Below are 53,632 nucleotides of genomic sequence, written 5' to 3'. Positions count from 1 at the left end.
TAATCCTCCTTTACAGAAAAAGAAAGAAAAGAGGACTCATAAAAACGAATACATCGATGTGTAACCTTTTTTGGTTTACTTAACAGAGGGTTAACCTTTAAATATACACATGCGATAACTATTAGTAATAAAATGCCAGCACCAGAAAGGATTACGGTAGCGATGGATCAGGAGACCTTTAAGATGTTCAAGAAGATGCAGGAGGAGCTAGGGATATCTCAGAGCGAACTCGTGCGAGAAGCGTTGAAGTTTTATAGCAAACATCGAACGCTCTTTGAATCCATTGAAGACCGGAAGGTGTATACCCATGCCGAGATGCTCAAGCTGGGCGAGCACGTCATCATGGATATCGATCACTGGCTTCTCTTCTTGAAGTTTATCGACTCGCATCCAGAGAAAGAGAAGTTCTGGGAATTGAATAAGGCGATCTGTGAGGCACATTCAGAGCAGTTCAAACACAAATATTATCGCGTAGAATCAGTGCTCAAACGACTCGAAGCATGCAATTTCTTCACCGTAACGCAGGTCTCCAAGAACGAGTTTACCTTGGTGTTAAGTTCTGACGTGCTCAAGACATTCGTTAAAGCGCTTCTCGAAGAGACACTGACTGGAATGGGCTTCGAGGTGGGGATAAAAGAGGATTTAGCAAAGTTGCGGTTGCGAGTATTAAACGAACACCGCGAGCGGGAATAGGGAATCGAAAAAGCACGAGATAATGGCACAGAGAGAAGCAGATACAGAAAAGGAAAAAGACCGCGTGGTGATCCTGGATTTCGGCGGTCAGTACAGCCACCTTATCGTGCGGCGGTGCAGAGAATTAGGCGTCTATACCGAGCTTCTTCCGTTTGATACGCCCTTTGAAGAGCTGAGGCAAGGAACAGAACGAGCGAGAGAGGACAGTAAGATTCGAGGGATTATCCTTTCCGGCAGTCCGTTTAGCGTGCACGAGCCAGGAAGTCCGCACTGCAGTCCTGGGATTGTTGATTTGAACGTACCCATTCTCGGCATTTGTTATGGCGCACAGCTCATTGCGGATGTCCTGGGCGGTGAGGTGACAACCGGGGTAAAGGGCGAATTCGGGCGAACAGTATTTGCCTTTAACGATTCAGAGCTTTTTGAAGGGGTCCGTGAAAACGGAAAGATAAACGTATGGATGTCGCACGGAGATGTGATAAAGTGGTTCGATGGCGCGGAGGTTTTAGGCTCTGCGGCAAATTCCCCGGTCGCCGCATTTCACGTAAGAGAGCATATCTATGGCGTGCAGTTCCATCCAGAAGTATATCATACGGAGATGGGAGATAAGATCCTCTGGAATTTCTTGTACACGATCTGTGGCTGCGAACGAAATTGGACGATGGAATCGTTCATTGACGATACGATAAAGGGGATAAGAGAAGCGGTTGGTAACGAGGGAAAAGTGATCTGCGGACTCAGTGGTGGCATTGACTCTTCTACTACCGCCGTGCTCGTCCATAACGCCATCGGTGATCGGCTCACGTGCATCTTCGTTGACAATGGACTATTGCGAGAAGGCGAAAAGGAGGAGGTCATCGAGCTATTCGAAAAGAACTTCAAGATGCGACTGGTGGTGGTGGATGCGAAGGGGCGATTTCTGGAGCGTTTACGAGGCGTTACGGATTCCGAAGCCAAGAGGAAGGTAATCGGCGAGCTGTTCATAACCATTTTTGAAGAGGAGGCGAAGAAGCTGGGTGACGTGGACTTCCTCGCGCAGGGCACGATCTATCCTGATAGAATCGAGAGTGCGCTGGCGAGTTCACAGAAGTCATCACGCATAAAATCGCATCACAATGTCGGTGCGCTGCCCGAGAAACTTGGACTCACGCTGATCGAGCCCATCAAGGATCTGTATAAAGACGAGGTGCGGGAGGTGGCGAAGGAACTCGGCATGCCGTCGCAGATCCTCGACCAGCATCCGTTTCCCGGGCCCGGTCTCGCGGCGCGCATAATGGGCGAAGTTACGGAAGAGAAACTGCGGATATGCCGTGAAGCATCCAATATTGTGGAGGAGGAGTTGGAGAAGAGCGGCTGGTACGAGAAAGTCTGGCAAGCGTTTGCCACAGTGGGTGACGATGTCGCCACGGGTGTTCTGGGCGATGCGCGAAAAGTAGGCCGAATCGTTACGATACGCGTGGTCGAGTCGAAGGAGGCGATGACCGCGGATTTCGTAAAACTCCCGTATGACCTGCTGGAGACGATGAGTAAACGAATAACAAACGAGGTGAAGGGCGTGACCTGGGTGACCTATGCGATTTCCTCGAAGCCGCCAGCAACGATAGAGCCATGTTAACTGGGATAACTGAACGGTACGCACAGGGGCTACGGTCACTTCCGCCGTATCTGTTTGCGGAAATAGATCGGAAGAAGGATGCGGCACGAAAGAAGGGTGTGGATATAATCGACTTGGGCATCGGCGATCCCGATTTGCCGACACCGCCGCATATCGTTGAAGCATTGTACAAAGCTGCTCAGAACCCGGACAATCATCGTTATCCTACGTATGAAGGCATGCTCTCGTTCCGTGAGGCGGTGGCTGCATGGTATAAAAAGACCAAACACGTTACGGTCAATCCAGAAGACGAGGTACTGACGTTGATCGGCTCAAAAGAAGGGCTGGCGCATTCGGCGTTCGCGTTTTTAAATCCAGGCGATACAGCGCTTGTCCCGGACCCGGCATATCCGGTCTATCACAATGCCACGGTCTTGGCGAATGCGGTACCGCATGCAGTTCCATTAACCGAAGAGCACGACTTTAAGCCTGATCTGGAAACGATCGATACAGACGTGGCGAAGCGAGCAAAGCTCATGTTCTTGAGTTACCCCAACAATCCCACGGGAGCGACCGTGGACGAATCGTTCTTTAAGGAGGTAATCGATTTCGCGCACGACAACGATCTCATCATTCTCCACGATAACCCGTATTCAGAGCTTGTATTTGACGGCTACGAATCGCCGAGTTTCATGGCAGTCAACGGTGCAAAAGACGTGGGAATTGAATTCAATTCGCTTTCCAAGACGTACAATATGACCGGCTGGCGCATCGGCTTTGCCATCGGCAATGCGGAGATCTTACAGGGTATCGGAAGTGTGAAGAGCAACATAGATTCAGGCGCGTTCCAGGCGGTACAAGAAGCGGGCATAGCGGCATTGACGGGCCCCCAGGACTGTGCAAAGCAGAACGTCGCAATTTATCGGGAACGAAGGGATATTTTAGTTGCGGGATTGCGATCTGCGGGATTCGAGGTGAACGAGCCAAAAGCCACCTTCTATCTCTGGGTTAAGGTTCCCCGCACTTTTCATCCTTCTACTTCAGCGTCTATCGAGTTCTCGATGCATCTACTAGAGCAAACAGGCGTTGTCGTGACGCCTGGAGTAGGCTTCGGAACGTACGGCGAGGGGTTTGTCCGGATTACGTTCTGTACGAGCGGTAAGCGGTTAACGGAAGCGTGCGAACGGATAAAAGGGTTGAACTTGTAGAAACGAAAAGAGGAAACAATGAAAATAAACTTCACCAAGATGCACGGCTGCGGTAACGATTTCATTCTGATCGACGACCGTGACGGTGGAATACCTGACGAGAAGAAAGCAGCAATCGCTCAATCACTCTGTCAAAGAAACTTCTCGGTCGGTGCTGACGGCGTTCTGTACATTTGTAACTCCTCTTCGGAAGAGTATGACGTGCGGATGCGCATCTTCAATCCCGATGGCTCGGAAGCGGAAATGTGCGGCAACGGCATGCGGTGCTTCGCCAAATACGTGTACGAGCACGGTATAGTGCGAAAACGGGAAATAAAAGTGGAAACGCTGGCAGGAACGATCGTACCCGAAGTAGAAATTGATGGAGACGGCGTCGTTACCTCGACGAGCGTGTTCATGGGAAAGCCCGTCTTTGACAAGATAGACGAGCCGTTTTTGGTAAACGAGGAAATCGGTGAGATCAAGCTAACGACGTTGAGTCTCGGAAATCCGCACGCTGTGGTTATTCTCGATTCGTTTGAAGGATTCGACGTGGATAAGATAGGAAAGGCCATCGAATCGCACGAGGCGTTTCCGAACCGGACGAATGTTGATTTCGTTAAACATGATGGACCCCACGAGAGCAAAGTACAAGAGATTTACGTAAGAACCTATGAACGCGGCGTTGGGGAGACGTTATCCTGTGGAACCGGCTCAACAGCTTCCGTTCTGGCGCTTAATAAGCTGGGGGATGTTCACCTGAACGAGCCCGTTATCGTGCATACGCTCGGTGGGGATCTGATCGTCGAGGTAAAGGAGGAAGGCGCGTACCTCCAGGGTCCTGCGGAAGAGGTATATAAGGGCATGGTTGAGGTGGGGATAGAGTAATCCACAAGGTTAAAAGATAACTTTTCTTATTGAGCAGTTGACGGTTTTTGGGGTATGCGTATTGGCTAAAGTATGGTTGCAGGTCGAAAGAACTTCTTGCTATCCGTGCCTTTTTGATAGCAGGGCTGCCTGCCATCTTCTCTCGTTTAAAACTTGGATGCTGGAAGGTTTTACCTCCTAGTGGAAACAGGACTTTTATACCTGAAACCACGGGCAAAAACGAAAAGTTTATACGTGCTAGTAATGCATCTCCTTTGTTCAAATGAATGTAAATTGGAGGCGAAAAGGGTGAATGTTTAGCGTTGATTGCGATTATGCGTATAGTTTACACGGAATTTAAAGGGAGGCTGATACCCAGATGAGTAAGATTTTGAAACTAATGACACTTGCAATTATCGTGGTGATAATTGGGAGTTGTGTGATGCCTTGTGTTGCGATTGATGATTCAAAATATGAAGTTTCTACTAAGATGTCGAATTCACTTGTATATACCAGTGAAAACAGTAACGGAGGTGAACTGGCAGAGTTACAGGTACTTTCACCGTATGAGGCAGTAAAGGAATTAGATGCATCTATAGCGACTCTCTACCGTATCACTTTAGAATTGGAAAAGGATTTGGAAGATGGCGCGGTATCCGAGGATTTAATCGTAAAATATACAAAGGCTACAGACGCTGTACGGAAAAATCATGCCAATGTGAGGCACGCATTAGACACTACCACGAGATTATTTGAAGAACTGGTGTCTGAAGGCGAGCTCTCTGAAGATATTCTAACTAAACACCTTAAACGCGTTGAGGATTTCGAGTCGAGTTCGTCCGTTTTACTCCAGGCAATCGAACCACACCAACCCCCGGAGACAAGAACGAACGCGCTCAGCACAACAGAACTGGAAGATCTGAAGACAGTGCTTGAAGGAGTTGCATGCTCCCCGGAAGAGCGCTCGTTAAGTGGTTTGATTCAGGACTCCTCCTATTCGACGGCTCCGGAGCCCCGGCTCTTGCGAGATAAAGAACAAGTAGTTGGGACTCTTGATGCTGCCCTGGGCGCGTCTCAAGACCCATCTGATTATCTGGCGGGTAATGCCTCGAGCGCGATTAAAGAACTGGCTGCAGACCTGAATTATGACCCGGTCCAAATCTACTACTACGTGCGGAATACTACCGATTATGAGCCTTATTTTGGGTTGATGGCTGGCTCTGATTGGACGTTACAGCAACATGCAGGGAATTCGTTCGACCAGGCGAATCTCCTGGTTGCGTTACTGCGCGAATCCGGAATACCTGCCCGATATGTGTACGGCACGATTGACGTTTCTGAAGAAGACGCCGCCAACTGGCTGCGTGTTAAGGACACTCGCTACGTTTCGAGACTCATCTATGAGACTGGTATTCCAGGGGCCACCGTCTACAATCTTACAGAAGATAAGTTCGGGATACGGCTCGAGCACATGTGGGTTGAAGCGTACGTAACGCAGAATGGCTCGGAGACGTGGGTGCCCGTGGATCCGAGCTATAAAACCTACGAATACGTGCCCGGCGTGAATTTAACGTACAATGCGACTGAAGTATCCGCTATTCTGACCGAGATGTTAGCAACAGCAACGTACGATGAGCCGCACGGGTGGGTAACGGGGGTGAACGAGACCTTTATTACTGCGAGTTTTGAAGCGCAGGTAAATGACACGATTGCGTCTATTATGGCTGACCCTGAGTTACGGAATCTCACGTTGCGGCAGCTCTTTGGCTATTGGAATCTCACAGAAGAGTATTCCGATTCGTTGCCAACCGTACTTCCTTACGAAGTCGTTTCCATTTTGAATGTCTCTGCAGAGATACCGCAGGATTACTATCACCGGATAGAACTCAAAGGTTTCGTCAATTATACACTCTACGCACCCGAGATTGCGAGTAAGAAGGTCATGCTCAAGTTCAATCCCGCTACCGAATATGATCGTACGATACTGAAGCAGTGGGGCTGGAAAAATGCGGCCGATTGGGCGGATATGCAGCCGGTGTTGCTCATCGATGGCGAGCCCGTGGCCAATGGCTCGGCGCGAGCGTTGGGCAGCTTTGCAGATCTTACCCTCGAATTCTATCAGCCACTGAATGCCACGCCCCGAACAGTGAACGATACGTTTACCGTCGGCGCCTTATATGCCCTGCTCTTCAATGTGGGTACAGTATCCCTTCCACAGGTCGAGAGCGAGATAAACGAATGTGACTTCGCGGCGAACGAAACGTTTGCCGACAATGTCCTGCGACAGTTGCACCTTATCGGGATGTGCTGGTTCTTTGAAAGTGATTATTTTGAGGAGATTTATGCTGCGGCCTTCGATGTGAGAAGCTACCGCTCGTCGCCGGCCTATGGCAGAACGGCGCTGGACTTGCAAGTAGCCTGCGTCTTCGGCCTGTGCTCGGTGGATGAGGGCGGGATGGTGATGGACATCAGCAGGCATACGTTAGGCGCCGTGGGTGCGGTTAATGACACACGCGCTTTCATGCTTGGTACCGGCATGGCGGCCTCAGGAGCAGAGCACAGTATATTTGAACATCTCTATGGCATCGATTCCGTCTCCACCGTCAAAGTCCTGCAGGAGGCTAACCGGCAAGCAATACCCGTTTACTTAATCTCCCAGTATAACCTGGCTGCGCGGCGCTCAGAACTGTATATGATCCCTTCGTACGTCTGGGACTGGATTGAGGACGCGGTAAACCAGGACAAAATTGTGATCATTCCGAAACGAGAGATGCAGATAAACGGGTGGACCGGCATTGCGTATATGGTGACCGATCCCGAGACCGGCGCATCGGGCTTTCTCATCACGGGCCATTCGGGGGGAATGCCAACAGATTCCGCCTGGGCTGATTTCTGGGACATAGATTGGGACGCCTTTTGGAAAGGGTTTGCCTACGGGGCGTGGAGTGACGCCTATGACGATTCTGTTAGCGAACAATCACGGCTCTTAGGAGCATTCTTATCAAATTTCGTTCCATTTCTGACGCTCATCAGAGACACGCCCTATTATCTCTATCAAGTCGCTACCGGAAATAATGGAATGAACTTAATACGGGGCGTTATGGAAGTAATCCCCTTCTGCGGCCTTACGGGCAAGATGATTAACAATATTTTTAACGTTTATTCGTGGGGTATTGAAGGACTCCTCGCAGAGTTGAAAGGACTGCCCACCCAGGCAGCAGAGGACTATGTAACGACGGTAAAAGGCCTCGGCAAGAATCATAACGTTTATCCGGGCAGCTACGACGATCTTGGAGTCAATACGGGCGACGATGCCGCCGAGTTGTTGGGCGATCTCAATAATATCGAAGGGATTCCGGGCTCGGACGAGTTAACCGATCAAATTGCTAATGGCGAGTCAGAAGCGGTATTCGCAGCGGAGATCGCGTCGCAGTACAAAGATGAAGGACAGACGATAGTCGAGATAAAAACGAGTATTGGCGGCATAGCAGCCATCATTATAATCATACAGAATCCTGATTCGAGCTACAAGGTTGTTGTGCCGTTTGATATCAATGATTGGAGCGCTTATGCATCCACGCAGAAACAGAACGAGCTTAAGCAGGAAATAAGTAACATAATCACTGCATGCCAGGCTGCATATGGTTCTACCGTTGAGATCGTCTTTGCCTTTGATGGCAAGGTACCGCAATGGGTTCGTGATTACGTAACCTCACTGGGTAGTACGATCTCGCTTGTGGAGACCTATGGCGGAGCTTCCGGTGGGACACTCGATGTTACGGGTCTATTCTCGACGCTTGCTTTTACCGGCGATGCTCCCGTGCACAATACCAGCTCCTACTCGTCTATCCAGGAGGCGGTGAATGCCGCGCAGCTTGGCGATACTATTTATGTACATAACGGGACGTACAGAGAACACGTGGTCGTGAATAAACCCTTAGCGCTCATTGGCGAGAACAAACACACGACGATCATCGAGGGCAACGGAAGCGGCGAGGTCATCCGGGTCATAGCCGATGACTGCGTTATCAGCGGGTTTACGGTGATAAATGGATCTACGGGGATCTATGTGGCATCAGATAACAACCGTGTAAATGAGACGATCATAGCCCACATAACCGGTGCGCCGGGCAACGAATCGCTTTTTAATTTAACGAGAACGGGCGGGCTTGGCACTGGGATCCACGTGTATAAAGGGGTCAATAACTTGCTCTCAATCAACACGATTTCAACCGTTTCCGGTGGTGTTGGTGGCAGTTTAGACGATTGGCTCAGCACTGATGGGAATGGCGGCAAGGGCATCGGGGTGTATCTGCATTTGTCACCAAACACCACCGTATGTAACAGTACCATTTCGGGTATAACTGGCGGTACTGGCGGCGGCGATTATGGTGACGATGGCACGGGTGACGGGGTTTTGCTCCGGTCATCCAACAATAGTATTATCACTGATAACACGATCACGTCGAATAATCAGCACGGCCTCGTTTCAGAACAGACGTTCAATTTAACCATTTCTGATAATGTTATCAGCGATAACGGAGCTGGCGGCACTTACGGGCACGGCATTTATCTGAAGTCCGGAGCAAATGCAACCGTAGCCAACAACACGATACAGAACAATACGGCGACGGGATACTCCTGCGGTATTGAAGCAGCATCATTCTCAAATGCGACGATTTACGATAACCGCATAACGGACAATAAGAACCACGGTATTCTCTTACGATCATCTTCCGGGCTGAATATTACGGGAAACCTGTTGGCAAACAATACTGGTACGGGCATCAACCTTGAAGAGTCTTGGAGTAACAACCTTACGAACAACACCATCTCCTCAAATAAGGGCTATGGGGCCTATCTAGATTCATCCAGCAACAATAAGCTGCATGATAATAAACTCCAAGAAAATACCTACAATTTCGGTATAGCGGGTTCTCCTGATTCTGACTTTTATCAAGATATAGATACCTCAAACACCATTAATAGCAGACCTATGTATCATTTAATGGGAAAATCTGACATCATAATAGATAAAAATGCCGGGTATGTCGCGCTTCTGTCATGCAATAATATTACTGCCAAGGATATAATAATAACAAATAACTTCTTAGGTATTGTAGTTATTAACTCAACGAATATAAGGTTAACTAACAATACATTCTTGAACAACGAACACGGCGGCATATACCTGGGGGAGTCCAGCAATAATCAGGTTACCGCCAACACCGTGGCTTCGAACGGCTATGGCATTTGGATAAGCGGTTCCTGGAATAAATTATCCCATAACAATAGCATCGCAGGTAACACGGTGCACTCGAACAGAGGGTATACCACGGGGTATGGCATCTATCTCGATTATGTCGAGAGTAGTATGATCATGAGCAACAGGATCTCGAATAATTTCTATTATGGTATTTATCTCTCTTCTGCCAGCGACAACACCATCTACAACAACTACTTTGACAATACGAGGAACGCGAGAGACTTCAGCACGAACCGTTGGAACATCACACCAAGAGCAGGGACAAACATCCTGGGTGGTCCGTACCTTGGCGGTAATTACTGGAGCGATTACACTGGTGAAGATCAGGACGATGATCTACTCGGTGATACCCTTGTTCCGTACACCTGCTCTGGAAGAATTTGGGACAGCGGCGATTACCAACCTTTGGTATTGCCGTATACGTATGCGGATGTCGGCGTAACGGTTGATATCGAGCCTGCCAGTCCCGGCGATTTGGAGCCTGAACTACCACCGGGGACGGATTTAAGCAACGTAATAGCCATTACGGTAAACGTGCTGGACAGTACGCCAGCGAATTCTGCGGATGATGCATACACCGATATAACGATCAACGTCGGTACCATGGATATCGGAACCTGCAAGGTCTTCAAAGCGGGCATGGGGTTCTTACCAGAGGTTGCTGACGTTACTGCGCTTCCTACCGTGAAACCGCCTGGTGAGCCAGCGTTCTCCCGTGATGTGGCTAACAAAACAGTCACTGTGAGGCTCTATGTCGGTGATCCTCTTCTTGTCGTGTTACAGCCGGTAGAACTGCCAGGCTTCAATACCGGAGAAGGCACGTATCCAAGTATTCCCGGCACGCACAATGGATCAATAACGCCTTTACAAACTATCAACGTGAGCACGTTGTACACCTATCCCTCTTCGGGAACAGGAGGACATACGGAATACGTAAAGCTCTGGAACAATTCCGGTTGGAATGTCACGGCAACGTGGAACGGCTACCGGGGCGATTGGCACAACATCACGTTCAACGAACCGTTTACACTGCTGGCAAATGAAACCTACAACTACACTATCCGCACCGGCTCTTATCCGCGGATTCACCACAAATCTGAACTATTAACGCCGAAAGGGTGGATAACCTGCACGGAGTTCGTTGACGCTAACGGGAAGCGATATAACAACAGGATCCCTGCGATAGCGTTGTATTGAAACGATGGGAGAAGAGATATAATATAATAAGCCTCCTTTTTTCTCTCGTCAGCGGCTTAAAAGATGAAATTTAAAATCTTCTGCGTTGCTCTCATGAAAAATTGCTAAATAAACCCCTGGTTGTAAATTCCTTCTAGGAGATCATGATAAACATAAAATATGTAACCCACTATTCCTAATCCTACTGCGATAAAAAGATAAGGATTTAACTCCTTTAAGGATGACGTCCCCGATCTTTGCGTAGCTATCCAAGAAAGTAGGACACCGGTTACAATAATAGCCCATATTTTAAGTTGAAAAGTCCATTTGAATCTCATAAGCATTTCTTCGCGAATAGTTTTGTATTCTTCTTTATTCATTTTCATATCTAATATAATGTTTAAAGATATATTAAAAGTATTTGTTAGTCTTAAAATCACCTTCAAGTGTTCTCTAACTAGCTCGTCTTACAACCGCACGTGAACCCCCTGCTCCCGCAAATACCGCTTTACCTCCTCCACGGTATATTCCTTATAGTGGAATATCGACGCAGCGAGCGCCGCCGACGCGTCTGTTGCCTCAAACACCTCTTGTATGTGCATCGGGAACCCGCACCCGCCGGAAGCGATCATCGGAATATTCACGCGGTCACAGACCGCTTGCGTTAACTCGAGGTCGAACCCGTCTTTCGTGCCGTCCCGGTCCATGCTCGTGAGCAGTATCTCACCTGCTCCGCGCTCTGCTACTTCTTGGGCCCATTGCAACGCATCAACTCCGGTGAAGGTTCGCCCGCCGAAAAACGAGCACTCGAACCAGCATTTCCCTTCTTTTGTGTCGATGAGTTCTCTTCCCTCATCTGCGGCTTTGTTCGCTGCCTCTTCGGTAAGAACGTATCGCCGTTTGGCGTCGATCGCCACGACGCACGCCTGACTCCCGAACATGCGGGCGATCTCGTTCACCAGTTCGTGATTCTGCAATGCCGCGGTGTTTATCGATACTTTGTCTGCACCCGCATTGAACATCCGTCGTGCATCCTCGACACTGCGGATCCCACCACCGATGGTAAGCGGTATGAAAACATTACTGGCTGTCTTCTCGATCACGTGTGCCATCGTCTCCCGGCGTTCGTGCGATGCCGTGATATCCAGAAAGACGAGTTCATCCGCACCTTGTTCGTCGTATACAGCCGCAAGCTCCCAGGGAATGCCAGCGTACGTTATCTGTTTGAATTCTATTCCCTTGACTACCCGCCCCTCAGCAACGTTCAAGTCGCAGTCCAAACAGGGGATGATTCGTTTTGTTAACATTTGTGTTCATATCTCCCAACCTAATTTAACAATCTGCGTGTTTGCGAAGTGCCAATCGCTAAGCGACCCTCAAACACGCTGTTAGGTGACATTATTATTCACTTCGTTATTAACTTTGCAGTTATTGTAACCATATTATCTTCCCATCCTTTCCTCGATAACTCTTTTATCTTATTTTTAATCTCGTTTGGAGAAACCAATTTCCATCCTTTTTCCGAGAAATAGTTTATTATCTTTGCTTCATCATTTAAGTGAATATTACCTGCGGCCAGTGCATAATTTATTTTTGTCTCTTCATTTATGAGGCCTTTCTTTAAATATTCTTCACGTAGTCTCTTAGTCACAATATTTCTATACTTGTTATTAGTGAATAATTTGTAATGCTTTGCGTCTTTATCATCCTCACCGGAAACACCAGAAAATTTAACACCCGGAGAATCAAGGAAAGACTTAGCCTCAATCAAAAATAATTCGTTTTCCTTGACCTTTAATGCTACAAGATCAATCTCTGGTCTGGGCATAGATGGTGTGCCAATCTCCTTTTTGTCCGCTTTTGAAATATCCACTTTAACAGACTGCCTAACCCAGTATTCTTCTTCCTCCAAATATTGTGCTATTATGTTTTCAAACGCGTTCATTTATTTATTTCTCCTTGATGTTGCTTAACATTTACAAATTCTTACGAAATTACTTAAAATGTGCAATCCTCGCTTTGATGATTTCTCTGGATGGAACTGAACGCCGTAGAGATTTTCTCTTTGAACAACAGCCGCTAACTGTCCGCCGTATTCTACCGATGCTACAATACGTTCAGCATCTTGAGGCACGCAGTAATACGAATGCACGAAATAGAAATAATCGTCCCCGGTTATACCTGCTAGTAGTTCCGAATGCCGTTTGAGCTGCAGGTTGTTCCAGCCCATGTGCGGCACTCTTACATCCTCAGGTAACCGGACAACGTTGCCCGGTATCAAGCCCAACCCTGTTTCAGAGCCCTCCTCGCTCTCATTAAACAGGAGCTGCATCCCCACGCATATCCCGAGGATCGGGACGCCTGACTCCACACGCTCGATGAGTGTCGCGGAAAATGGGCGAAAGTTGCGGACACAGTCATCAAATGCACCGACACCCGGCACAACTATCCCGTCTGCCTCTTTCAGCTCTGCAATCGCATCAGTCGGAACCAGCTTCGAATGATCATCCACGCGCTTCAGCCCGTTGTATATGCTGAATAAGTTGCCGATTCCGTAGTCTATTATTGCGATCATCCCTGTTTATCCACCATTCATTTATAGGTCTTCTGTGCTAATAAGTCAAGGAAATACTGGCGCGTTCCCTATCCTAGTATATCCTCATTGCGCTGCTTTCTCGTTCATCCAACACGCAGAAGCGTTACTTCACTAAGTTTTCTCGTAGCAGGTCGAGGACCACAGGAAAGGTCGCTCGATCGGTGAGTTCCGATGGCACTCCTAAACTCTTAGCAACTCTACTTACCTCGTGTTTGTACAGCTCCCTCAGAGGCTCAACAACCGTCAGGCCATTATTTCGTGAATCGATAAGACCAACCTCCTCGAAAATGTTGTCCTGAACCTCGATTCCATCTTCGGTCTTAACAACATCTGCTGCTGTTGTTCCTTTAATTAAATAATGCGCTTTCTCTTCTTGTACGATCCTTCCAAGGACCGCGTAGAATGCATTTCGATACACTCTCCTCTGCTCTTCTGGTTCGTTAACCCCCTTACACGCATCAAAAAATTCACGAGTGGCATCGACCTGCCGTATATTCACACCACAGTCCGTGAAGAAGTTCATGATGTTCTCCCTCTCGCCTTTTCGCATCAGGCCATCATCGATAAGAACTGCTACCAATTGATCTCCAATCGCACGATGCGAAAGAACCGCACACACACTTGATTCCACGCCACCTGAAACAGCTACGACTACTTTTCCATACCGAATCTGCTCGCGTATGGTCTTAACCTGCTCCTCTACGAATTTTTCTGGATAGAACATTTTTTTGTTTTTCACCTCCATTTCTCTTTCCCCTTTCTAATACCTCAACCAAGCAAAATACCTTCCAACAACTCCCGCTCTACTTCATGCATCATGGGTATACCGGTAACTTCGGACGCCAGCTCACTGAGCGATGCAAGATCTGTCCGGTCTATCAAATCCAGCTTGAATTTTCGAGTTCCTGCAAGTAACTGCTTCAATCCTAAACCGAGCCGTTCGCTGAGATAGGTATAGACACCAACAGCAGACCACGGTATCTTCGTTCCCAAATTCTCACCGAATTTCGTTTTGAGCTCATCAGCGGCGATAAAGAATTTATCTGGACTGTTTCCATATTTATTGGCAAAATCGCGCGGTAATCTACCCCTGGCTGCGAGATCGGAGAAATAACAGGCTTTCATCGCTGCTGTTAACGGCGATCGTGCCATGGTGATTGATTTCACGTAGGGCTTCGAGCCATCAAAGTTGCTCAGTGCTATCGCCTTGAACATCTGCGTTTCGTTAATGATCCCTCCGGCCATACTCATATCAGGAACGTATTTCCCTGCACGCTCCAGGATCTGAGCGCACTGCAATATCTGGGCTTCTAAATAGACCGTGGGCGTGCTCATTTCGTTCATCATCGGCACGGGGCTCATACCCGTCCCGCCGCCGGCACCGTCAAACGTTATGTAATCCACCTTCGCCTCGGACGCTACTTTCATTGTCCACGCTACGTCCACGGGCCGATACGCACCTGTCTTTATCGATACATACTTTGTGCCGATATCCCGGAGCCATTCGACATCCTCTATAAATCCATTTTCTTCCGGGAATCCCACGCGGCTGTGGCGCTCGAAGGTCTTGAAGAGCCCATCTTTAAACGCTTCTTTTACCGTTTCATTCTCAGGATCCGGTAGCACATAATACCCTCGCTTCTTCAATTCTACTGCACGATCCAGCGAAGATACGCGTATTTCACCGCCGATCGCCTTCGCGCCCTGGCCCCACTTCCGCTCTATGATGTTTACATCAAGCTTCGAGATCGCATATTCATCGACGCCGAATCGCTGGTCTTCAACATTCGTCTGCACCGCTATGTCACCGTATTTGCCATCCCAGTATTCCTGGAAGACTCGAACTCGCCGTTCCAGCTCAGGCGATTTCGTCACTTTTCCGTTTGTAAACATTGAATCCTTGTCAACGCCGCAGACGTTCTCTCCGATGATGATTATTATCCCCGAGAGCGCAGCACCGATGGCAAGCGCATCCCAGTTGTTCATGCCCACATCCGTAGAGCCGAAGGCACCGCTTGCCAGGGGCATTTTTAACGGGATTCCACCTATCTTCGATTCTATATCCACATTATGGAACAAGGCAACATCCGGGTCCGGTTCTATCCCTTCCGCACCTCGTAGGCGCGAGAGAATATTAAAATCTGACCAATCGAGTCGATAATCCTTGTTCGACGCTGCTGTACTCCAGCCAAACTGCTCGGGCTCAGGATACAATACTTCTCGACCTCTAAACGCTGACTTCCCTATCTCGCAGAGCACTGTACACTCCTTCACACAGATCGGACACATGCCGCTCTGTGTGTTCACATCTCGTCTTCTCACAGATGTTCCTGTGGTAGATCTCGCATTTGCATAGATATCTGGCATTTCAAATACCTCCTCTTAATTGCATGGCAAAAGGATAAGGAACCGTGAAACACCCGGAACAGATCTTCATTTGGTCTAATATCGCGCCGTAATTCCACCGCTTCTTATTGAACGCAAATCGTTCGAGCTCTTCCAGTGCGTCCGCATCGAGCTTCTGCGTTTCTATTACCTCTGCCGCTTCAGCCGCCTTGACGAGCTTCTCCCCTACCTCTGTTCGAATAATTATCGTCGTCCATCCGTCAGGCGAGCCAACGTGGCCCACAGATATATCCGCGAGTTGTGAGGTAGCATCTTCGCAGATCAGGCAGGTATCCCGCCTGCAGGGCTCTATCTCTTTAAGCGGGATAGGGACCTCTCCGTCCTTGGTCATCACGCACATGTTGCCATTCGAAACGTAAAAGCGCTCCACATCCCTGATGTCAATCCCTTTGCGTTCTGCTAGAAAAGAGACCAGCTTACGATGCCAGAACGCCTCGAAGCTAAAGACGCCAACCAGTAGTTTTACCCGATCTAACTCTAAAGCGGGGTCTCGCAACGCTTGCAAACGTCTCACGGCCTCTACATTACAGCCCGTGCCGACCATGGCGATAGTTTCGTAACCACTGTCAATTGCATCCCATACGCCTTTGACCATAGGGCACGCGGTGTATTTTGAGCCACGACCGAGCAACACTTCCTCGGCTGTGGTAGCGACAAAAGGCTCGGCTTTCCACTCTTCTGTCCGCGTCGCAATGACTGCGGCATCGATGAAGCCCGCCTCTAACGCGTGGTACAGTAACGCCGTCGTGAATCCACCATCCTGTCCACCGCTTCTAATGCCCTTATCCGTTGCTCGTGCGCTCAGTATCTCTTTATAGTAACCCAGAATCCGCTTTTCAGGCGAAGAGGCGCAGGGACTGAAATCACAGACGCCGTATTCCAACCGCGGGCACTCCTCCTCACATAACCGACACACTGCGAATCCGCGTGGACAGAAACTGAAACAGAAGCCCTTTGCGGCCGTTCCGCCACAGCCCTTATCAAACACTACTTCATCATCCTGATACTTCTCAAAATCCGGTATAAACGCGGCACACGCACCGCAATAGCAGCATACCGGAAAGTTCCGTATATCCCCCATGTGTTATAGATCTTCTCCTAGTTGCTCGACATCCGTCCTTTTGTTGGTACTTTGTTTTGAGAAGAGCCTTTAAACGAGTATTTGAGAACTTTTAAGCGCTCTTAATAAGTCTTCTGAAGCGATATGAAATTAGCAGAAAGTTTCTCAAAAAGAACTATATGTTCTGACAGGAACATCTCTTATGAGATAAGATGGGGACACTCGAGAGAATCACGGTGGCTCTGGATGAAGACACGTTTTCGCGGTTTAAGACACTGCAGGATGAATTGAAGATTTCACAGAGCGAACTCATCCGCGAAGCGTTGCGATTTTACAGCAAATATCGTGTGTTGATCGAGTCCGTTGAAGATGACAAGATGTACACGCATACCGAGATGCTTCGCGTGGGGGAGCATATCATCGTCGATATCGATCACTGGATCCTCTTCCTGAAGTTTATTGAGTCGCATCCCGCGAAAGAGCAGTTCTGGGAATTGAACAAGCCGATATACGAAGCGCATGCCGAGCAGTTCGGGCAACAAGGATACAGCGTAGAGGATGTGCTCAAGCGACTGGAAGCGTGCAATTACTTTACCGTGAACCAGGCGTCAGAGAACGACTACACGTTGATTATGGGTTCTGACGTGCTCAAGGGCTTCGTAAAAACGCTTCTTGAAGAGACCTTCGAGCGGATGGGGTTCCAAGTGAGTATAAAAGAAGACTTTGCGAAACTGCGGGTGAAGGTTGTTCACGATTGAGAAGCGGACTTCACTGCGTATCTCTTTTCTTCTCGCCAAGCGTATAGTCAAAAATATCTAGGCGCCAATAGCCATCCTCCAGTATCGGTTCGCTCTCGCCCAGCTCTATCCGATTCTTGAACAGCGGGCCGTCGATGACAAGCGAATGGAACTCGCCAAACTCGCCACAGGGATCAATCGCGCTGTTGAACGTACGTAACTGTGCTACAAATTCCTCGTTTATCGTCCGCCCGAGCCACTCTTTACCCATTAAATCAGCTTTCGTCGTGATCACAATCGCCTCGAATCCTGCGGCGATGAAGTCCGTTACGAGTTGCTCGGAATCGCGGTTCCAGAGCGGCATGATCGACTCGATATCCAGATCGCTGCAGATTCGCTGCACCAGGTGCTCGTGCATGCCGATATGCCCGAATATCGCGCCTTTTATCTCCGCACCGTTCTCGTTTAACGTGCGTATCACCTTTTTAAATTCCGCTTCGTAGGATACAAATTCCCGCTGAATAATCGGAACGCCCATCGCCTCTGACTGCGCGGCGAGCACGTCGTGGTTCAGGTTATGGGGTGCGTGTTTCTTCAGATCTTTGAAATTCAAGAGATGCGTGACGTTGAAACCGTCTAACAGTGCGTTATAGCATGCGAAACACCCGTCTTTGCCGCCCGTCCACGATGCCACTACGTTCCCTTTTTTACGCTTCTCGCTCGCTCCCGCTACCGTACCATTCGTCTTTGCTAATTGCGCCATCTTTTACTCACTCACTGCAGGATCTTGAAGTGCGACCTCAACATTAAGCTATTTGAGAACCGTTCAGAAAACTTCTGAAGATCGCCAAAGCGAGTAAAGGCTGGAGGGGTTAGGTGGGGGAAGGAACAAAGCGGCTTAGCTCGAAGTACGCTCAAAATCAGAGCCCCGCCCACTCAATCCTTTCTATTCCATTAACTGTTTCGGGTTTCAACTCCGTGTCAAACCATGCGCAATTGTAGAACAGCGCTACAGTTCCTGTGGGCTTACCGGTACTAAGTTGACCTTCTTTGCATCTTCGATATCGCGTGCATAAATGTGCAATGAATCGCTGTAATCGATTATTCGTACGATCTGGCAGTTATTCGGCTTGATTACTTCACGGTTAAGCATCTCGATAATGCAGACGATATTCGATTGCCACGCGGTGAACAGATCCCGTGATCGCCAGGTAAGATGAATATCCACCATATCCACAGGGATATAGCGAATTTGTATCCGCTGTAAGCAGGGCGGTGAACTCCGCCCTATATCAACGGGCACATACCAGGTAATTGCCTGGGCTCTATTTGAGGTTATATGCTGCCTGATCTGGTCAGCTAACGCGTCTTTCAATAACGCTATCTGATCCGAACTGTTTAAACCGGAAAGGGCTTCATAATGGGCCAACCGTTCGAAATAAAGATACGTGAACCGCTCCTTTACGGGCTTCGACCGGTACTCCTCTAAGAATGGTCTCGTGAACTCATTACAGTATTCCTCGACTCGCCTGAAGGGATACTGGGGGTGTAATTCGTGTGCTTCTATTTGCTTGATCGCGTTTCCCGTCATACTGATCAGCATGCACGCATCTTTTATCGGTTTCCGCTCGTCACCACCGCCGATGACCAGATCCGGTCCCTCACGGAGGATCGAGCGGATTGCTTTAGCCCATGCGTTATGGAAGTTCCGTTCTTCGATTAGCTGCGCAAGCAGTTTCATTTATGTGGCTTTCTCTCATCAATCAAGATGTTGAGTCCTACTATTATTTCGCTTACTATCCATAAGACTTTTCACATTCATAAACGTACCTCACTTTCGTTCCCCGCCACGCGAAGAACATCCCGAGAATCCTCTCGTCGCAGTTGTCTGCCTTGCGCGTGCGAGCGAATTCACCTGCCAGATCGAGAGGCGCCTTCCTTATCGAGGTATCATCCTCGAATCGAACGCGATGCGATCATCTGGAGCCCGTCTCATAGTCGAGCCACTCAATCGGCGTAGCGTACACCATGAGCTTTAGTGGTGCTTCCTGACGAAATAATTTCGGGACTCTGCATCACCACACATCTTGATATACTACCTACACTAAACCCATTATCTAACCTACCCTTATCCACATACCGTCTCACGAAGACAGGAATAGAACGAACGGAAATGGAACGAATAGCGCTTAAACTTGGTTACCTCGGCACGAACTACCACGGCTTTCAGGTTCAGCCCCAGTTCGCGGGCCCAACGATAGAAGGGGAGCTCTTCACGGCATTACAGAGACTCAACATCGTTGAAGATCGCGCAGTATCGAATTACGCCGCTGCGGGTCGGACTGATAAAGGCGCACATGCGCTCTCTCAGGTGGTCTCCTTTGACACCGCGAACCCCAAAGTAACTCCCCGGATGATAAACAGCCTGCTTCCTGACGATATATGGGTATTCGCACTTGCAAAACCCGCTTCTGAGTTTAACGCGCGCCGGGATGCGATCAGTCGTGCATACCGCTATTTCTTGTGGCTGCAGCCCGATGAGAATCTGGACGTGGCGCGTATGCAAGAGGCCGCGGAACTGTTTATCGGCACGCACGATTTCTCCATTTTCTCGCAGCCGCCGGGCCAGAACGAGCAAGAAGCCCAGTATTACTCGCCGATCCGGGAGATAAAACGGCTAGAGATCGTGACGGACAGAAACAGATCGTTTATTGCCCTGGATATAGAAGCAAACAGCTTTCTCCGTAAAATGGTGCGCAAGATCGTCTCAGCGCTGAAACTGGTTGGCAGTGGCACGAAGGATACGCAGTGGGTGGAGAACCTCGTGGAACGGCGGATAACGGAGCAAGTTGAACCCGCACCCGCATTCGGGCTCATTCTCAACGAGGTCTCGTATCGTGATGCTGAATTCGTAGCAGACGAGTATGCGAAGCTGAGAATAGCAGCACGACTGAAAGAGGCGTTGGCTTTTCACGCCACCACCTCAGCAGTGTTGGATGAGATGGTACGCAGGTATGTAGGATAATCACGGAAACACCCCTCAAAAGCAGCGAAACTTTATATTACCCCATGTCTGTTGTTCCTATAGGGCGAGAGAGGTACGCGAAATGGTGAACAAAGAGCGAGTTCTGCAGCAGCAAAAGGAAAGGATGAAGAAGATTTTGGAAACCATGCTCATGGCTTTGGGCTTTTTCATCCTGTTTGGCATTGTTATTATTCCAGGACTCCGTGAGGGACTGGGCAGCGCGTTGGGCGTCGTTCTCGATCCGCTCGCCAATGCCATAGGTCTCGAGAATTTCTTGATCACCATCCTCATCTTATCGGTGGTTACCGGCATTTACACGTCCGTCGTGCAGAAATACACGACGAATTGGGAGCTAATGGAGAAGTCGAAGCAGTACCAGAAGCAGATTCGCGAGCTGCAGAAAGAGCTGATGGAGGCGAAGCGTGCGAACAACAAGACTCTGATAAAGAAACTGGATAAGAAGAAGGAAGAGATAATGCGGAAACAAACGCAATTTTCCGGCGAGATGTTCCGGCAGCAGATGAAGCCCATGGCGTACATCGGTATCATCACGATCCCGATATTCATGTGGATCTGGAGCTACGTAGGCGTGAACCAACTGGGCACGGTGATGTTCCCCCTGCTCGGCGAGCGGGAGCTTGTGGCACGGTTTGCATTAGGCCTCCCGTACTGGGTGCTCTGGTATATGGTCTGCTCGATACCCATCGCACAGGTGATTCGAAAAGCGATCGGCATACAGAGCAGTATGTAAGTAGCGCGTACGGTTGTGTCTAAACTGAGCTGAGTCCCACCCACCGGACGCACGCACGTACCCGTTTTTGGATTCACCCACCTTTGTAATACTCTACCGTCGTGTAATACGTCAATCAAAGCCTTATTGATTGAGTGCCGTCAGGACGCGTTATCTACGTACCGTACCGTACCGTAAAAGGATAACCTTTATTGATCTTCAAGCTCTCTTAGTTAGCGATAAAGAGTGATGATACCATGGCAGATAACGAGCTAATAAACATGAGTGAGTTTGCACGACTCGATGTGCGTATCGGGAAGATCGTGAGTGCAGAGCGGATAGAAGGCAGCAAAAAGTTGATCAAACTCGATGTTGATGTTGGTGATGAGACGCGACAGCTTGTCGCCGGTATTGCGGAAGAGTACGCGCCGGAGGATTTAATCGGCAAACTCGTCCCCATTCTGGCTAATTTGAAGCCTGCGAAGCTCAGGGGTGTTGAGAGTCAGGGGATGATCCTGGCGGTGGATGTCGCCGGGAAGCCGATTCTATTGCACCCTGATAAAGAGGTGCCGGCAGGCAGCCGCGTGCGCTGACCTTCACGTAACCTTCACGTAACAAGAATAACGGATCCGGTGCGTGTGTGAAGACAGTCACTCAAATTCCCTTCTTCCTTCCTTTCTCCCTTTTCGCATCCGACCAATCGCGATAACCATCAAGGACCCGGTCAGGATAATCAACCCCACGGCATTTAACACCGGGACGGGAGTGATAACCGTAAGAATTGCCGAATCGCTTGCGCCCGGATATTCCTTGCCCTCTTCATCCTCAAACTTTTCTACGGTCGCGTTATTTATCAATACCTCCTCAAACGGCGTAGCTGACGATACTGAACACGCATAACGCACCCATTTAGTCTCGCTTGCGTTAAGTACGTCAATCACATTCGCCCACGCGATCTTTGTCGTTCCATTCGGATACAACGTGATAGTATCGGGATTTGGCCCCGGCACCCCATGCACCATCGTCGTATTGGGAATATAGCTCACATAGTTTGGCAGCATATCGAAGAGTGTTACATTGTACGCGGGTGCGAATCCGTCATTCATGATGTATATGGTATAGTTAACAAAGGCACCGGGAATGACATACGCTGGTTCGACAATCTTGATCACGCCGTCCGTCAGGTTGATCCGTGGTAACCTGATAACGGTTATGTTTCCTGAGGTGTCCGAATCATTGTGGAGCCCGCCTCCATTGTCATTCCAAAAGAGCTGCGCGAAATTCTGCGTCAGTATCGTACCGTTTTGATTGGCCGGGATATCAGCAACGATCGCCGTGAAGGTGACGTTGACAATCGTTCCACCTAAAAGATTGCCGAAATCGAAGGTGATGTTGACCGGTTGCGTTCCGTTGTTCGGTTCCGAGAATGAGAGGTTATACGTGTGGTTCGGGTCAACAACAACGCTCGCGTTATCAAAGATTAAGCCTTGCGGTAACGTATCATTAACCGTTGTATTCAAAACCGTCGCATAGGGCAGTACGAGAGAGATCCGATACCAGACGGAATCGTTAATCCAATGGCTCCTATTAAAGTCAGGTTCCTTGTATAGTTCTGCTTCCCAAACGGTAACGTTCTGGCTGTCGGAGTCATTATACTCATCCAAGACGGTCCGTCCTCCGAATCGTTCTTGGCTTTCATTCCCCATTGTCGCAGTGACACTCGTCCATGTGAGCGAGGCATTGTTTGTGAGGATATCGAGCGGACTGACACTCTCGTTTACTCGAACGGTATAGGTGATATTGAGTATCTGAGCAGGGGGCACATGAGCGTAGTACCAACTCAGATCTCTACCGACCTGGCTGAAGTTATCTTCCGGGGGATTTGAAGCAGTGTCAACCAAATCCGTTCGAACGGGGATCGTGTCATTTATCCAGACGTCGTACGCGTCGGCCGTGCTACTCGGTGTGTGCGTGACCGTGATATTAAAGGCGATGAGATCGCCCGCTTCAACATGCGTTACGTTCGCCGTTTTGTTTAATTCTAAATCCGGTTCGATTATGGTACTCGAAACATTTGTTCCGTTGCGATATTCACTGTCTCCAGCATCAATCCACGAAACATTCACCGTATTGTTTAGTTCTGTTCCATTTTGATTGCCATATACGTCTGCTACGATAGCGGTTATAGTAATGGTTAAATCGTCACCGAGAGAGTTGTTGAAGTCGTTATATTCGAAGGTAACCGTGACATCTTGCGAGCCGTCGTTTGGCGACGAGACCGTGAAGTTGTCCGGGTCCACGGGAGAACTATTATCATGATATATCAGTCCCCTTTGAAGAACATCCGCCACCGTCAAATTCAAGACGTGAACTCTCGGCAAGTCAACCTGCACCGTATAATTGATATATTCGCCAATGGTTGCTTTTGGTTTATCTACCGTTTTATTGATGCTCCAGTTGGTCGCACCGGTTAAAGTAGTTGCATTTACTGCATTATAGTCATCAAGTGGTGTCTCGTTGCCGAATCGCTCGTGGCTTTCGTTCCCAATCGTCTCGTCTACGCTCGTCCAGGTAAGGTTAACGAGGTTTCGGAGGCTTTCATTAGCAATAACTTCGCCCGTCACCCGTGCAGTGTACGTAATAGTGGGATTCAAGGTATTATTCGATAAGGGGATGTACGAATAGACCCAGCTCAAGTTCTTTCCAGCTTGGTTGAACGTACCCGTAGAGGTCTCTGCGAGGAAATTAAGGTGCTCAGGCAGCGTATCGTTCACCCACACGTCAAACGCATCAGCAGCGCTTTGCACGGTATGTGAGACGTTGAGCGTGTAGGTAACGACATCACCCGCTTCGACGACTGATGCATTCACGGATTTCTCGATCGCCAGGTCAGGCTCGACAATGAGCACGGTATCAGACGCGGCTTCTTCACGGTATTCCGTGTCGTTAGCATCGTAGCCTGTGAACTGGACGCTGTTGTTCTCCACGTACTGACCGTTCTGGTTCGCCATGATGTCGCGCACCACCGCTCTAAACACAATTGTTATGTTACTCCCGTCCGAGTTGTTCACATCGCCGAGATACCAGGAGATGTTTTGCCCGGCAACGGTCTCCACGAGCGTCTCGTTGTTGCCGCCCGCATCCAGTGAGATGAACCGGTCATAGGCCAAATCAGAGGGCAGCGTATCGTTTAGCGAGACGTTGTTCACCGTCACTTTTGGTAAGCCGACGGTAATGGTGTAGGTGAGATATTCGCCGATCGTTGCATTCTGCTTGTTCACGGTCTTCGCGAGCAAGATGAAATCGCTGGCCGTGACGGTATCTGAATCCGTTCGGTTATAATCGTCCAGGTCAGTCCGGTTGCCAAAGCGTTCGTTGTCTTCATAGGGATTCGTTTCGGGCGTGCTCGTCCAGGTGAGGTTAACAATGTTTTCCAGCGTCTCATTCAGTTCAATCGTCTCGTTAATCCGTGCTGTGCAGGTAACTGTAATAGTATCCGAGAGATTAAGCCGCGTGAAATACCATGCATGGTCCGCAGTTTGATTTGGCGCTGGGACGAAAGAACAACTGATATCCGCGAGCTTATCAGGTGCGGTATCATTGATCCAGAGATCGAAGGCATCCCAGGCACTTGCAGCGGTGTGATTCACGACAACGGTGAAGTTGATAAGGTCACCCGCTTCGATCACGGAGACGTTGAACCGCTTCGAAACCTGGAGGTCCGGTTCGAGAACGATTATGTCGCCCGAGGTGTTACTGAGCATCCCGGAGGTCCCGTTCGCGAACTTCCAGGAGACCATGGCGCTGTTGTTGAGGATCGTCCCGTTCTGGTTGCTCGGAACGTCCGCGATAATCGCGGTGAAGTCTAAGGTTATGTCGGTTCCGTCGGTGTTGTTCACGGTGCCGAGATACCAGCTCACCGTCGTTGGCTGCGTGCCGTTATTCGGTTCGCTGATGATTTCCTGGAACGTGTCGTTGTTCGCCGTCAGTGCGACTGATGTGTTATCATAAATCATGCCGGTGGAAAGTGTATCGTTCACCCAGACCGCTAAAACATTCGTCAGCGGTAGATAGACCTTGATGGTGAAGTTCACACCCTCTCCGATCGTGCGATACCGCGTCTCCTGCGGCAGTTTCTCCATCGATCGCGTGGTGTTCGCGGTTAGCGGAGCCTCTGCGGTATCGTTGTAATCGTCCAGGTCGGTGTAGTTCCCGAACCGCTCGAAACTCTCGTTGCCCGTTGTCTCATTGACACTCGTCCACGTCACCGTTGCGTTGTTCCTCAGCTCCTCACCGATGATCACACTCGCATTGACACGTACTGCATAGGTTATATTGACCGGATTGGATGCATTATACGAGAGCGGTACGTACCCGTAGAACCAACTGAAGTTATGCCCGGCTTGGATCGAGAGATCTGCAGTGGGAGAGGAGGTATTGGAAAGGATATCCAGCTTAGCAGGAACGGTATCGTTGATCCATACATCATAGGCATCGTGCGTGCTTTGCGCGGTATGATAGACTTTAACGGTGTACTCGACCACATCGCCCGCTACCACAATCGTCTTGTTGGTCGATTTTTCGATAATGAGATCCGGTTCAATGACGCCGACCCACGCGCTATCATAGGCAGAAAAGGTCTCATTGTAATCGTTCTTATGGGTCGAGTACGCATTGTTCCAGACGGTGCTACCGTTCTGATTGCCCTCAATATTGGCAACGATGGTCGTGAGGTTGATGGTGAAGATCTTGGGGCCCGTGAAGTTGCCCACGTCCCACGTGAGGTACGTGATGTTCGTAGCGGTGCTGATCGAGAGATTGGCATCGTAGGAGATGCCGCCATCGTCGGTGATATTCGAATCGATATAGACAAGGTTCTCGGGGAGCACGTCAGTGATCGTCACGGCGCTGTAATTCTCGGCGCCCCAGTACTCTGCGGTGAGCGTGAAGTTCGCATATTCGCCGATCGTAAGCGTCCCGTTCGGCACCTTGGTGAAGTTGAGCCGCGAAGCGTACACCAAATCGCCGTGCATGCTGTATATACAGCCACACGTGCAGTAGCCGGTGACCGTTACGTTGTTCTCCACGGTACCGGTGGCGTTAACCTGCGCCGTGATCCGTCGCACCCAGGTATCTGTGCCTTGGGGTATGTTCTGTCCCGTCCATAGGATCTCTTTATTTCCGCTGGGTAAAGTGATGTTCGTCGCTGAGTTGTCTGGACTCCCGTTAAGGTAATAGGTGGCGATGGAATGGAATGCCGTGCCGAGCACGTCCTCAACCGTGACGTTATACGCCGTTGCGTTGTAGCTGCTGACATTGATCGTCCAGCTCGCGAAGCCAACGACTTGTGTTGGCGGCTCCTTGTGAACGCGTATCTCCATGATTACCGGGTCAACGTCCCACGTTTGGTTTATAGTAAGCGGATTCAAGCACGAATCTGTATAGTTCACCACGAGCGTCTCGTTGGTGTGATAGACCTTCTCGCAGTAGGATTGGCTGCATTTCGTGTTATTTACACTCAAATTAATGGTAAGGAGTTCATTAGGATAGATGACCTCAACGTTTGTAGAGTTCCACAGGATGTAATTGAGATCTATAACGACCGGTTCGGGGTTGGTAATCGTGTGACTTGCATTATCGCTCGAAATGGTCGCTGAGGTGGGAACGTAATCATACCCGTTCGGTAAGTATTCCGTTATATTCAAAATTGTAGCGGTGGAGCCCTCGTTCTCAATCGTGAGTGTCATATTGCCACTACAGGTATCGAGTTCAGAGACTTTATCGAGCACCAACACCGGCTGCGTGCGCAACTCTGCGAGCGCGGATACGCTCTCCTTGGGGGGACAGCAGCCCCAGAAGATCGTTGCATTGTTCTCGGTATCATTAGTGCAGCCCGTTACCCGAGCAGATACGTTAATCGTGGTGACGTTTCCAATATTCATATTTCCAAGGTTCCAGACGAGCGGGTCACCTACCGTTCCCGTTCCACTAGTAGCAGCAGGACTTGTGTTTGCGGCATCATAGACGGTATTACTCGGCAGCACATCCTGAAGCGTGATATTCTTCGCCTCGTAATCGCCGTCGCTCGTTATCGTAATCGTCCAGTTGACGTAGCTGCTGTTATCCGCTATGGTGAAGGCCGACGTCTTGGTGATGCTCAACTGTGGATTCGCCAAATCGACCGTTAAATCGTTCTTGCGCTCTATCCCGAAATCGCCGCACAGTTTTGTGTAATTCACCCCGGTCGTCGCTGGACCTCCGGTGAAATCGCAGGGCCCGGTGACCGTCGCGTTAAAGGTGATGGTAACGGCCGTGCCGGGCGCCCACTGGTCAAAGTACCAGGCCAAGGGGTTCCCGCTCAGGTTCTCGGACGACGGTATCGCGCCCGTAACGTTTGCCGAACCTGCCACGTATTGGAGCCCGTCAGGCAGCAGCTCGGAGACATTGATGTTGTAGGCATAGGTCTTGCCACGGTTCTTCACCTCGATGAAGAAACTGGCATTCGCGCCGCATTCGTCCACCAGATCCGCTTCGTGGCGCGTCACTGCGATCCAGGTCCGGGGGATTGCGACCTGCGAGGTATCGCTCACGTTCTGGCACTCCTCGCCGCCGCAGCCCCATCTTGCGATGACGCTATTAGTGCGATCTTCGCAGCCGATCAGGGTCGCATTCAACTCGATGATGTGCTGCTGGTTCGGAGTCATATTGTGGAGCTGCCAGGTGATGATATCGTGGCCGCCAACGGAGACATTCGAGGTATTACCGGGATCTGCACTGCCATCGATCGAAGAGCTGAGATAGGCCATATCGGGATCGAGTGTGTGTATCGACGACCGAGACATTGTAGGCTGTGCCGTCTCCCTTGTTCGTCACATAGATCTTCCAGCTCACGTTCCGCTCGATGGCATACACCACCTCCGGCGTCTTGAAGATGACGATATCACCCTTGTCGAGCAGCAGTGGCGCGTCGGTGAAGCTGTCGTTCAGCGGATTACCGCAGTTGTCCCTGTAAGTAAGGAACGCCCGGACGCTTTTGTTCTGCGCGCAAGTCTTCTCTACCTTGAAGCGTATCGTGCCGCCGCTGCTGACGTTGTTCCCGAGATACCAGGTGAGATTGTTCCCCGTCCGATTCGGCTCAAAGGACTGCACCAAGGTACCCGATTCGTTGACGATCCCAGTGATGTTCGCCGGTCCGATGTATCTGAAGTCCGTATCGTTGTAGGTAATATTCATCGTGTCGCCGTTATAAGGGCCGTTCTTGCTCAGCGTGAGCGTGAAATTATAGATGCCGCAGGACTCCATCTTGTTGGGGAACGTCATGCCGATCGAGAAATCTGATCTTCCCACCGTCACGCCAACCGCCTCGTGGAAACTGGTATCGGCCCCACAGTCTGAGGGCGCGCCGGTCAGATCAAGATCAGACCAATCGACGAAACTCCCGGTGTCCCATTGATAAAGCGTATAGGAGATGGCGAGGGTAGTGCCATCGGAGAGATTGCCACAGGGGGTCGAGAGAAAGCTGAGATTGATGGGCGTACCAATGGTAATTGACGAATTTTGAATGCACGAGTCGTTCACGGTAAAGCTCGCGGTGCCCGTAGTTGAGCCACCGGGGAAGGTCTGGCCGTTCCCGCCACGCTCGGTGAAGTTAATATCGCTCCAGGTGAGCGCGCCCACGGTGCTGAAGTTATAGTGGGTGGTGTAGGTGATATTCCGGCAGTTCTTCTGCGAATCAGGGACTGCAATTTTATGAGAGCTGAAGATCGTGCCGTTGTAACATTCGACGAGGATAGAGACCGAAGCGCTCCCGGAGAGGTTACAGCCGCAGCAGTCCGTCACCTGCTCCACGGCCAGCGCGTTGGTGAAGACGTGACCGCAGTCACAGGGATCATTCGAAGCTTGGAGCGGGATCGTCTTATTCCAGGGCACCCCGTCTTCGAGTACCTGGTTTGACCAGGTAATGGTATGCGCGCTGCCATCCACAGTTCCGCTGGCATTATCGATCACGGAGAAATTCGCCAGGTACGTATCCGTGATGTCCACGGTGACGTTCGCATCAGGGCAGCTCCCGTTCGTGAAGGTAACCGAGAGATTATAGGTGCCCGTCTCACCGAGATACAGCTGACCGATGCCGGTTTTGCTCGCTGAGATGCCCGGGACGGTTGCCGAGTCAAGTGAGTATGAGATGAGCTTCGTCGGCGGTGCCCACACGTTCTTACACTCGTCCTCGTAGGTCGGCATAAGCGCTATCACACCACTGGAGGCATTGCAGGTGCCGTAGGGTAGTCCAAAATCAAAGAGCACAGTGTGCACAGAGTTATTTGCAACGCTCCCCACGGCGAAGGAAGTATTGCCCTGGTCGTAGGTGGCGCCGGATACGTTGGTGATCGCATACTCCGGGGGCATCCCGATCAGTGCAAGACTGACATTGGTCGCATTTCCCTCGCCGGCATTGGTAAAGGTGATATTCACGGTTGTGTTACCGCAATACGGTACGACAATCGGATCCGGTGAGAGGTCATAATCGAGCTCAGGCTCGCGATAGATGAATTCTACACAACCCTCCGCGTAGGGCTCCGGTACCTGGCATGAGCTGCCGTCGCTGCAGCCCCAGCGGCCATCCACATGATTATCGAGCCCCTCACAGGCGATTACGCGTACTGAAATATTGACGGTCTTGGTATCGCCCGCATCGATCTGCGGGTAGCTCCAGTTCATCCCGCCGCCGGGCGAATCGATGCTCAGGAACTCGAGTCCTGAGCTGAGCGTATCGTTGAGCACAACATTGTACGCAGGCCCGTCACCGGTATTCGCAATAGTGATAGTCCAGTTGACGACCTCGCCGAGGTGCGCCTCGACCACGGCTGGCAACTTGAGGATCTTCAGGTGCCCTTCGTTTACCACAATCGAGCGGGATTTACTGTAAGGAGTGCCACCGTCATACGTAATGTTAGCTCGCAGACGCTGCCCGCTGAGCGCTTGGCAATTGGTGGTCAGATTGAAGGTGAGCGTGATATTTTCAGAGGCATTCAAACTACCGTTCTGGCCACCGGCGATCATGACCGCGCTCAGGTTCCATTCCAGATGCCGGCCGTTAACGGCAGGTTCCGAATTTGAGGTGCCGTTGGGATAGGTGATGCTGGTTGAGTTTGCATCGTACGAGAAGTCAGTAGGTATCGTGACGTTCAGCGTTATGTTGCCCGCGGGATTGGAGCCGTCATTCTCTAACGTGACCTGATATTCCCAACTTTCGCAGACCGTTTACCGGCGTCGGTACCGTCACGGAAACAGTAATACCGGGTGAAGCAAGAGAGAGCGCGAAAAGCACCAGTAAACCGATATACCAAGGTGAAATCGACCTTCGAGTTGCTTCGCCATCATGATCTGCAGCGCACGCAGATGAGTAATAATCGCCACCTAAAGGGCCTTCTATTCTTCTCATACGTATCATTTATTATGAAGTGGAAGCGTTATTTAAACGTTTCGGGTAAGTTCAAAATCTCAGGAGTTGCTAGGAGTCGCCTTAATACGGAACAAGAGTGAAATTCAATGCGATCTCTGCCAGAGAGGCATAAAAAACAAGCAAAAAATAAAGAAAAAGAGAGGTGAAAAATCACCTCGATTTGCTTCGGTTTACTTTACGTACAGTGTTCCTTTTGCTTTCCGCTCGCCCATGGCGAGATCGCCGAGGTATTTCTTGTATTCTGCGCCATCCACAGCTGCGGTCTCGACGAATCTGAACGACGGCATCATCTCGGTCGTGCCCTTCACGGTAATCTCGCCACCGGTCATGTCAGCACCCGGCCACTGTGCGTCGCCTTCGATCGTTATCTTGCCGCCTTTCATGTTCAGGCCTGCGAGTCTGTCCGCGTTCCCTTTGATCAGGATCTCGCCACCTGCCATGTACTGAGCGGTCAGTTCACCTACATTGCCGAAAACGGTGACTTTGCCGCCGGTCATACCCTTCTCTTCGCCGCGGTACATCGCGCAGAAGTTGTCGTCCGCGTCACCTTCGATGATCAGCTCGCCACCGCGCATTTCTCGACCTGCCCAGCAGCCTGCATTGCCCTTGACCGTGATCTTGCCGCCTTCCATCATCGCGCCGACATGCATGTCAACGTCGCCCCGTGCCTCGATCTCGCCGGCTTTCATGCCCTCACCGATGCGCTTCACCCGTGCTAAATTGCCTTCGAGCACGATTTTTACGTCGTCCGCACTCGCAGCATCGCCTGCCACGCTCACATCGAACAGATCACTGGTGTTCTCTTGGCGGTTGCCCCACCAGACCTTCACCGCTTTGATCTCAGCCTCGCTCTTGCCAAAGAGCTGATCCGGCGTTAACGCGTCCAATTCAACCGGCACTTTCGCGATTCCGCTCGTAACAGAGTCTTTCAACTTTAACGTTATGGTCTGCATTTTTCTTTCCTCCTCCCTTTTTAACCTCGCATTGGCGCCTTTATCTCATATGGATTCGGCAGATAATGGTCCTGAACCGGATAGTTGTTGAACGTTACCGAGTAGTACTTATCGAACTTGTCCTTCAAGGTCACAAGCATCTCGTCCATCAGCGTCTGGTCGCATTCCGGCGTCACGAAAATCGTCTTCCCATCCGGTGCCGCAACGACCTCGCCGTCCTTCACCACGATCTCTCCTGCCTTGATCGTGTACTTCGTATTCAAGAATGCCTTCTGGATCTTTCCTGCGTCGCGTTCCTCAGGCGACATGTCGTAAATCGCAAGATCTGCGTCCGCACCAACGCCGAGATGTCCTTTGCCATGCTCATGCAGTCCCAACGTCTTTGCCGCCATGCCACGCGTGATGATTGCAATTTCATACAGATCATATTCGCGGTCGATTGACGGTAGCTCCGTTCGGTCGAAGATCACCTTATGTACGTCTTCAGCCAGCTCATCTCGCCGCTTCTTGCTCATGAGCATCGAAATGACTATTGGATACCCGATGAACGGTCCGGCGTTTGGATGGTCGGTCGTCATGGCGACCTTCCAGGGGTCCTTTGTCAGCAGCGCCAGCTCCTGACCGATTGCCCACTGAATGGTATTTACCGGTGATTTTCCCGAATACAAGAAAGGCGTGATCCCTGACCCTGTCTCGAGCTCTACATCGCAATTCGTCCATTTTCGGCCGGTGATCTGGTACAAACTGTATTCCATCGGACCGTCGGCGGTCATCGTCGTGGTATCACCCAGAATAATCGAGCCAATGTCAATGCTCATGTGGTCATTGGCGTTGATATAATCCGTAATATGCTTCGCTTGCGACTCGAAATCTCCCCAGGTCGTGCCACCGTACGAATGGAACTGCGTGTGTGTCGCGTGCATCGTTGGGCGGTCTCTATACGGTTTTATTCCTTTCACAAGGTCGTACGTGTCCGTTGTTACTTCGAAGTTGCCCGGATGTCCCAGCATATTTGGGTGCACGTGAATACTGTGCGGCATCTCGAACTTCTCGTTCGCCTCTGCTAAACCCTTTACGATCTCTGCGGGAGTGACGTCGAAGTAAGGCACTGCGTCATTGAGGTCACAGTTCTTTCCCCACGCCCATGCTTCCGTCCCACCGGGATTCACCACTTTAACGCCGTAACCCTTGGTCGCCTTGATCATCCAGGCAATGTACGCAGCAAGCAAGTCTGTATTGCCGCTCTTGATGTACTCCAGTGTCATCCAGTTGTTGTCAATGAGCGGCATTGCCGCGTTGTCCAGAATCGGGATATCTATCATCTCCTCGTGCGTGTGTCGTGCTGCAAGCGGTGGCATCGCCGCCTCCATCACAAAGGTGTATCCCATTCTCGCATACCGATAGCCCGTCGCAAACGTGTTGGGCACTGAATAGCCGGATTGCGCTCTGCATACCTTCGTCTTCGGCTCTAACCCTTTTCGACCGTCTTCTGGTCGCATCAACCGCCCTGAGTTAACCTTGCCACCTGCAATGTGCGCATGGATATCAACACCGCCAGGCATGACCACGCGTCCTTCCGCATCAATCACCTTCGGGTTCGAAACAGATTCGACGATCTTGCCATCACGGATGCAAATATCTTTCTTCTCGCCTTTTACGCCGTTTAGTGGATCGTAAACCACACCGTTCTTAATCAATAGCTCCGCCATTTTACTGCCCCTCCTTCGCTTTTAATGCTCTGACCTCCGTCAGTATCTGCCCCACAATCTCTTCATCGGTCGGGATGTCAGAATCAATTATCTTGCGCAGTCGAATTGGTATGTTGTCCATTCGATAGACGCTGCCCTCAGCATCGATTCCGCTCACTGCCACCGGGATAATAATATCCGCAAATTCTGTCGTCGGGTTCGCGAATGGGTCAATCTGAATGACGGGAATCTTTGCCATGTGCTTGAGCGATGGCCCCGGGAAGTGCGCACCTGGATCTGAAGCGATGATCATTGCCGAGTCGCAGTCCTCTCGCCAGAGACAATCGGTTGCCGAATCCTCACCAGGATTGTACCACGGATAACCTCGAGCCATGTCAATAGCGAACGGGAAGCCGGTCTCCCACGTTAGTACCTGGTTAATGCCAGCCACATTGTAATGACCTCGGAGTGGCATAATACTCGCTTTGGTGTGCAAGTGAGCCGCTCGTGTGAACTGGATCGCGTTCACAATATTATTGTGGCGCGCGCCCGTGTGTGTCACACCCATACCGAAGAAGGTCATCACGAACTTTGCCTCTTTTACCATCTTCGCAAGCTCTAACAGGGTTTCTTTCGGTACACCACCGACTTCATCGGGTACCACGTCCTCATAGCCACGGAGGATGGCTCGCAGCGCTGAAAACACCGGATAATCATATCCCTGCTTTATCTGCACGAAAACATCCGCCATCTTCGTCGTCATCGTCTTTCGCGGGTCCACAACAACCAGTTTCTTGTCTTTCTTACCTTCTTCTGTCCAGTAGCCCTTCGAAACATACGAATATCGTTTCATGTGGTTCGCATGCGCCTGCGCCGGGTTCGCACCCCAGTAGATGATGAGATCTGCTCGGTTCTTCACTTCTCCGAGCGTACACGAGGGTAGTCCCACATCCTGGATCGCCAGCACCGATGGCCCGTGGCAGACCGAAGCAGTATTGTCAATAACCGCACCGAGTTCCTCGGCAAGCGCAACGCCGACTTTATCAGCCTCACAAACCGTTGAACTCCACCCGTACAGAAGCGGTCTTCGCGACTTGTAAAGGATTTCCGCGGCTTTCTTTATCGCTTCATCATATGAGACCTCTTTTAGCTCGCCATTCTCTCGTATCATCGGGCTTTCTATCCGATGGTGTCCCATTAACTTGGCTTTTCCTACGGAACACGCGCCGCGCTTTACCTTCGTCACCTGGTTATTCTCTACCTCGAGCACGATGTCATCGCATACACATCCACACAATGAGCATACAACATCTGTTATTTCAGCCATTTTTTACCCCCTCCTTTTAGGTCATATACGTACGCATCAGTTCCTTTACTGACAATACTGGTTCCGCAGTCTTCTCTACCGTTCCATCGATACCCTTAAACGAGGGCATGCCGTTACCATTTGTATCTCCGTCCACCACCGCATTGCACCAGGGACCCATGGGAATGAAAGCCATACCCTCGGGAAGACCATCGTCCTGTTTTGCCCTGACGACCACCTTTCCGTACGCAGTCGTGACTTTCACAGGGTCTTCTTTAGCAACACCGAGTTTCTCCATGTCAGCGCCGTTCAGATCGCAGCGAGCCACTTCGGCGAAGTATTCGTCCGTAAGTTTGCTGTCCAGATTTTGGCCCTGCACGGCCGTTCTCCCACTTATCAGTCTAACGCTAATTCCCTCCATTTTTACTCCTTCTAATTATTTACTCAATAATGCCCGCACTCTACTTAAGCCTTTTGCTTTTTTACGTTTAAATGTTGGTACTACTTGTAGCAATGAAAAAGATCTACGGCATTCTCGGCGATCCGGTAGCGCAGAGCCTCTCCCCGGTTATGCATAATGCCGCGTTTGAGAAACTTGGCATGGATGCTGTTTATCTTGCATTCCGAGTAAGAACGCCCGAGCTTGAGGATGCGATAAAGGGCGCGAAAAGTCTCGGCATCGCGGGTCTTAACGTTACGATACCGTTAAAAGAGAAGGCACTCGTCTTAGTAGACGCAGACGACGTGGCAAAGAAAATCGGGGCGATAAATACCATTGATTTCAGCAGTGGCACGCCGGTTGGCTTTAATACCGACGGTATCGGCTCAATGCAGGTGTTGCAGGAGGCAGTAGGCGACTTAACCGGTAAAAACGTGCTTATTCTTGGTGCAGGCGGTGCGGCACGAGCAATTGCCTTTTATCTCGACGAAGAAGGTGCAAACGTAACGCTGGCAAACCGGACGAAGGAACGAGCTGCTCAGTTAGCTGCTCAGCTCACTAATGCGGCTGGTATTGGATTGGACGCCGAGCTCAAGAAGCACATCCAGGCTTCGGATATATTGATCAATGCAACCTCGGTAGGAATGCATCCACATGAAGATGCTACGGTAGTCACTGCGGACATGCTGCACCCAGATCTGGTGGTCTTCGATATCGTGTACAATCCGCTGGAGACGCGATTGCTAAAAGAGGCGAAGCACGCAGGTGTAACAAAGATAATACATGGTGTGAAGATGCTGGTCTATCAGGGTGCTGCGTCGTTCAAGATATGGACTGGGGTGGAGCCGCCGATTGACGTGATGGAACGGGCTGTTACGGATGCGTTGAGCCGGGGTTTGTAAAAGCTTAGCTGCTCTTGAAGAAGGCAACGAAAAAGCAAATAAAAACTATTAGGACATATTTTTAATCATGGACTGGTGAAGGTTCTTTGAAGGATTTTAAAATAGTAACGATGGAAGAATTTGAGAAAATGCTATAAAGTATGATAAGTGTAAATCATTTTGACGAACATACTGAGCCATAAAGCCCACATTATCTTAAGTCACCTCGCCTCCTACTTATTTTCCCCTGCTGTTTGCCAGCATCGGCATCATCTTTTCAAATTTGTGTTGTTCGTCTCAAGAATCAGTTGATACCAAAACGATATGTCATGCACATTTTTGTTAGGAACTTTAAATTCCATATCAACCATGCGTTCAACATCAGATGTCTGATACTTCCGGTCAGGTGACGGGTCTCTGGTATCACTTTTGCTATAATCTCGCAAGGCACAGCTTTTCTTCTTCCAAGAGAAATGGAGAAATGTGCGATGATTGATTCGTGGTGCGTAGATTAAGCTTCTACCGTGGCCGGCAAGATGGTCAACATCGAGTCTTTCTTGCGGCATATTGCGATGATTGATGTGAGTGATTGTAGAAACAAAGAACCAGTAGTCAGGCGATTTTGTACACTATCGATAAACGTCTTCATCTTCGTATAGTTGAGCCAGCCAAATCTGCTGCGATATTCTGACCAACTGTTCGTGAACGATCCGGATAACTCCGGCTTGAATAACTCGAGTAGAAGGTCGGCACTCACGCGAAGGAAGGGATTCTGTTCCTCATTTGTGATCACGAGAAAGTAGTCCCGATCCAATGGAACCCCTCCTATCAAGGACACCACATCTTCTAACACAGCTCGCTTCTTCAGTCGCCGAAGCGTCCCTTTCCGTTCATTTTTATAGGGACTGCGTAATACCCATTTCGGTTCAACGAGCTCTTTGGATCCGGTGTGATATTCGGATAACGCCATCGCCAAACGGTAGTCAAGTTCCAACTGTCCGTTGAGTGTACTATTGAAGCCATTTTGTCCACGCTGCGAACATGGCTTACATGCATGCACGAGGTCCCTTCGCTTTGCTTCGATGATAATAACAGCGCGGCTATCATGATACTCAAGTGCGATTACGGCATCGGGCTGCCCAAACTCTGCAAAGTCCGGTTCTATAATATAGTGGATTGCTACCGGGGACAAGCTACTAATCGGCGGTTTCTCAGGAAATTCCACAATCTGCAAGAAGTTGTTGAACGCCTCCGGTTCAGCAAGTTGGTGTAAATCACCAAAGAACGTAGCGATCAACCCTCGCTCTCCCCACATCGAGAATGTACTCTTCATCTTTTCATCACCTTTCACCCCTTATTTTTGGCTCTCCTCATTCGCTATACTTTAGAGAAGATGGTGGCACGCCGGTATATCTAACAAAATATTGTATATCCCACCATTTATTCCTTATCTGCAGCCAAACAAAAAGAAGCAATCAGCGCATCCAATTGAATTCGCTCATGAGCGCCCTCGGTAATCCGGTAGTCCGCTTCTCCGATGCGATCCATCAATTCCACCTTCTTACGAGCAGGAATGTCCAGGGTTATCACGAGTCGATGCATCTGCGCCACTATTTCGTCGCCTGAGATCCCTTTGTCCATCAACTCCTCCAGGATATCGAGCGCCTCAAAGAATTTTCCGTCCAAAGCCTTGGTTATCAGTCCTTCTATCTCTTCAGGCCGTGCTGTTGCTGTAATCTCATAAATCATCTCCGGCTGGATTACGCTGCTGAGCACCGCAGCACTTTGCAATGCGTTTACCGCACGTCGCATATCGCCCATCGAGACGTAGTTAATCGCGCGAATGACCTCTTCGGAGAGCTTCAAACCCTCCATACCCGCAATGTACTGTATACGCGCTGCGATTGCCTCGTAAGCGAGCGATTTGAACCGATACACGGAACATCGCGATTGTATAGGCTCGATTATCTTGGATGAGTAATTACAACTGAGAATGAACCTGCACGTGCCAGAATAGCGCTCCATAGTCCTTCTCAGTGCGGACTGCGCGGCATCGGTCAACGCGTCGGCCTCGTCGAGGAAGATGATTTTGAAGGAGGCGTTACCAATCGGCATGGTCCGTGCGAAGTTCTTGATGGTGCTGCGAACCACGTCGATGCCGCGCTCGTCACTGGCGTTGAGCTCAGTGAAGTTCTCGGACCAGGTATCGCCGTAGAACTCCCGTGACATGGCGACCGCCGCAGCGGTCTTACCAACACCGGCAGGCCCGGAGAAGATGAGATGCGGCAAGTTCCTGCGTTTGACATAGGACTGAAGGTTCTTTATGATCGCGTCTTGCCCGGCCACCTCGCTGAGCTTTCTCGGCCGGTATTTCTCGGTCCAGATCTCCTCTCGCTGCATCGGCGCTCACTCACTTACATACCCTTTTACATCTTCATGTATCATAAAGGTATTATACCATGGTTTCGTTCGATTCGAATTCAGCGTTGCTCCTGGTGAAGGCGTTTATCATCCTCATTGTGGTAATGGACCCGCCGGCCAGTATTCCGGTATTCCTCGCAGTAACGAAGGGTATGCGGGGAGAGGAGCGGCGGAGGGAACTGAATCATGCGGTTATCGTGGCTACGATCCTCCTGCTGCTCTTCGCGTTCCTCGGCAAGCTGATCTTCGAGCTGTTGGGCATCAGCCTGAATAGCTTCATGATCGCGGGCGGTATTCTGCTGCTGCTCGTCTCGTTTGATCTGTTAAAGGGGGAGCAGCAGTGCGGCGTGCTGGGAAAAGACGGTGCAGGGGCCGGAGTAGGCGCAGTTCCGATAGGGACGCCACTGCTCGCCGGGCCCGGTGCTATAACCGCAGTCATGGTGATCATCCAATCGTCCGGCGTTTTCGTGGTCCTTGTTGCCATCTTTTCCGCGATCATCGCGACACGGCTCGTACTGGGGCAATCAGACCGGCTTTTTGATATGATGGGTGTGGTGGGAACGGAAGTATTGAGCCGTGTGATAGGAATCATCGTTGCCGCCATTGCGATAGAGTTCATCGGCACCGGGATAATCGGAATGTATCAGCTCAGCCTGGTGTGACGTCATGCATGTATGCATGCAACGGCCCAGCGTGAGAAAGGATTTGTTTATTTATTTATACCTAGCAAAAAAGAACTAGTAGAACGAGTGCCTCGGTAGCTTAGCCCGGTCGAGCGATTGACTTGTAATCAATAGGTCGAGGGTTCAAATCCCTCCCGGGGCTCTTTCTTAAACCCTTAAAGCCCCAATATTCTCCGCCGATTGTATGGAACTCGTGGCTGAACCCCTCAGGAGACTCACGAAGTTTCAAGAATTTTGGCAAAAAGGATAAGGCTTAAGTATATGAGAGTGCTAATGTGTGCGTATACACTATGTGGTCAGTGAGTGGTAGTTGTGAGGGGCTTGGAATGCTTTTGTGGATTATAATACCCTTTCTTATCATTTGTCTAATCTCTTGTTTAGTCTGTTGTCGGAAAAAGGAATCTTCGGGGGAAGGTAATACGGCCGGGGAAACGACACCGCCGCAAACACCTGAAGTTAGGGACCAACCGGCAAATAGCGATAATGGAGGAACACCAGGTGATGCTGCACCGAGGGATGATAAAGATAAGCAAGTGATAGAATTCCTAAAATATGCGATATCCTATCTCGAAAATCGTATTTCTATGGTAGATAGGAAAGCGAGTATTTTGATTGCAGGTCTAGGCGTATTTTTTACTTTGCTTACCTACATGATACAAGGAGAATTCTTTACCCTGGAATCATCAGACATAAACAAGAGTATCCATATATGGTTAGGTATTGCTTTTGTATTTTTTATAATTGATGTGTTACTGTTACTCCAAACTATTCGTCCTACTAAATGGTTTTTTTGTTTAGAACTACCAATTATAGACAGATATAAGAATAACGAAAACTACGTTATGTTGCACAGAAAATATTTTCCAGCAGAATTAGACGATTACACTAACAAAATAAATAAATTTGATCTATCAATAATCAAAGAAAATTATGAAAAAACGCATTATATTACCCTTCAACTCGTCAGAATGAAATACAAGTTTTATAACCCGGCAGTGTTACTTACAAAATTATTGGTTTTGTGGGTTGCTATAGGTATTATTATACTATTATCGTGCCAGTATATTTTAACTTGTAGCTGATAATACCAGTGCGACAATAACGAGGGGGCTCTAATTCCCTGTGAAATCATGGTGAACCAGGCGTGGAAAAGCCGAGCTACCCTCGGTGTACAGCACACGAGCAGGTGCACTACCAGCTATCTTCACCGTTTTCACTATGCCAATCGGAAGGAAAGGATACGCGGAACTAAACATAATCTGATGCGAGCTGCTTTACTCTACTCACACGAATCACAGCTCGAGCTTCTCCGCTTCCTCGACGGTGTAGTCCTCGTGCACGATCTTCGAGATCTTCCTGACAAGCAGCGTTGGATTCTCTGCTTGGAAGACGTTTCGACCGATAGAAACGCCAGCCGCTCCCACCTGTATCGCATCATAGATCATCTCGAATAGCTCGTGCTCCGTGCCCATCTTCGGCCCGCCTGCGATCACCACGGGTATCTGGCATCCGTCTACCACTTCCTTGAAGGTATCGGGCGCGCCCGTGTAGTTGGTCTTGATGAGGTCGACACCGAGCTCCGCACCAATCCGTGCGGCGTGCTTGACGTACTCCACATCGTGCTCTGACTTTACCTTTGGACCGCGCGGGTACACCATTGCCAGAAGTGGCATGCCCCAGTTATCGCACGTTCGCGCTACCCAGCCGAGATCCGCGAGCATCTCAGCCTCGTCATCTGCTCCGATATTGACGTGTATGCTCACTGCGTCTGCTCCGATCTTGATCGCGTCTTCTACCGTGGTCACCAGAACCTTGTGGTTCGGGTCCGGCCCGAGGCTGGTGCTGGCCGATAAATGGATGATGAGACCGATATCTCGACCGTAGCCGCGGTGGCCATGGAGCGGCAGCCCCATATGGCCAAGAACTGCATTTGCACCGCCCTCAGCCACCTTGTCCACCGCCTCACGGAGATCAATCAGCCCCGGAATCGGACCGACCGTTACACCGTGATCCATAGGCACGATGACCGTCTTGCGAGTCCTCCGATCGAGGATTCGCTCCAGCCTAATCGCTTTTCCAATCCTGTTCATAGATCAAAAATAGGTGGATGGAGGACTTAAAGCCGGTTGGTTTGGTGTTTCAAGAATCGAATCGGAATTCAGTGGGCTTCTCCGCGTCTCTCACCAGCTCAACTAGGCCCAGTACCGCTGAACGCAGACGCCTGCCCGCTGTAGATACGGCGTGACATAATGGAGGAGCAGCGGTGTAATCGCAATGGTTACGATCAGATTGCCGATAAGCCAGCCGGAGAAGATGCCCGGGACCTCAGCCCACGAAGCAAATCCGCCTACTGCCAGCATACTCGCGCCCCAGCCTGCACCAATCACATTATTGACCAGCCAGCCGAAACAGAGGAATATCCCGAGGTCGCGCTTCGTCTTGAGGCCGACGTCAGCATCAAATGCTCTGAATGCGGCCAGAGGTATCAAGGCCTGCCAGAGATCCGCAAACGACCAGAGGAGGTTCACTTCCACGGGTAAGTCCATGAGCAGCCCGGCGCCGATGAAACAGCCAAGGTAGGCGGCGAGCACACCCCACCCACCAAACCATAATGCAAAGGCGATCATGAATGCCGCTGCGGTGTACAAGCCGACACCTCCCGGGGCGTCTGAATAAGGGATCTCACCGTAGGCAACGAGCAGTGTATTCAGCAGTACGAGCACCACGAAGATCGCGAGATAAATGGACAACGACCTGCTTTTCGTATCGCCCTCCGTGCTCATCTCTGTTATGGTCACCTCCGTTTTGTTATGTGATGTGTTATGTATCAATAAAACAAACCACGAAAATCACGGCGCCAATCCCGGGAACCACAGCCCCTCTGCTTCATCCAAGCCGAACATCAGGTTCATGTTCTGGACCGCTTGGCCGGAGCCGCCTTTAACGAGGTTATCAATAGTCGACATCACCACGATCCTGTCGCTCCCCTCCTCGATTTCAAAGCCGATATCGCAGAAGTTCGTGCCTCTCACCGCGCCCAGCGATGGCACGCCCGTCCTGAGCCTCACGAACCGTTTGCCGTTATAAAACTGCGTGTAGATCTCCTCAATCTCTTCACGTGACTTTGAGACGCGTTCGTGCAGGAAGACGTGTGCGGTGGTGAGTATGCCGCGAATGGCGGGAAGGACGTGCGGCGTGAAGCTGAGATTCACACCCAATTCCTGTCGCATCTCCGCAACGTGCCGGTGCGACGTTATCTGGTACGGAACAATATTCTCCGCGAGGTTCGGGTAATGTGAGGTCTCTGTTGGCTCTGCTCCGGCACCGGATATGCCTGATTTCGAATCGAAGAGTACCTGCCGGACCAGTCCGGCTTTTACCAGCGGTACAACCGCGAGTACCGCTCCGGTGGGGTAGCAACCGGGATTGCCCACCAAGGTCGCATCCGCTACTTCGGGATGCAATTCCGTCAGCCCATAAACCGCATTGCGCTCCTCTTTGTCCTTATGCTCGCGTTTATATACCCGTTCGTATTCCGATCGCGTCAATCGATAGTCTGCGCTCAGATCTATTACCCGCGTGCCTCGCTCCATCAACGCGGGCACGTAATCCATTGCACTGCCGTGCGGGGTTGCGACAAAGACAATATCACTTCTATCCGCAATCTCTTTGGTATCAACGTCTTCATATTCGAGTTCGATAAACGGGAATAGGTACGGATTAACCTCGCTTACCGTCTTCCCTTTGTATCGCCGAGACGTCACAACCGAGATGCGCACCTGTGGATGCTGCACCAGCAATCGGATCAACTCGAGACCAGTATACCCCGTTCCGCCTATTATCCCTGCTTTTATCATCTATCTCCCTTCCGCTGATGGTATCTGCCTCTTTATATAATTAATCAAGCCTCCGCTCTCCAGGAGTTTCTGCATAAACTCAGGCAGCGGGTTGAAGTGGTATTCTTCATCTTTCGTGAGGTTCTTTATTATACCGTCGTCAAACCGGATTTCTATTTGATCTCCTTCGTCTATCTTATTGAAGACGTCCGCTTCAATCACCGGCAGCCCGATATTAATCGAATTCCTGAAGAAGATCCGTGCAAAGCTCTTTGCAATCACGCACCGTACGCCCGCGCCGATTAATGCGCGTGGCGCATGCTCTCGCGAGCTGCCGCAGCCGAAGTTCTCCGCGGCTACAATGATATCGCCCTCCTGCACCTCTCTCGCGAATTCGGGTCGCATATTAACGAACGCATGCGCTGCGAGCTTCTTCGCGTCGCCCGTCGTCAGGTATTCCGCAGGAATGATCTGATCGGTATCCACGTTGTCGCCAAACTTCCAGATTCTCATTTCTCGTTCACCTGTCTGTCGTTTATTCACCTAGTTCTCTCTATCTTCCTCTAAATAGTTCAAACTACTAACTGACCCCTCGTGTCTTCACCTGTATGCGTAATCACGTAAAGAAACCCGCTAGTTTTAATCCGACTTTCAGCAGGCCGACCTTTACTTTGCTACCCATTCCCACGCCTTTAAAGTGTATCGCCCCGCTATTTAACGCATCCTGAAATGCAGCAATCGGATCGGCTGCAGTTATGATACTGCGAACGGTGTTCTCGTCGGTAGACGCCTTAATCGTCGGATCGCTAATCTCGCCCTTTTCAAAGCTTGTTACCTTTGCATCAGCGTCGGTTACTATACTGACGACAAGCGAAGATCCATCGTTCAGTGCAATTTCACCGCGAATTCGCTCCGCGCCAATGAGACTATTGATAACCGGTATATTCTCAACGTTTGCGTTGTAGATATCAACGTAGGGCTGTAGAGCAGCGAAGAGCGCATCTCCCCCGTCTGCTCCCACTGCCGCTGGGACGAGGCCAGCAAGGACTGCGGTTACCAAAAAAGCTGTAACAAATACGGAAGTAACTCTCATTTGTTTCATGGTTTTCTCCTCCTTTATTGCAGTAGTACTTCTTTTTTGCCCTATTTAAACCTTCTGGTTGGATGGGCTTTGTGCGGGATTTGAACAGACTACACGTCAGTACGTGTCCGGTGGTGTGAGTGAAGCCGCAGCCAAAGCTGTTTGCATGCGTACTACAACGCCGTCGGGTCGGTTATCCGCCCGGTAAGTGCCGATGCGGCGACGACTGCAGGACTCGCAAGATACACCTCGGAATCCTTGTGTCCCATCCGTCCGATAAAGTTCCGGTTAGTTGTGCTCACGCAGCGTTCTCCCGCCGCGAGTACGCCCATGTGTCCGCCCAAACAGGCGCCACAGGTAGCCCCGCACACAAAAGCGCCTGCTGTAAGGAACGTCTGGATCACCCCTTCCGCTATCGCTTGCTGGAAGACCTTCTCACTGGCTGGCACGACAATCATGCGCACGTCAGGATGCACCGTTTTACCCTTCAAAAGCTCTGCCGCAACCCGTAGATCCTCGATTCGGCCATTGGTGCACGAGCCAAGATACGCCTGGTCAATTACCACATCCACGTCGCGCGCAGGCGCGGTATTCTCAGGAACAAAGGGCTTTGCAACCGTCGGAACGATCACTGCTGCATCGTATTCAAATACCGCCTCGTAGTCCTCTTCGTTACCATCGGCATACACCGCTTTATACTCACCGCGTACTCGCCCGTTCAGGAAATCAAAGACCTTATCATCTGGCGGGATGATGCCTGCTTTACCGCCGGCTTCAATCGCCATGTTCGAGATGGTTATCCTGTCAGAGAGGCTCAAACTTTCGATCGCGGTCCCGTAAAACTCCTGCGCCTTGTACAGCGAGCCAGAGACGCAGATATCGCCAATGATGTGCAGAATTATGTCCTTTCCCATAACGTATCGCTGCAATGCACCGTTAATCACAAACTTCTGCGTCTCCGGCACCTTGAACCACAACCGCCCGGTGGCCATTGCCGCAGCCGCCTCAGTCGAGCCAACGCCGGTGGAAAATGCCCCTAACGCGCCGTACGAGCAGGTATGTGAATCCGCACCGATGATCAACCGCCCGGGTGCAGCAAAGCCGTCCTCGATCATCACCTGATGGCAGACTCCGCCTCGCCCGATCTCATAATAGTGCTCGATCCCATATCGCCGCGCATACTCCCGTAATGCTTTCGCCTGCTCCGCAGAGGCTACATCTTTGTTAGGGACGTAGTGGTCCTGTATCACGACCACTTTCTCCCACTTTATCTCCTCATCGCGGCCAAGCTCCTCGAAGACCTCAAAAGCAGGCACGCCCGTTACATCGTTCACCATGATGTAGTCGACGTCGCATTCCACGATCTCGCCGGTCTTCGCCGGCTTCGCTTTCCCGGCTTTTTCGCCCAGTATCTTCTCCGCTATCGTAGCCATGGTTCAATAATCTCTCTTTCTTTAATTTAAGAAACGAGTTATCAAAACAATCTTTGTCTGCCTGACTGGCTTGCTCGGAATGTCGATCCATGAGAAAACGGCTATTCGACGCCTATTCCCCCACCTTTACCCAGCTTACGCCCTCTTCGTCTTCCGTCACCCGCAGTACGTACTCCATATAATCCCGCACGTCTTCGATGTGCGTAATCAAGAATATCTGCCGGAACTTCTTCGAGAGCGCATTTAACGCCTGAATAATGTTCCGTTTACGATACGCGTCCTGCGAGCCAAAGATCTCATCGAGGATGATAAAATTCGTCTGGATCGCACTGCGTTCGGTCACCACGGCGGAGATGGCCAATCTCAAACAGAGATTCGCCAGGTCCTCCTCACCACCGGAGAACCGATTGAGTTCATACGGTGCACCGTCGTCATAAATGAAGATATCATAGTTCTCATCCAGCTCCATCGTGCTGTATTTGCCGTCCGTTAGCCGTCTGAGCATGTCAGACGCGTAATCAGAGAGCATTGGGCGAATCCTGCCGACCATATACACCTTGAAATCGTTCATGAGCTTCTCCAGCACAGTGAGATACAGAATTTCCGTCTCTTCCTTCTCCTTCTCAGCTTGTAACCGCTCTTGCTCCTTTATCTCCCCTATAACGTGCTCTTTATCTCTGCGTACGTTTTCAAACTCGTTTCGCTGCTCCAAAAGTTGCAGCTTCGATTCGGTCAGCTCCTCCTTCTTACGCTCGTATCGCGCCTTCTTCTCCTCGTAATCCTGCTTGTTAAACGCTAAATCCACTATCAGCCGCTGCAACGCTGCGAGATCATCAGACGTCGCTCGTTCCAATTCACGTAACGTTTGCACGTTATTCTTCACATTCTCTAAACGTCCGATCTCGGCTCGTAATCCGAGTATTTCGCGATACACCGCTTCAAGCTCCTCCAAAGTAGCAATAACCTCTTTGTAAGCCGCAGCATCGAACGTCACATCTCTAAGCGGCGTCAAATCGGCTCTTATCTGTTCCAATTCCGTCTGCCAATGCACTAACTCACGCTCTTCGTGCGTGACGCGCGTCTCCAGGGCGTGCAGTGCTGTTACACGCGTCTCCAGTTCTTTCGCCTGCTTTGCAAGTGTTTCTTCCGCTCGTTCCGCAGAAGCGAGCTCCTCTTTCTTTCGTTTATACTTCGTGAAGACCGATTGAAGCTCGTCCTTCTTGGTTCGAAGCTCATCCTGCAGCTTCGTTAGCAAACTCTCGTAATGTGACCCTAATTCACGTTCGCACAATGGACATTCGCTTTCAGGACCCAAATCAGCTATTCGCTGCTTCTTCCTAGTATGCTCTTCTATTTCCTTCTTAGCCTGTAAGACCTGCGATTTTAGAGCACCGAGCGAATCGTATATGCGTTCCTTTTGTCTCTTTAGCGCTTCCATTTCTCGTTTTGTTGATTCCACCTGTTCCTCAATGCCTTTGAATTCCGCACGCTTCTGCTTCAACTCGCTTATGTGCTCCGTGCGCTTCTGGAACTCCTGCGAGCTCCTCTTCTCACGTTTTAATAACTCCAGCTTTCGCTGATGCTTTTCCCGCTGGTCTTCCAGTTTCTCTTTCTGCTCGCGAAACTGGAAATACCGCATTTCGTCATCCGCAATCTCCTCAAGCCGTTTGCTCTTTACGCGCAAGTTCGCAAGTTCCTGCTCCTTCTCTTCCCGCCGCTTCTTCGTATTCTCCAAATCGCGTCGCTGCTCGCTCAGCTTCGTGTTTAAGGTCGTGTAGCGTTCATAAGTGCTCGTAGCGAGGGCTAATTCCTCTTTTGCAGTCGTTACGTTCTGCTCTTTCATGCTCGTAGCGGATTCTATCTCTTTGATAATCGGTACCAGTGCCTCTTGTACTTGCTCCAGCTCCTTCTGTTTCTCAGTAAGCACGTCGACCTTCTTCCTGCCCTCTTTATCAACCGTTGCCGCTTTTATGCCCTCGATCCGTTTCTCCTTACCGCGCTTATCCTCTCGTATCGCCTGTATGCTCTTTTCGATCCGTTCTACGCCGAGCATACGGAGCACAAGCTTCTTACGTTCCGCAGCTTTCATGATAGAGAGTGCGTTCAGCTCTTTCTGCCGCGCGAAGACCGACGTGAAGAAGGCCTGGTAATCCATGCCTATCTTGTCCTTTATTACTGCAGTTACGTCATCAGCATTGTTCGTTACGAGCCTGCCATTCAACACGAGGCGGGCCTTCGGCACTAAATTCTTGCCCACCATCTCCCGTACCACGTTGTATTGATCGCCCTCCAGCTCGAACTCCAGATTCACGCTGCACGGTTCATTTTGCGATGCGCCGTCCCGTTTTATCAGTTCTTTCGTTGTTCGCGCTGCGTTATGCCCGAAGAGAGCCCAGCCGATCGCCTCCACCAGCGTGGTCTTCCCAACGCCGTTGAGCCCGATAATACCAATGACACCGTCAGGGAACTCGACAGACGCGTCCTTATACTTACGGTAATTCCTCAGTGTGAGCGTTTTTAAGAGCATTTCATCCCGGCTTCATTTCCCTCCCTTCCATCATCATTTCTCCGCATACACATTTATCCTGCGAAACGTTTCGAAACAGCGTCCGTCTGGCTGCTTCGTCTTCGCTATTAAGCGCTCAAAAACCGCTTTACTGAAGACCTGCTTCACGTCTTCCGGAAGCACCGCGAGAAAAGGAACTATACCGGCCTCTTCTACCATGCTGATCAGCGTGCGTTCCTCTGAAAAATAGCGATCCTTGTTCTCACCCCAAACGCGGTAATTCCTGAATTCGGTACGCGACAGCACCTTTTCGTACTCCGCGGGCGTGGGCATGTACCACGGCCAACGAAAACCTATAAAGTACGGTGTGTACGCCGGCAGTTTCATAACGTCTCTGGCTACCTCGATAAAATTGATGACATTGCCATCAGCGCCAAATTGCACGCGCAAGAACCCTCCAGGCTTCAAGGCATTATAAATCCTCCTCAGGAGTTGCTCGTGGTTCAACACCCAATGAAGCACTGCATTTGAGAATACCACGTCAAATTCAGCATCGAACATTAGCTCAGTTATGTCAAGAAGCTCGAATTCCATATTCTCCGTCTTATGTGCTCTTGCAGCTTCGAGCATCGACCGGGAGCTGTCAATGCCTACAACGCGCCCTCGAGGGACTCGTTCCGCAAGCGCTCGTGTTAGTACGCCGCTGCCACAGCCGAGATCGAGAATGGCTTCGTCACCGTTCAGACGCAACTCGTCGACCAGTTCAGTACCCCATCCACGCTGGCACTGAGATGCCTTTTCGTACTTCTTGCCGTCAAAGGGATATTCAGTGTGCATACCTCTTCATACTCTGCCAGAAGGAATGACCTCGGATCAAACGCAAATCACAGCATTGAGGGCCCTTTACTTCGTGCCGTATCGCCCATTGCCTCTTCGATCCGCAGTAATTGGTTGTACTTACTCGCTCGTTCGCTTCGTGCGGGCGCGCCGGTTTTGATGATCTCGGCATTGACTGCGACGGAGAAGTCCGCGATGAACGAATCTTCGGTCTCGCCTGATCGGTGGCTGACCACCTTTTTGTAGCCGTTTTGATTCGCCAGATTGATCGTATCCAGCGTTTCTGAGATGCTGCCGATTTGGTTCAACTTCAGCAGAACCGCATTTGCCGCTTTGCGCTTTATCCCCTCTTCCAATCGCTTGACATTCGTCACAAACAGGTCATCGCCGACGATTATTTGTTCCGGTATCTGAGCGGTGAGTTCCGCGAAGAACTCGAAGGATTCCTCCTCAAACGGGTCTTCGAGCAGTGCTATCGGATACGTTTTCACAAGATCTTTATAGAACTCGACGAGTTCGGAGCCGTCTTTCAGCGTGCCATCGATCCGGTACTTCCGGGCTTTTACGTCGTAGAAAGAAGACGCCGCGCCGTCCATTCCCAGCCGTATCTCAACTTCCGAATAGCCTGCTTCTGCTATCGCTTTGGTTATCGCATCGAGCGGTTGAGTCGTCTCACGCATGGGCGGTGCGTAGCCACCCTCATCCCCGACGTTCGTGGCGATATTCCCGTATTTAGCCGCAACCACCTTCTTAAGTGCATGATACGTCTCGACTCCTGCGCGTAAACCGTCACGGAACCGGTCAAAGCCCAGGGGCAAGACAAGAAACTCCTGGATGCTCAGGTCGTTGCCCGCATGCTGCCCGCCGTTTATCACGTTCATCATCGGTACGGGAAGCTCGTACGCCAATGTCATACCCGCAACGTCCTCGCAGATGTATTCAAAGAGCGGCTTCTTTAACGAATCCGCAGCGGCTTTACAGACCCCCATCGAAGTTCCGACAATCGCATTCGCGCCAAAATTCGACTTGTTCTCCGTACCATCCAGGTCTATCAGCAGCTCATCTATCGCGCGCTGTTCCAAAGCGTTCATGCCAATGAGTGCATCTTTTATCGCGGTATTCACAGCGTTAACCGCTTTGAGCGTGCCCTTGCCGTTGAACCTCTTAGGGTCCCCATCGCGCTTCTCCACCGCCTCTTTACTGCCGGTTGATGCTCCTGAAGGCACGCTCGCCCTACCAAACCCGTTCGCGGTGCGCACCTCCACTTCTACGGTAGGGTTGCCGCGCGAATCCAGAATTTCCCGGCCTTTTACGCCTCTTATCTCTATTACCGTCATTGTCATATCCACCTCACGTCAATTGTAATATAATACTACTTCTACCCCAATCACCTTATCTTTTGCCATTTCCCATTCACCGAAAATATCCGCGCGATATCGCGTATCCCGAATCGTTTGTTTCAGTCGCAAAGATCGACAGTTTTTTTTCTACTCTTACCTTATATTTAGCGATACCCTATAGGTGGTTGAGTACGCTCAGACGGTAAGGTAGAAGAGCGGTAGAAGGTATCAAAGGTGAAAAAGTGGGAAAATGAAACGAGTAATTGTAACCGATAATCTCTCGGAAGAGGGGATAAAACGGCTGCGTGAGTTCGCAGAAGTTGATGTTGAATTAGACTTAAGCCCTGAGGAATTAAAAAAGCGTATTCCAAACTACGATGCGATCGTCATACGAAGCGGCACGAAAGTGACGAAGGAGATAGTAGAAGCCGGAAGCACTGGCAGGTTAAAGGTGATAGGCCGCGCGGGTGTCGGCGTGGATAATATAGCCGTGGAAACCGCGACGGAGAAGGGGATCCTGGTGGTGAACTCGCCAGAGGCGAATACGATCTCCGCGGCGGAGCACACGATCGCGATGATGCTCAGCCTGTCGCGGAAAATACCCGATGCGAACGTATCACTCAAATCCGGTAAGTGGGACCGAAAGAAGTACATGGGCGTGGAAGTGAATGGCAAGGTCCTTGGCGTCATTGGTCTGGGACGCGTGGGCGGAGAAGTGGCGAAGCGAGCGAAAGGGCTGGAGATGAAAGTCGTTGCCTACGACCCGTTTATTACCGAAGAGAAGGCACAGGATCTTGGCATTTCGCTCGCCAGTTTGAACGAAACGCTCAAGGTCGCGGACTTTATCACGCTCCACACACCGCTGACGAAGGACACCCGGCACCTGATCAGCGATAAGGAGTTCGCTTTGATGAAGGATGGCGTTCGCGTGGTGAATTGTGCACGCGGAGGAGTAATAGACGAGAATGCGTTGCGAGAGGCGATAAAGAGCGGTAAAGTAGCCGGAGCGGCTCTGGACGTCTTCGAGCAGGAGCCACCGGAAGACCGCGAATTGGTGGAGCTGGATCAAGTGATTACCACGCCGCATTTAGGCGCGTCCACAAAAGAAGCGCAGAAGGCTGCTGCTACGGTTATTGCAGACCAGATAATTGATGCGTTGCAGAACAAGCCGGTGAAGAACACCGTGAACATGCTCTACGTGGAAGAGGAGATATTGAACTCCCTAAAGCCATATCTGAAATTGGGGGAGAAATTGGGTTTGCTCGCTGCGCAGCTCGTGCCAAAATCTGGTAGGATCGAGGAATTTAAAGTCACCTATGAAGGCGAATTGGGCTCGGCCGAAGCAGGCGTGGGGAAGAACACGCGAGTGATAACCCGTGCGATCCTGAAGAGCTTCCTCTCGCTCTTCACCGACGGTGTGAATTACGTGAACGCCGAGGCGATCGCGAAGAAGTTCGGGATAAAAATCACGGAGAGCAAGACGGATGAGATAGAGAACTTCAACTCGTTGATTAGCGTTACCACAACGACACAGATGGAAGGCGAAGAGAAGGCGAAGACCGTTGCGGGCACGCTATTCGGGAAAGACGATCCGCGAATAGTGCAAATAAACGGGTATCGTGTGGACGCAGTTCCTTCTGGCTACATGCTCATCTGCTCCTTCCTTGACAAACCGCGGGTAATCGGCCCGGTGTGCACGGTTCTAGGCGACAAGGGCATTAACATCGCAGGGATGCAGGTGGGCCGAGAGAAGGTCGGCGGGGAAGCGGTGATGGTGATTAACATAGACAGTCTGGTCAGCGAAGGGTGTATCGACGAGATAAAGGACGTGCAGAACATATTCGACGTGACCCTCGTGAAACTTTAAGCGACAATTCCGCGTCACAAAAGCTGTTGCAGAATATGAGTGTCACCGCGGACAAGCCGAAAGGGGACTAAGATTCTTTAGTAAAACGTCTTTCTTAAAAGAAGGGTTCGGCAAGATGATGAGGCGAAGAAGGATAAAATTCGAGCGATACGGATGGCGGACGAAGAAGAAGCTGAGCAAGAGCTGGAGACGGCCTCGCGGACATGATAATAAGATGCGGGAGCATATAGCGGCGAAAGGTGCACGGGTCCAGGTAGGCTACCGGAGGAAGAAGGAAGAACGGGGATTGCATCCTTCGGGCGTGCGAGAAATGCTCGTTTTTAATCCGAACGATCTTGCTCAGGCGGAGGCCGCGAGCGAGGAGATGGCAGTGCGCATCGCCGCCACTGTTGGTAAGCGGAAACGGGGTGCGATAGAGGCCGAAGCTGCAAAAATCGGACTGAAAGTGCTCAATCCGATGCGAACGAACCTAACGTGAGTGATTTTACTTCGCTATCTCCGTGCCGTTATGCGTGCCGTGAATGGCATCGATAATTACACGTGGATCGCTTCTGCCGTCGATGACTATGGTCTTTATTCCGCTTCGTTCGATTATCTTCGCGGCAACCGGGTCAATAACAATTCGTGAGCCGGCTTTTAATTCACCCTTCATGGTAACCGCGACGAGTTCCTTCGGCGAGAGCTTGTTGTATTTCTTTGCGTTTGAGTTCGTACGCGGGTCCGCATCGTAAACACCGTCGACCGAGGTCACGATGAGGATCAAGTCCGCATTGACGTATTCTGCGAGAATCGCAGCCACGGCATCTGTGGTATAGCCGGGACTCACTCCACCCATAACTGCTATCCGCGCAGCACCCTCGCCGCCGATTGCCTTTGCCACCGCAACGTCTTTATAATCCAAAAACGGTTCTGGATACGCGCGTTCCAACGCCGCGATAAGCAATTTCGCATTTATTCGCGTCAGGGCTATGCCCATATAATCGCAGAGCGCTTCGTTCGCACCCAGCTCACGTGCGAGTTCTATATATTCGCGCGCTTTTACACCGCCGCCGGTAACGACACAGAGATCGTACGAGTGCGCAAGTTCATCGAGTATCGCAGCCACGTTCTTCAGCTTCTCAGCATCCGTGAAGAAGATACCACCCAACGAAATCACGACTTTCATGCGTTTCTCGCTCCTTAACAACTCCCATTCTCATGTAATAGCGCTGTCTTTAAAAAGAGGTAGGTCGCATCCGAAAAATGATAGGGGGAGGGAGCTAAAAATCTTCCTAGTGCGCCTTCTCGGCATTCACTATGCGATGCGGATCCTTGTGCGGACCCTGAGTGAGGTGATCGTATAGAATGGGAAAAAAAGAGGGGTGAATTGTGTAAATGTATGTGTTCCCCCCTTCACGTTATTTTTTTAGTTTATTTAGTTTATGCTACTGCTTCGGCAATATCTTCCGCTTTTACCGTCTTCCTTCCGGCATGTTTCGCGAGGCTTACGGCCTTTTTCGCTATTTTCTCGCCGTATTCCTCTAAAAGCTCTGCCAGCGCCTGACTCGCATCTTCACTCACT

Annotated in this window: 42 protein-coding genes and 1 tRNA gene; 15 read left to right on the top strand and 28 right to left on the bottom strand. The window is 50.5% G+C overall.

Annotation, left to right across the window (positions count from 1 at the left end):
• Positions 1–132 precede the first annotated feature (132 nt).
• The 5 genes from JW878_01195 (at position 133) to JW878_01175 (ending at position 10,804) form a co-directional block, all read left to right on the top strand.
• A complete protein-coding gene (locus JW878_01195) occupies positions 133–693 on the top strand; it encodes a CopG family transcriptional regulator (GenBank protein MBN1761680.1) in 561 nt (186 codons plus the stop codon).
• Positions 694–715: 22 nt separating this feature from the next.
• Complete coding sequence (guaA, locus tag JW878_01190; protein ID MBN1761679.1) at positions 716–2,308, top strand: glutamine-hydrolyzing GMP synthase; 1,593 nt, start codon at positions 716–718, stop codon at positions 2,306–2,308.
• Complete coding sequence (locus JW878_01185) at positions 2,302–3,495, top strand: LL-diaminopimelate aminotransferase (GenBank protein ID MBN1761678.1); 1,194 nt, start codon at positions 2,302–2,304, stop codon at positions 3,493–3,495. The genes guaA and JW878_01185 overlap by 7 nt, the downstream gene beginning before the upstream one ends.
• A 24-nt stretch (positions 3,496–3,519) precedes the next feature.
• Entirely contained in the window at positions 3,520–4,362 is an 843-nt protein-coding gene (locus JW878_01180; protein ID MBN1761677.1) for a diaminopimelate epimerase, read from the top strand.
• A 358-nt stretch (positions 4,363–4,720) separates the two neighbouring features.
• The gene (locus tag JW878_01175) at positions 4,721–10,804 is read left to right on the top strand and encodes a right-handed parallel beta-helix repeat-containing protein (GenBank protein MBN1761676.1); all 6,084 of its coding nucleotides are present in this window, start codon (positions 4,721–4,723) and stop codon (positions 10,802–10,804) included.
• Between the two features lie 104 nt (positions 10,805–10,908).
• On the opposite strand, the gene JW878_01170 is transcribed toward JW878_01175, so the two are convergent.
• The 7 genes from JW878_01170 to JW878_01140 form a co-directional block, all read right to left on the bottom strand.
• On the bottom strand, positions 10,909–11,163 hold the full coding sequence (locus JW878_01170) for a hypothetical protein (GenBank protein MBN1761675.1): 255 nt from the start codon (positions 11,161–11,163) through the stop codon (positions 10,909–10,911).
• Between the two features lie 87 nt (positions 11,164–11,250).
• Positions 11,251–12,090: an imidazole glycerol phosphate synthase subunit HisF gene (gene hisF, locus JW878_01165; GenBank protein ID MBN1761674.1), complete on the bottom strand. Its 840-nt coding sequence runs from the start codon at positions 12,088–12,090 to the stop codon at positions 11,251–11,253.
• Between the two features lie 98 nt (positions 12,091–12,188).
• Entirely contained in the window at positions 12,189–12,728 is a 540-nt protein-coding gene (locus tag JW878_01160) for a hypothetical protein (protein MBN1761673.1), read from the bottom strand.
• Positions 12,729–12,752: 24 nt separating this feature from the next.
• Positions 12,753–13,358, bottom strand: coding sequence for an imidazole glycerol phosphate synthase subunit HisH (gene hisH / locus JW878_01155; protein MBN1761672.1), 606 nt, complete (start codon positions 13,356–13,358; stop codon positions 12,753–12,755).
• Positions 13,359–13,482: 124 nt separating this feature from the next.
• Entirely contained in the window at positions 13,483–14,124 is a 642-nt protein-coding gene (locus tag JW878_01150) for a 7-cyano-7-deazaguanine synthase (GenBank protein MBN1761671.1), read from the bottom strand.
• A gap of 23 nt (positions 14,125–14,147) precedes the next feature.
• Positions 14,148–15,746: an FMN-binding glutamate synthase family protein gene (locus tag JW878_01145; GenBank protein MBN1761670.1), complete on the bottom strand. Its 1,599-nt coding sequence runs from the start codon at positions 15,744–15,746 to the stop codon at positions 14,148–14,150.
• A gap of 1 nt (position 15,747) precedes the next feature.
• Complete coding sequence (locus JW878_01140; protein ID MBN1761669.1) at positions 15,748–16,866, bottom strand: Coenzyme F420 hydrogenase/dehydrogenase, beta subunit C-terminal domain; 1,119 nt, start codon at positions 16,864–16,866, stop codon at positions 15,748–15,750.
• A 191-nt stretch (positions 16,867–17,057) separates the two neighbouring features.
• Between JW878_01140 and JW878_01135 the strand changes: the two genes are divergently transcribed.
• Entirely contained in the window at positions 17,058–17,603 is a 546-nt protein-coding gene (locus tag JW878_01135; protein MBN1761668.1) for a ribbon-helix-helix protein, CopG family, read from the top strand.
• Between the two features lie 10 nt (positions 17,604–17,613).
• Here JW878_01135 and JW878_01130 read toward each other — a convergent pair whose 3' ends face one another.
• Together JW878_01130 and JW878_01125 are read right to left on the bottom strand one after the other, a co-directional pair.
• A complete protein-coding gene (locus JW878_01130) occupies positions 17,614–18,345 on the bottom strand; it encodes a diphthine--ammonia ligase (GenBank protein ID MBN1761667.1) in 732 nt (243 codons plus the stop codon).
• A 246-nt stretch (positions 18,346–18,591) separates the two neighbouring features.
• Positions 18,592–19,323 carry a hypothetical protein gene (locus JW878_01125; protein MBN1761666.1) on the bottom strand — a complete coding sequence of 244 codons (732 nt, stop codon included), beginning with the start codon at positions 19,321–19,323 and terminating at the stop codon, positions 18,592–18,594.
• 432 nt (positions 19,324–19,755) lie between these two features.
• Between JW878_01125 and truA the strand changes: the two genes are divergently transcribed.
• The 3 genes from truA (at position 19,756) to metG (ending at position 21,930) form a co-directional block, all read left to right on the top strand.
• Positions 19,756–20,607 carry a tRNA pseudouridine(38-40) synthase TruA gene (gene truA, locus JW878_01120; GenBank protein ID MBN1761665.1) on the top strand — a complete coding sequence of 284 codons (852 nt, stop codon included), beginning with the start codon at positions 19,756–19,758 and terminating at the stop codon, positions 20,605–20,607.
• Between the two features lie 82 nt (positions 20,608–20,689).
• A complete protein-coding gene (locus JW878_01115; GenBank protein ID MBN1761664.1) occupies positions 20,690–21,358 on the top strand; it encodes a DUF106 domain-containing protein in 669 nt (222 codons plus the stop codon).
• Positions 21,359–21,594: 236 nt separating this feature from the next.
• The gene (metG, locus tag JW878_01110) at positions 21,595–21,930 is read left to right on the top strand and encodes a methionine--tRNA ligase subunit beta (GenBank protein MBN1761663.1); all 336 of its coding nucleotides are present in this window, start codon (positions 21,595–21,597) and stop codon (positions 21,928–21,930) included.
• Positions 21,931–21,987: 57 nt separating this feature from the next.
• Here metG and JW878_01105 read toward each other — a convergent pair whose 3' ends face one another.
• The 6 genes from JW878_01105 to JW878_01080 form a co-directional block, all read right to left on the bottom strand.
• On the bottom strand, positions 21,988–28,179 hold the full coding sequence (locus JW878_01105; GenBank protein MBN1761662.1) for a DUF11 domain-containing protein: 6,192 nt from the start codon (positions 28,177–28,179) through the stop codon (positions 21,988–21,990).
• Positions 28,097–30,397, bottom strand: a complete 2,301-nt coding sequence (locus JW878_01100) for a DUF11 domain-containing protein (protein ID MBN1761661.1) — start codon at positions 30,395–30,397, stop codon at positions 28,097–28,099. Before JW878_01100 ends, JW878_01105 begins: the two co-directional genes overlap by 83 nt.
• Positions 30,398–30,970: 573 nt before the next feature.
• On the bottom strand, positions 30,971–31,753 hold the full coding sequence (locus JW878_01095) for a formylmethanofuran dehydrogenase subunit C (GenBank protein ID MBN1761660.1): 783 nt from the start codon (positions 31,751–31,753) through the stop codon (positions 30,971–30,973).
• A gap of 20 nt (positions 31,754–31,773) precedes the next feature.
• Positions 31,774–33,462, bottom strand: a complete 1,689-nt coding sequence (locus JW878_01090; protein MBN1761659.1) for a formylmethanofuran dehydrogenase subunit A — start codon at positions 33,460–33,462, stop codon at positions 31,774–31,776.
• Position 33,463: 1 nt separating this feature from the next.
• Positions 33,464–34,768, bottom strand: a complete 1,305-nt coding sequence (locus JW878_01085; protein ID MBN1761658.1) for a formylmethanofuran dehydrogenase subunit B — start codon at positions 34,766–34,768, stop codon at positions 33,464–33,466.
• A gap of 16 nt (positions 34,769–34,784) precedes the next feature.
• Positions 34,785–35,168: a tRNA CCA-pyrophosphorylase gene (locus tag JW878_01080; GenBank protein MBN1761657.1), complete on the bottom strand. Its 384-nt coding sequence runs from the start codon at positions 35,166–35,168 to the stop codon at positions 34,785–34,787.
• A gap of 92 nt (positions 35,169–35,260) precedes the next feature.
• Here JW878_01080 and JW878_01075 point away from each other — a divergent pair, with 92 nt between their 5' ends.
• Complete coding sequence (locus JW878_01075) at positions 35,261–36,088, top strand: shikimate dehydrogenase (GenBank protein MBN1761656.1); 828 nt, start codon at positions 35,261–35,263, stop codon at positions 36,086–36,088.
• 490 nt (positions 36,089–36,578) lie between these two features.
• Here JW878_01075 and JW878_01070 read toward each other — a convergent pair whose 3' ends face one another.
• The gene (locus JW878_01070; protein MBN1761655.1) at positions 36,579–37,400 is read right to left on the bottom strand and encodes a hypothetical protein; all 822 of its coding nucleotides are present in this window, start codon (positions 37,398–37,400) and stop codon (positions 36,579–36,581) included.
• A 107-nt stretch (positions 37,401–37,507) separates the two neighbouring features.
• A complete protein-coding gene (locus JW878_01065) occupies positions 37,508–38,467 on the bottom strand; it encodes a replication factor C small subunit (GenBank protein ID MBN1761654.1) in 960 nt (319 codons plus the stop codon).
• A gap of 59 nt (positions 38,468–38,526) precedes the next feature.
• Here JW878_01065 and JW878_01060 point away from each other — a divergent pair, with 59 nt between their 5' ends.
• The 3 genes from JW878_01060 to JW878_01050 all read left to right on the top strand — a co-directional run bounded on the left by JW878_01060 (position 38,527) and on the right by JW878_01050 (position 40,253).
• Complete coding sequence (locus tag JW878_01060; protein ID MBN1761653.1) at positions 38,527–39,150, top strand: NAAT family transporter; 624 nt, start codon at positions 38,527–38,529, stop codon at positions 39,148–39,150.
• A gap of 89 nt (positions 39,151–39,239) precedes the next feature.
• A tRNA-Thr gene (locus tag JW878_01055) sits at positions 39,240–39,313 on the top strand.
• 148 nt (positions 39,314–39,461) lie between these two features.
• Positions 39,462–40,253 (top strand): hypothetical protein, encoded by a 792-nt coding sequence (locus JW878_01050; protein ID MBN1761652.1) that lies wholly within the window; start codon positions 39,462–39,464, stop codon positions 40,251–40,253.
• 210 nt (positions 40,254–40,463) lie between these two features.
• Here the strand turns inward: JW878_01050 and JW878_01045 are convergent, their stop codons facing one another.
• The 9 genes from JW878_01045 to eno form a co-directional block, all read right to left on the bottom strand.
• Positions 40,464–41,261 carry a class I fructose-bisphosphate aldolase family protein gene (locus JW878_01045; protein ID MBN1761651.1) on the bottom strand — a complete coding sequence of 266 codons (798 nt, stop codon included), beginning with the start codon at positions 41,259–41,261 and terminating at the stop codon, positions 40,464–40,466.
• Positions 41,262–41,363: 102 nt separating this feature from the next.
• Positions 41,364–41,954 (bottom strand): hypothetical protein, encoded by a 591-nt coding sequence (locus tag JW878_01040; protein ID MBN1761650.1) that lies wholly within the window; start codon positions 41,952–41,954, stop codon positions 41,364–41,366.
• A gap of 66 nt (positions 41,955–42,020) precedes the next feature.
• Positions 42,021–43,028 carry an N-acetyl-gamma-glutamyl-phosphate reductase gene (locus JW878_01035; GenBank protein MBN1761649.1) on the bottom strand — a complete coding sequence of 336 codons (1,008 nt, stop codon included), beginning with the start codon at positions 43,026–43,028 and terminating at the stop codon, positions 42,021–42,023.
• Entirely contained in the window at positions 43,029–43,520 is a 492-nt protein-coding gene (locus tag JW878_01030; GenBank protein MBN1761648.1) for a 3-isopropylmalate dehydratase small subunit, read from the bottom strand.
• Positions 43,521–43,623: 103 nt separating this feature from the next.
• The gene (locus tag JW878_01025; GenBank protein ID MBN1761647.1) at positions 43,624–44,109 is read right to left on the bottom strand and encodes a hypothetical protein; all 486 of its coding nucleotides are present in this window, start codon (positions 44,107–44,109) and stop codon (positions 43,624–43,626) included.
• 152 nt (positions 44,110–44,261) lie between these two features.
• Positions 44,262–45,521 (bottom strand): 3-isopropylmalate dehydratase large subunit, encoded by a 1,260-nt coding sequence (locus JW878_01020; GenBank protein ID MBN1761646.1) that lies wholly within the window; start codon positions 45,519–45,521, stop codon positions 44,262–44,264.
• A gap of 112 nt (positions 45,522–45,633) precedes the next feature.
• Positions 45,634–48,048: an SMC family ATPase gene (locus JW878_01015; protein MBN1761645.1), complete on the bottom strand. Its 2,415-nt coding sequence runs from the start codon at positions 48,046–48,048 to the stop codon at positions 45,634–45,636.
• Between the two features lie 33 nt (positions 48,049–48,081).
• Complete coding sequence (locus JW878_01010) at positions 48,082–48,864, bottom strand: methyltransferase domain-containing protein (protein MBN1761644.1); 783 nt, start codon at positions 48,862–48,864, stop codon at positions 48,082–48,084.
• 47 nt (positions 48,865–48,911) lie between these two features.
• Positions 48,912–50,207, bottom strand: a complete 1,296-nt coding sequence (gene eno, locus JW878_01005; protein MBN1761643.1) for a phosphopyruvate hydratase — start codon at positions 50,205–50,207, stop codon at positions 48,912–48,914.
• Positions 50,208–50,454: 247 nt separating this feature from the next.
• On the opposite strand from eno, the gene JW878_01000 reads away from it, so the two are divergent.
• Both JW878_01000 and JW878_00995 read left to right on the top strand, forming a co-directional pair.
• Positions 50,455–52,071, top strand: a complete 1,617-nt coding sequence (locus tag JW878_01000) for a phosphoglycerate dehydrogenase (GenBank protein MBN1761642.1) — start codon at positions 50,455–50,457, stop codon at positions 52,069–52,071.
• Positions 52,072–52,186: 115 nt separating this feature from the next.
• Positions 52,187–52,549, top strand: a complete 363-nt coding sequence (locus JW878_00995; protein MBN1761641.1) for a 50S ribosomal protein L32e — start codon at positions 52,187–52,189, stop codon at positions 52,547–52,549.
• Between the two features lie 6 nt (positions 52,550–52,555).
• On the opposite strand, the gene pyrH is transcribed toward JW878_00995, so the two are convergent.
• Both pyrH and JW878_00985 read right to left on the bottom strand, forming a co-directional pair.
• Positions 52,556–53,236 (bottom strand): UMP kinase, encoded by a 681-nt coding sequence (pyrH, locus tag JW878_00990; GenBank protein ID MBN1761640.1) that lies wholly within the window; start codon positions 53,234–53,236, stop codon positions 52,556–52,558.
• 254 nt (positions 53,237–53,490) lie between these two features.
• The coding region (locus JW878_00985) for an NFYB/HAP3 family transcription factor subunit (protein MBN1761639.1) at positions 53,491–53,632 on the bottom strand (142 nt) is incomplete at its 5' end.

The sequence above is a fragment of the Methanomicrobia archaeon genome, from assembly GCA_016930255.1.
Taxonomy (GTDB): domain Archaea; phylum Halobacteriota; class Syntropharchaeia; order Alkanophagales; family Methanospirareceae; genus JACGMN01.
The sequence above is the reverse complement of the archived record's forward strand: the minus strand, read 5'-3'. Positions and strand labels throughout refer to the sequence as shown.

Excerpts from the sequence above, each read along its gene's own strand:
- JW878_01195 (MBN1761680.1), top strand. The coding sequence starts at position 133 with ATGCCAGCACCAGAAAGGATTACGGTAGCGATGGATCAGGAGACCTTT.
- guaA (MBN1761679.1), top strand. The coding sequence starts at position 716 with ATGGCACAGAGAGAAGCAGATACAGAAAAGGAAAAAGACCGCGTGGTG.
- JW878_01185 (MBN1761678.1), top strand. The coding sequence starts at position 2,302 with ATGTTAACTGGGATAACTGAACGGTACGCACAGGGGCTACGGTCACTT.
- JW878_01175 (MBN1761676.1), top strand. The coding sequence starts at position 4,721 with ATGAGTAAGATTTTGAAACTAATGACACTTGCAATTATCGTGGTGATA.
- JW878_01170 (MBN1761675.1), bottom strand. The coding sequence starts at position 11,163 with ATGAATAAAGAAGAATACAAAACTATTCGCGAAGAAATGCTTATGAGA.
- hisF (MBN1761674.1), bottom strand. The coding sequence starts at position 12,090 with ATGTTAACAAAACGAATCATCCCCTGTTTGGACTGCGACTTGAACGTT.
- JW878_01160 (MBN1761673.1), bottom strand. The coding sequence starts at position 12,728 with ATGAACGCGTTTGAAAACATAATAGCACAATATTTGGAGGAAGAAGAA.
- hisH (MBN1761672.1), bottom strand. The coding sequence starts at position 13,358 with ATGATCGCAATAATAGACTACGGAATCGGCAACTTATTCAGCATATAC.
- JW878_01150 (MBN1761671.1), bottom strand. The coding sequence starts at position 14,124 with ATGGAGGTGAAAAACAAAAAAATGTTCTATCCAGAAAAATTCGTAGAG.
- JW878_01145 (MBN1761670.1), bottom strand. The coding sequence starts at position 15,746 with ATGCCAGATATCTATGCAAATGCGAGATCTACCACAGGAACATCTGTG.
- JW878_01140 (MBN1761669.1), bottom strand. The coding sequence starts at position 16,866 with ATGGGGGATATACGGAACTTTCCGGTATGCTGCTATTGCGGTGCGTGT.
- JW878_01135 (MBN1761668.1), top strand. The coding sequence starts at position 17,058 with ATGGGGACACTCGAGAGAATCACGGTGGCTCTGGATGAAGACACGTTT.
- JW878_01130 (MBN1761667.1), bottom strand. The coding sequence starts at position 18,345 with ATGGCGCAATTAGCAAAGACGAATGGTACGGTAGCGGGAGCGAGCGAG.
- JW878_01125 (MBN1761666.1), bottom strand. The coding sequence starts at position 19,323 with ATGAAACTGCTTGCGCAGCTAATCGAAGAACGGAACTTCCATAACGCA.
- truA (MBN1761665.1), top strand. The coding sequence starts at position 19,756 with ATGGAACGAATAGCGCTTAAACTTGGTTACCTCGGCACGAACTACCAC.
- JW878_01115 (MBN1761664.1), top strand. The coding sequence starts at position 20,690 with ATGGTGAACAAAGAGCGAGTTCTGCAGCAGCAAAAGGAAAGGATGAAG.
- metG (MBN1761663.1), top strand. The coding sequence starts at position 21,595 with ATGGCAGATAACGAGCTAATAAACATGAGTGAGTTTGCACGACTCGAT.
- JW878_01105 (MBN1761662.1), bottom strand. The coding sequence starts at position 28,179 with ATGTCTCGGTCGTCGATACACACACTCGATCCCGATATGGCCTATCTC.
- JW878_01100 (MBN1761661.1), bottom strand. The coding sequence starts at position 30,397 with ATGATCGCCGGTGGCCAGAACGGTAGTTTGAATGCCTCTGAAAATATC.
- JW878_01095 (MBN1761660.1), bottom strand. The coding sequence starts at position 31,753 with ATGCAGACCATAACGTTAAAGTTGAAAGACTCTGTTACGAGCGGAATC.
- JW878_01090 (MBN1761659.1), bottom strand. The coding sequence starts at position 33,462 with ATGGCGGAGCTATTGATTAAGAACGGTGTGGTTTACGATCCACTAAAC.
- JW878_01085 (MBN1761658.1), bottom strand. The coding sequence starts at position 34,768 with ATGGCTGAAATAACAGATGTTGTATGCTCATTGTGTGGATGTGTATGC.
- JW878_01080 (MBN1761657.1), bottom strand. The coding sequence starts at position 35,168 with ATGGAGGGAATTAGCGTTAGACTGATAAGTGGGAGAACGGCCGTGCAG.
- JW878_01075 (MBN1761656.1), top strand. The coding sequence starts at position 35,261 with ATGAAAAAGATCTACGGCATTCTCGGCGATCCGGTAGCGCAGAGCCTC.
- JW878_01070 (MBN1761655.1), bottom strand. The coding sequence starts at position 37,400 with ATGAAGAGTACATTCTCGATGTGGGGAGAGCGAGGGTTGATCGCTACG.
- JW878_01065 (MBN1761654.1), bottom strand. The coding sequence starts at position 38,467 with ATGCAGCGAGAGGAGATCTGGACCGAGAAATACCGGCCGAGAAAGCTC.
- JW878_01060 (MBN1761653.1), top strand. The coding sequence starts at position 38,527 with ATGGTTTCGTTCGATTCGAATTCAGCGTTGCTCCTGGTGAAGGCGTTT.
- JW878_01050 (MBN1761652.1), top strand. The coding sequence starts at position 39,462 with ATGTGGTCAGTGAGTGGTAGTTGTGAGGGGCTTGGAATGCTTTTGTGG.
- JW878_01045 (MBN1761651.1), bottom strand. The coding sequence starts at position 41,261 with ATGAACAGGATTGGAAAAGCGATTAGGCTGGAGCGAATCCTCGATCGG.
- JW878_01040 (MBN1761650.1), bottom strand. The coding sequence starts at position 41,954 with ATGAGCACGGAGGGCGATACGAAAAGCAGGTCGTTGTCCATTTATCTC.
- JW878_01035 (MBN1761649.1), bottom strand. The coding sequence starts at position 43,028 with ATGATAAAAGCAGGGATAATAGGCGGAACGGGGTATACTGGTCTCGAG.
- JW878_01030 (MBN1761648.1), bottom strand. The coding sequence starts at position 43,520 with ATGAGAATCTGGAAGTTTGGCGACAACGTGGATACCGATCAGATCATT.
- JW878_01025 (MBN1761647.1), bottom strand. The coding sequence starts at position 44,109 with ATGAAACAAATGAGAGTTACTTCCGTATTTGTTACAGCTTTTTTGGTA.
- JW878_01020 (MBN1761646.1), bottom strand. The coding sequence starts at position 45,521 with ATGGCTACGATAGCGGAGAAGATACTGGGCGAAAAAGCCGGGAAAGCG.
- JW878_01015 (MBN1761645.1), bottom strand. The coding sequence starts at position 48,048 with ATGCTCTTAAAAACGCTCACACTGAGGAATTACCGTAAGTATAAGGAC.
- JW878_01010 (MBN1761644.1), bottom strand. The coding sequence starts at position 48,864 with ATGCACACTGAATATCCCTTTGACGGCAAGAAGTACGAAAAGGCATCT.
- eno (MBN1761643.1), bottom strand. The coding sequence starts at position 50,207 with ATGACAATGACGGTAATAGAGATAAGAGGCGTAAAAGGCCGGGAAATT.
- JW878_01000 (MBN1761642.1), top strand. The coding sequence starts at position 50,455 with ATGAAACGAGTAATTGTAACCGATAATCTCTCGGAAGAGGGGATAAAA.
- JW878_00995 (MBN1761641.1), top strand. The coding sequence starts at position 52,187 with ATGATGAGGCGAAGAAGGATAAAATTCGAGCGATACGGATGGCGGACG.
- pyrH (MBN1761640.1), bottom strand. The coding sequence starts at position 53,236 with ATGAAAGTCGTGATTTCGTTGGGTGGTATCTTCTTCACGGATGCTGAG.